Genomic DNA, 57,671 nt, shown 5'->3' on the forward strand with positions numbered 1-57,671 from the left:
TAAATTCAATCTGTTCGCGTTTTTTAGCCATCCAAACTCACCTCAAATAACAATTTAGATATTTACGCGATCCGCAAATATTTAATGCCGCTATAATGGGTGTCTAAATTATTTTTTTTTGAATTATTCTGCTATTAATTGATGGTTGGGATGTAAGCACCCCCCCCGATAATAGAAATAAACAAACATAAGATAGTACTTCTACACATAAATTGGCCTTTTAAGCTTATAACGCCCCTATTACGGGTTAATCCCGTACATAGGTTTGTTAGTATTTAGCTGTTCTGTGAATTCTTTAATTAACTCTTCTTGTTTATCTGAGCGAATAATTTTATCTAGTTTCGGGGCGACTTCCGTTAAAAATAGTACTACTAGGTCTGACTTATCCCAAGGGTCACCTTCTGTGTTGTTCATATAATCTACAACATATCGTATTAGACTTTCATTTAAGTCATACCAAATATCTGGATTAACAGTTAGGCTAGGTTCTTGTGCAACCATTAGCTCGTTTAATCCGTCCATTGCCTTTTTGACATTCTCTTGTTTGGAGTTTACATAATTAACATACTCGGTACGCACCTCCATTCTTTTAGCAGCCCATTTATTTAATAAATGAATTAAATAAACGAGTACTCCAAGAACTATAATTATAACTCCTAACTTCTTCCAAGTAAGAACATCCATGACCTTCAACAAGAGAAGCCCTAATAGAGAAAAAACGGCGTAATATTTTAATTGAACAATTCTATCTTTGTCTTTTTCTTCTTGATTCATAATTAATTACTAACATTTTAATCGTGCGCATGCGCGTTTTTGCAGTTCTGATTTTGAAGGGAAAATCGCTTGGAAGACTCGCCATTACTGGGCTGTAGACCAAATTCCGTTTCGGCTTCTCAGGAAAAACGCGCATGCGCGGTATTACCCTAATTGCGGGTTCTCGCAATCTCAGGATTAATTTTTATAAGTCGTTGATATTGCACGATTTAAATTCAGGGCACCAGTAAAAACACGCACTATTTTCATATTTGAATGTAAAAACACGCATGGATTCCTTGATTTATTGAAAATATACTGTTTATTTATACAGTATTATTACTGCAAGGAATGATCATGTCTAAAAGCCCATTTTTGAATCAAATTCGCCAAACAATGAGAATGCGTGGCTACAGCATTCGCACAGAAAAAACATACATCGGTTGGATTAAGCACTACATCCGCTACCATGGCAGGAAGCATCCAGCTGAGTTAGGGGCCGAACATGTAAAGGGGTTTCTTTCTTATTTGGCTAATTCTCGTAATGTAGCTATTAACACACAAAAAACGGCATTGAATGCACTGGCTTTATTATACAATCAGATACTTAGGCAACCTTTTGGTGATTTAGAGTTTCAATACGCCAAACAAGGTCGCCGATTACCCATCGTATTATCTCAATCAGAAGTATCCAAATATTAACCATGCTCAATTGTCGAAATAGGTTAATATTTTCAATTTTGTATGGGTCTGGATTAAGAATCACGGAATGCTTACGCCTTAGGGTGCAAGATATTAACCTTGAACAAGGCTCAATGACTGTTCGCAACGGGAAAGATAATAAAGATAGGGTCACAATTCTCAGCCACTCACTGATCCCAGCGATTAAGGCACAAATACAGACAAGTTTAGTATTACAAAAAGAAGATAATAAAAATCAAGCTGGCCCTTCCCTACCTCATATGCTTGGTAAAAAATATCCAAGTGCATATAAGCAACCAGCATGGATGTATCTTTTCCCTTCAACTACGTTATGCCAACACCCTTATACAGGTATCACTTGTCGTCATCACCTGCATGATTCCGTTCCTAGAAAAGCATTATCAAAAGCCGTTAATAAAGCAGGCTTGTTTAATAAGAAAATTGGTTGCCATACATTTAGGCATTCTTTTGCCACTGAGCTTTTACACAGTGGTAGGGATATTAGAACCATACAGGAATTATTAGGCCATAAAGATGTGACAACCACTCAAATATACACGCATGTGATCGGCCAACATTTTGCAGGCACAACTAGCCCATTAGAAAGTTTAAGATTTACTAATAGTGAAGATATAACTGTTTAAGATGATGTGCCAGAAAGGCAATGGGAAAAGTATGAATGGCGGACTGGACGAGACTCGAACTCGCGACCCCCGGCGTGACAGGCCGGTATTCTAACCAACTGAACTACCAGTCCGCATTAGAATTACTTATAACAAGTAAAATTGGTGGGTGATGACAGGATCGAACTGCCGACCCCCTCCTTGTAAGGGAGGTGCTCTCCCAGCTGAGCTAATCACCCAAAACCAAACACTTTCGTGTTTTTTGCATTTAAAAATAAAGTGGCGGACTGGACGAGACTCGAACTCGCGACCCCCGGCGTGACAGGCCGGTATTCTAACCAACTGAACTACCAGTCCACTTTATATTGATGTCAAACAGACATCGCCAATCTTTGGGAAGATTGGTGGGTGATGACAGGATCGAACTGCCGACCCCCTCCTTGTAAGGGAGGTGCTCTCCCAGCTGAGCTAATCACCCAATTAAATGCATCTAGTTTACATCAAGATTTGATGAGCTTTTTACTAAAGCTAAAGTTGGCGGACTGGACGAGACTCGAACTCGCGACCCCCGGCGTGACAGGCCGGTATTCTAACCAACTGAACTACCAGTCCAGATTGATACCTAAGTATCTACTCGCTTAACAAACTTTTCTCTAAGAGAAATTGGTGGGTGATGACAGGATCGAACTGCCGACCCCCTCCTTGTAAGGGAGGTGCTCTCCCAGCTGAGCTAATCACCCTTGCCAAGCGAGATGCGCATTTTATATAACTTAATGCCCAAGTCAATCACCTTTTTGAAATTTTTTTCATATTTTGCAAGCACTTAGCGAGTTTTGTGTATTTATCAAACAGTTACAGCGCTTTACTAAATCTAGTGGTTTATTGCCTTTTTCTTGTAGGCAAAAATAAACCCAGATGAATCTGGGCTTATTGGACAGTTTAGTTAGTTACTATTGAGCAACTAACAAGCGGCTTCGATTTCGCTCAATTGTGCTGTCCCCTATTCCTTTTACTCGGGTTAGTTCTTCAATGCTGCCAAATGGCCCGTTTAATTCTCGGTCTTTTACTATTTCTTGAGCTTTCTTCTCACCAACTAAAGTTAAGCTGGCCAGCTCTTCTGCACTGGCTTGGTTAATATTGATGGGGCTAGCCACCTGAGATGTGCTGGCTTGTATAGTGGCTGCCTGCTCTTGAGCATAGTTGGGTAGCGAGAGCGCCATTAAGGACAGTGTGAGTGTGGATAATTGAGCAAGGGTTTTAAGTGATTTCATGTTGTATCCTCCTTGAGAGTCTTAACCCTATCAAGGAGGAACACGCCTTTGCGTAAGATATTTCTCACAGTGTTGTAATCTATTTTATAGACGTTTTTAGCTGTCAGTCATTAGCATGAATTAGCTTCGTAATTCTTGCTCTATCATGGTGAGCGCTTCAATTGGGTCACTGGCTTGAGTGATTGGTCGGCCTATTACCATGTAATCCACACCGGCCTCCACGGCTTGTTTAGGGGTCATGATGCGTTTTTGATCACCTACAGCAGCAAAACTTGGGCGTATGCCTGGGGTCACCAATTTGAAATCGTTTCCGCACAGTTGCTTTAACATAACTGCTTCTTGCGCCGAACATACAACACCATCTAAGCCGCTTTTCTTGGTAAGTTGAGCAAGACGCTTAACTTGTTGCTGTGGTTCTATATCTAAACCAATACCAGCAAGGTCGCTTTGTTCCATGCTGGTTAACACTGTTACACCGATCAGTAATGGCTTTTGCTGAAACTTATCTAGCGCTTCGCGGGCGGCGCTCATCATTTTTTCGCCGCCACTGGCGTGTACGTTAACCATCCATACCCCTAAATTTGCGGCCGCTGCTACTGCTTTGGCGCAGGTATTTGGGATGTCGTGAAATTTTAAATCTAAAAAGACATCAAAACCTTTTGCTTGTATGGTTTCTACCAATTGCGGGCCTTCACAGGTAAACAGTTCTTTACCTATTTTTAAGCGGCATCGACTTGGGTCTAAGCGTTCGACTAATTCGAGTGTTTGCTTGCGATTATCAAAATCAAGTGCCACAACAATGGACTTATCAGACATTTTGAATCCTTACTTTGGGCTGCGGCTTCAATTTATTGTTATGGATATAAGCCAATTTAGGGATAAAGGTTTCCCACTCTTTACAACTTGGGCAACGCCAGTGATGCTGATCTGCATCAAAACCACATTGGCGGCAGATATAATCATCGGTTGATTGCTGAAGTTGCAACATAATGTGTTTAAGATTTTTCACATAGTCCAACGATAATGCTTCGCCTTTTTCAATTAAGTTATCCAATAATAAGCTGAAGCCTTCGTAGGTGGGCACCTGTACAATGCATTCGGTTAATTTTTCAATTGCTTGGTCTAACCCCTGATGTGTTGCTATGTGTTGTACGTAGCTGTGTAAGCTCAGGGGCATTGGGTGATCTTGCCATTCTTGTTCCAGTAGGCGCTCTAACTCTTGCGGGCGATGCCTTTGCTCGAACAAGGTTTTAAGCTGTGGCAAAACTACTGCGAGTAAACTTGGGTCATAACTCAACGCTTCTTTTATGCTTGCCAGCATTTTATTAGGGATACCTTCTTTTTCAGCTAGGTTTGCTTCTAGCAATAATGCGCGAACACAGCGAGCATCTAACTTTAAGGCTCGTTGAATATAGCGATTAGCATCGCGCCAATTTTGCTGGTTCATGGCATCATCCGCTAGTTCGCAACAGGCATACGCTATGGCTTTATTTTTTTTCAAGTGCTTAGCTTCATGAGCAAGCTCTAGGATGCTTTGCCAGTCCTGTTCTTCTTCGTATAAGGTAATTAGTTGAGTCAGCACTTTTGACTTCAAATGAGTATTGGCTTTTAGCAATTCTTTCAATAGACGCTCAGCTCGGTCTAATAACCCCGCATTGAGGTAATCAGAGGCTAATGCTAGCTGAATTTCGGCGGAAAGTTTTTTATCCAGATCAGGGCGAGCAAATAAGCTTTGATGTATGGATATAGCTTTATCAATTTCACCTCGACGACGATAAAACGTGCCTAGGCTCAGTTGCAGGTCAAGGGCTTCTTCACGCTCCGCCATGCTTAATATGGCTTGCATGGTTTCAGACTGACGATCCCCCGCAAGCATGTCTAAACTAGGAAATGCTTGATTATTGGATTTTTTTCGGCCTTCTTGACGGCCCAGTATCCAGCCTAAGGCTATCGCCAATACCAGAATACCTAACAATTGTAGATCCATAGATGATTACTGTAATTGCTCTAAACGTTTAATGGACTGATCCAATTGCTTTTGCAGCTTTTGACTGCGACGTGTGACTTTCACCAGCCAAAGGCTATTAATAAACATACCTAACAAGGCACCAATTAAAATGCATACAACCATTAAAATGCCCAGTGACATTTGTGGGCTTTGCCATAGTTCTAAATTCACACTGACCATATCGCTATTGCGTACGGTTAATATGATACCCATTAAAATAATCATTAGGGCCACTAAAAAGCTTAAAAATGCTTTAATCCAAGCCATGGTTACATCCTAAGTTTAAAACTATTGTGATTATCCCTGTTGCTAGGCAGGGTTGCAATGCATCTATACCAGTGGACGGTATCTTAAGTTTTGTAAATTAAGCTCTAAGTGGCAATCTGTTTTTAAGCGTACGAGAATCCTCGCTAACAGCGCCACTCGGTAATCTTGCTGTAGGCTATTACCCACTTTGCCTTTTATACTTTCACTATGAATCAGTATTTGATCTAAATCTCCGTACTCATCCAATAATTGCCCTGCTGTTTTTGGACCGATACCAGCAATACCCGGTACATGGTTGGTGGTATCACCTACCAAACTTAAAAAGTCCACTAATTGATGGGGCTGCAGTCCCAGCTGTTGCTGTACGTCGTCTTCATTTAAAAAACGCTTATCGAAGTGGTGGTATAAGCGTATACGTTGATCCGCAATCTGCATAAACCCTTTATCTGTGGATACAATTGTCACCTGCCCGCCCTTTAAGCTGGTTTTTACTGCCAAAGTCGCTATGACATCATCCGCTTCGTATTCATCAAATACCATGGAGGCAATACCAAGGCCTTTAAAATGCGCCATATAGTTTTCAAGCGCACCTGCTAGCTCTTCTGGCATGGGCTTTCTGTCCGCTTTATATGCTGGGTATAAGCTGTGTCGCCATGTTGGGCCTTTACCATCAAACACACATGCCACATGGCTCGCACCGACTTTTTCAATATCTTTTAATATGGCGTTTTGGCTTAACAATAAAGTTTGTTCTATGGCGTCTCCATTTTGCGGTTGTGCCGCATAAATTCGCCTAATGAGATTCATGGCATCAATCAATAATAAGGTCATGGTTTATCACTACTGTTATGTTGTTGCATAGCCCATAACTCAGCATAACGACCCTTGCGTGCCATAAGCGCAAGGTGATTGCCCTGTTCAACGATTTTGCCTTGTTCTAACACCAGTATGCGATCAGCGTTAACTATCGTGGATAAACGGTGAGCAATAACCACCGAACTCTTGCCTTGAGAAACTTCGTTAATGGCATCTAATACAGCTTTTTCTGAATAGCTATCTAGCGAGCTAGTAGCCTCATCAAATAATAAGATATTAGGTTGCTTTAATATGGTACGAGCAATGGCCACACGTTGCTTTTCACCCCCTGATAATTTCAAACCACGCTCGCCTACCTCTGTGTCGTAGCCTTTTTCTAAACGAGAAACAAAGGTTTCTAAGTGAGCCAATTTAATGGCTTGTTTTACTTCTTCATCGCAAGCTTCGGGTCGACCATAGCGGACATTTTCTAATAGTGTGGTATTAAACAAAACCGTGTCTTGAGGCACCACACCAATGGCATTACGCAAACTTTGTTGGGTGTGCTGTTGTATATTTTGCCCATCTATTCGTATTTCACCGTTTGCTACGTCGTAAAAGCGAAACAGTAATTTGCCTATTGTGGATTTACCAGCACCACTACTGCCCACTAATGCCACTTTTTCACCAGGCAGTACAGTAAAGCTTATATCGTCAATGATTTTTCTATCATCATAAGAGAAACTCACGTGATTAAATTCAATTAAGCCTTTGCTAACACTAAGCTCTTTGGCATCTGTTGGATCTGCCACTTTAGGAATCACGTTTAACAAGGAAAACATTTTTTCGATATTTGTCATTGAGCTTTTAATTTCACGATACACGAACCCTAAAAAATTTAGCGGCATGAAAATTTGCATCATAAATGCATTCACTAAAACAAAATCGCCAATTGTCATGCGCCCTTCACTGACTTCAAAAGCCGCCAGCATCAGCATGGCTGTCATGGAAGCCGAAATAATTAACGCTTGTCCTGCGTTTAACATGAACAAAGTTAAGCGATTTTTACGTTTAGCCGTTTCCCATTTGGCAAGGTCTTCATCGTATAATTTTGATTCATACTGCTCATTGGTAAAATATTTCACTGTTTCAAAGTTTAATAGGCTATCTACCGCCCGACTATTAGATTGACTATCGGCCTGATTTGCTTCGCGAATAAACTGAGTACGCCAATCCGTGGTTTTTTTCGAAAACCACACATAAGACACCACAGAAGCAAACACTATGAGGGCAAATTCAAACCGATACTGTTGCCATAGAATCCCCATAACAAAAAACAGCTCAAGGAAGGTCGGGACAATGTTAAATACCAAGAAGCGCATTAAAAAACTGATGCCGCTTGTACCGCGTTCAATGTCACGGGACAAACCACCAGTACGCCTTGAAAGATGAAATGATAAATCCAATGCATGAAGGTGCTTAAACACGCTTAAACCAATGCGACGCATGGCACGCTCGGTCACTCGACCAAACAAGGTATCGCGTATTTCGCCTAATATTACGCTGCTTAATCGTATCAACCCATATGCTACGACCAATGCAATGGGCACCACAATTAGCTCGGCAACGCCATTCATTTGGGTATCAAGGCTATCCACCACTTGCTTTAAAACAAACGGCATACCCACACTGGCCACTTTGGCTAATACCAAACAAATAATAGCTAGAAATACTCGATGCTTAAACTCAGTCAGGTATGGCCAAATTTGTTTAATCACAGACCAATCGATTGATCGGTTTGGGTCAAAGTCTGAACCCATAGAGCGCATGAATATTCCTTAAAAGATGTGTATTAATACTTAAAACTACTGATCAGCAAACCCAATCACTGCAAAGTACGCGGGCAGTATGCACCAACAAAAACAAACTTACGTCACAATATTAATTCAGTATAGTAATGACTAATAAATATACAGGAGGAAAACAATCACACCGAATCAACTCACTATTACACCCAGACCAAGCATCTTACTTGAGTTGTGGGAGTGAATGCATCACGAAGAAGTAGATTTGAAGAAAATAACGAAATTAATTCGTAAAGATATAGCGCAAGTTCCATTGTAATTGTTACAGTGAATAGCCTTAGCGGAGACTATTCCGCAAAAATCATATCTTTTGACCCCGCTATTACGCAGTTAGTGGTTAGATGAGTCATTAATTTAATGAGATCACCACCTGCAAGTGGCTCTTTCTAACAAAACAATAGAACACTGGCCGCAACATATTACTAACCGCCCTATGAGCTCATTGCCCTCAACTTTACTTTTGTATTACCCCATGACATATTAGAGTCATTACTCTAATCGTATATATTATAAACATAACTAAACTAAATATAACCCACAGGATTTTGGAAGGACTATGCTTAAAATTCTCGCATTTGGCACCACCTACCTAGTGGCCATCAGCTTATTGAGTGGTTGTGACTCACATCCCCAATGGGAGCATAATGCTGACGAGCAAGGTCACACCGCACCTACTGCCGCCACGGCCAATGCCAATAAGGCATTTATCAAAAAGCGTCCTTTTACCAATACAACTGATTTTAAGAACGCCAGAAAAGGCTTAATTGCTCAGCAAGAAAACATGGTAGTCCCCCATCTAAAAAGTGGCACAGTTTGGGATATGACAGAGTATGCATTTATTGATGAAAACGGAGAAAACGCGCCCCCATCGGTTAACCCTAGCCTTTGGCGTCAAGCGGCTTTAAACAATATAAACGGTTTATTCAAAGTTACCGATGGCGTGTATCAATTGCGCGGTTTCGATCTAGCCAACATGAGCATTATTGAAAGTGATAATGGCTGGATTTTAGTCGACCCGTTAACTTCCCGTGAAACCGCCAGCAATGCCTTTTTATTCGCCCAACAACATCTTGGCAAAAAACCAATAAAAGCCATTTTATTTACTCATAGTCACATTGATCACTTTGGTGGCGTACAAGGCATCCTCAAACACCTAAGTGAAAACGAAAAACAAAACCTTAGAATAATTGCCCCAGAAGGATTCGAAGAAGAAGCCACCAGCGAAAATATCATAGCCGGTACTGCCATGGTTCGTCGCGCTATGTACATGTACGGCAAGCAATTAGCCCGAAATGAGCGCGGCCATGTGGGAACAGGTTTAGGTAAAGGCCCTGCGTTTGGTACATTTGGTATCCAAACCCCTACCGATTTAATATCAAAAACCGGTACAGAATTAACCATTGATGGCATACCCATGATTTTCCAAACGGTTTCAGGTTCTGAGGCCCCTGCTGAATTCACTTTTTATCTGCCAAATCATAAAGCTTTCTGTGGTGCTGAATTACTCAGTAACAACCTTCACAACCTTTATACATTACGTGGCGCTAAAGTACGTGACGCGCGTATTTGGAGCGGATTCATTGATGAAGCCCGCACTAAATTCGCCGATGCCGACGTGTATTTTGCCAGTCATCATTGGCCTATGTGGGGTAAAGACAACATCAAAGAATATTTAGCCGTACAGCGAGACACTTATAAATTTATTCACGATCAAAGTGTTCGTATGCTGAATCAAGGTTTCACTCCAAATGAAATTGCTGAAAATTTAGTATTGCCAGAAGCACTAAACAAAGCGTTCCATAACCAAGGGTATTACGGCACCGTGAAGCACAATGCAAAAGCGGTCTATCAGTTCTACCAAGGCTGGTATACAGGTAACCCAGCTAAGCTAGACCCACTACCCGAGACACAAGCTGCCATACGTTACATTGATATGATGGGCGGAGTAGAGGCCGTTTTAGCAAAAGCTCAATCCGAGTTTGAAGCCGCCAGTAATCAATCCGTTGAAGAAAGCATCAAGACGTACCGCTGGCTTGCAGAATTAATGAATCATGCGGTATTTGCACAACCAACAAATGCTCAAGCCAAAGGTCTATTAGCTAAGGTGTATGACCAATTAGGTTATCAGGCAGAATCCGCACCTTGGCGTGATTTTTACTTAACCGGTGCTTATGAATTACGCCACGGTGCACCTGAGCAAGGAATCAGCCCCGCGATGATGAAAGAAGTCCTCGAAGAAACCCCTGTTTCATTTTTCTTCGACAGTATGTCCGTACGCTTAATTGATAAAAAAGCCGAAGGTGTAAACACACGCATTAAAATCACCTTCAGTGATTTAAATGAAAGCTACTTATTAACAGTGAACAACTCTGTTTTTCACCATAAGGCTGTTGAGGCTCACACGCCTGCAGACGCCACATTAACGTTAACTAAAGATCTCTTTGTGAAGATTATTATTGGCGAAGCCGGTATCAAAGATACACTATTTAGCGATGACTTAAGCATTGATGGCAGCAAGTTAGATTTGGTCTCATTTTTTGGCATGCTCGATAACCCAGTAGGTCGATTCAACATCGTTACCCCTTAATTACTCAAACAAACTTAATTGGGCGCTAGGTTGCAACAACTTAGCGCCAATCCCCAATAAACGAATAGCTTGCTGATCCCTTTCACTGGCTTGAATAATCAATTTTAAATAGGTTTTTAAATTTACTTGGGAGCTTTGCTTGGCAAGAGTAGTGACGTTAAAGTCCGCAAACTTTACCTTAACAAACGGCGCTAAACTTTCTAGGATTAGCCCTGCCCGCTCAACACGCTCTAGAAACATGGGCCACATGGCCTCAAGAGCTGCTTCTATTTCCTCTTTTGAAGTTAAATCTTGTGGAAATGTTCGCTCAATACTGATGGACTTCCTTAATCGACTTTGGCTTAAGTTTCGCTTGTCTTCCCCTTTTGAGCGTTCAATCAAGAGTCGCCCGAATTTACCAAAACGTTTTAATAATTGATCGTGGGGGATTTGCCTAATATGACCGCAAGTGTAAATCCCCATATCGTGTAGTTTTTCCGCACTTTTTGGCCCAACCCCTGGGATTTTCTTCACCTCTAATACACTAACAAACCCATCCACTTCACTTGGTAAAACCGAAAACTGACCATTGGGTTTTCGCCAATCACTGGCTACTTTGGCTAAAAATTTATTTGGAGCAATACCCACCGACACGGTAATACCAATCTCATCTTCAATGTGCTGCCTTATTTGCTGAGCCACTTTTGAGCCATTACTGGTAGGTGCTATTTCAAGATAGGCTTCATCAACGGAAACCACTTCCATTTGCAATGCGTATTGCTCTAGGATGGCCATTACTTGCCTAGAAACATCACGATACTTTTGCATATTGCCAGGAATCAGGACCAAATCCGGACACAGCTTTTTCGCTTGAGCGGATGCCATAGCCGAACGTACACCAAATTTTCGAGCTATATAATTACACGTAGAAATCACACCCCGTCGATCAGACGAGCCACCAATAGCCAAGGGTACATGACGAAACTGAGGTTGATCACGCATTTCCACTGCAGCAAAAAAGCAATCACAATCAACATGAAGGACTTGTCGCAAGGCAAGTTACCATACTGTATATAAAAACAGTTATTATGAGTAAGATGTACTGAAAGGCAAGTTAAAATTCTTCTTCCATATCTTCGTCTTCTTTTTCAAGGCGAATGGTTACACGGCGGTTTAAAACTCTACCTGCTCGTGTTTCATTTGAGGCTACAGGGTAACGCTCACCGTGATACCGTGTGGTAAACATTTCAGGGTCTAGCCCTTTTTTTACCATGTACTCAGTCACCTTGACTGCTCGCTGCTCAGATAAACGGCGATTATTGTAACGTCGACCAGAGGAATCACTATGCCCATCAATGTAAAGCGCTTTAATACTGGGGTCGGCTTTGACATACAAAATTATTAGGTCCAGCTTCTTTTTTGAGGGAGCGTCTAAATAATCCCCACCCCCTTTAAATTGAACCTTACTTTTTGCTACTTGGCGAAAGTTAACCGGTAACAATCCCGAAACACAGCCTAAATAATCCTGATAAAAACTATTAAAGTTTGCCGCTGATACTGAAATGCGAATTGGCTCATTATCATCATATCTGGCTTTGCGAGTGAAGGTGGGCTGCATGCCTTGAATCAGTGCTTGCATCATATGGTTAGCACGATTTGGCTCTACTTTCACAGGTTTACTGGTTTGCATTACCGCTACTAAGCCTAAGTCTTCAGCAAATCGGCTTGGCCCCCAAATGGGTGGCTCAATATGCAAAGCCGCTTGGCCTTTCCCCATGAGATTTTTTTTAGTTTTTAGATGAAACATGAGGTCTTCACCGGCTTCATGATAAAACACAGCTTCGCCATAATGGGGAATGGGTTGTACCATCTCGCATTCAAAGATCGAGGGCGAGAGTCGCCATTCAGTTTCTTCAACCGAAGCTTGAAACGTCAACCCATGACAAAGAGTCGATATGATCATCAAACTAAATGCTGTCAACCTAAACACAGGCAATTAAACCCACCAAAACATATGAAGAGACTTGCAAAGGTTATCGGCAAAAATACGGCATACTTGAGCCATTTTTAGCATATATCAGAGGGTTAGTCGGTATATATGAATCTGGTTTCGTCCTGTAAGCCTAGGTAACTGATAAGGCTTAAGGTACAATCTTGGTTTTTAATCTGAACATTAAGGGAATCCGTGGCAGATTTTCATAGTAATCCAATGGCCAGTCGTTTTAGAGGCTACTTACCTGTGGTGGTGGATGTTGAAACCGCTGGATTTAATGCCCAAACCGACGCTTTATTAGAAGTGGCCATGGTCATCATGGATATGGATGAAAAAGGCCTAATGACCCCCGGACCTGAAATGTCCGCTAAAATTAAACCCTTCGATGGCGCAAATATCGAACAAAGCGCTTTAGATTTCACTGGTATCGACCCTTTTGATCCAAACCGTGAAGACGAACACGAAGCCGACGCTTTAAACGACATGTTTAAAACCATCCGCAAAGCCATCAAAATAAAAGGCTGCAAACGTGCCATTCTTGTAGGTCACAATGCTCATTTTGACTTAGGCTTCATCAATGCTGCGGTTGAACGCAACGATATAAAGCGTAATCCATTTCATCCGTTTTCCGGTTTTGATACCGCTACACTAGCGGGTTTAGCCTTAGGTCATACGGTTTTAGCTCGCTCTTGCATGCTAGCTGGTATCGACTTTGATAACAAAGCGGCTCACAGCGCGTTATATGACACTCAAAAAACAGCTGAATTATTTGCTTTAATCGTCAACCAGTGGAACCACATGGGTGGCTGGGACTGGGCTGTACGCAAACATCAAAAAGAACAAGATTTAGATTAGCCCCTGCTTATATCATTAACTTCTAATATTAGAAGTTAATGATATTCGGCCTTTATATTACCTTTCGCTAAAATACCCATACTTTTTTCTATATAGATAACATCATGTTTGAGTCTGTTTCATATATTCATGTTTTAGGCGGTGGCGCACTAATTGGCCTCTCGGCTTTAGTACTATTTTCAGGCATTGGCCGTATTGCAGGTATTTGCGGCATTGCATTTTCATTGCTGGCGGCCCCTGTTTCTACTCAAGTTTGGCGCTTAATGTTTTTAGCTGGATTATTGATCGGTACTTTTTTGTATCATCAAATCAGTGGTCAAGCCTTCCCCCCTGCTCCTGACACAAAATTACCCTTGTTAATCATAGGCGGCTTATTAGTAGGATTTGGTACCGCCATGGGTAATGGCTGCACGAGTGGCCATGGTATTTGCGGGCTCTCTCGGTTTTCTCCTCGATCTATTACCGCTACATTAACCTTTATGGTGTTTGCGATTTTAAGCATGTTTGTGTTTCGTCATATTTTAGATTGGAGTATTTAACATGGAAAAAATCATCGCGTTAATCGCTGGCATTTTATTTGGCGCTGGCCTTGCGGCTTCTGATATGAACAATCCTGAACGGGTTCAAGGATTCTTAGATTTATTAAACTGGGACCCAAGTTTAATGTTTGTAATGATGGGTGCCCTATTAATAGCAGTACCGGGCTTTCAATATTTATTAAACAAACAAGGCAAACCTATTTTTGCAGTTGGGTTTTCATTACCAGCGGGCAAAGATATCGACAAAAATTTAGTGATCGGCTCTGCATTATTTGGCATTGGCTGGGCGATAGTTGGCTATTGCCCGGGCCCAGCTATTGCCTCATTGGTTTACGGCTATCAGGAAGTATTTATTTTTGTCGCGGCCATGCTAGCCGGTGCTAAAACCCAGCAGTTTATTTTTAATACAAAATAAAATATGTTTCATTCTGAATATTTATTGGGATTTAATATTTTTCCTGTATTCACCGGGAGTCATACCCATCCAATCTTTAAATGCGCGTGTAAACGCACTTTGCTCGGAATACCCGAGCAACATAGCAATATCTGAATAACTTAATGACTCATCTGACAAATATTTTTTTGCGAGGCGACGTCGTAATCCAGAAATCACACTACGATAACTGTAACCTGCCTCCTCTAAAATCCGATAGAAACTGCGTGTAGAGTAGCCCATTTGTTTCGCAACGGTTTTGGCAGAGGTATCACCATCTTTCATGGCCATTAAAATTTGTTGCTGTAGGTTCTCAAAAAACACACCAAATGTATCAGAAGATTTCTCCACTTCTGCTTTTAACATAGCCTCAGCTTGACCATCGAAAATTTTACGCATGTAAGGGTCACTACTGGTTATGGTCATCCACATGACGTTCGCAGGCACATCAGCCATTAAGCATTCTGCATTAAACTCAACTGGGCAACCAAATAACGACTCATAAAGTTGTGGATTTTCAGGGGGTTTAAAGGGTAAACCAACTTTGATAGGCGCTATCTTTTTTCCAATTAAACTTTGATAAAGATTAATAAACATAGACACTCCAAACTCAGCTGAAAGTTGTGTATCTACATCATGTAAGTGCCATCGATGACGGATCACTCCGCTACTCACATCCACTTGAGTACTTAACTCTGATAACACCAGTGTTTGAAAGTGGCCATAACGGGTAAGTGCTTGGCCAAGCGTACTGCACGCTGTAAGTAAATAACCCACAATACCAAAATCTTTGGGCTGAACAATTTGGCCAAGTATCACTCCAAAAGCGGGTATTGGGTCTATGGCCTGCAGTTCATGTAATAACTGGTCGTATTCACAATTCGCCATTTTTGGCTGCGCCTGAAAATGTGCCAATCGTTTCGATAACTCTGGGACTATAAGTTGGCGTTGCTCAATATAGCGCTGTAATACGGCTATGAAGCTAGTTGGAATGGTTGCTTGCTCTGACATATTGGCAGTATTTAATTTTTGGCACAAAATGTCAATTTATGTTTTATTCAGCTTAAGTCTACGGCTCAAATAATATTATTATGTAAACCGACAATTGAAATACATTATAAGATTAAAAAGAAAGGTTCACTTGAAAAAAGGGCTCCTTTTAGAGCCCTTTTTGGTGATTATTTATTCGTTTCGAGATTGTACATAGTCCCTAAACTGTACGGATATAATCCGTACTTCATCAGAAGCCCTGTTAGGCACATTAATGGTTTGGGTTAAACCACTGTCGCCTCGAGGGGTTAACTGAATTTCAATAGTGTCTGCCGTAGTCGCATCAATAAAGAAGTCCATACCGGCTATGAAACTTACGCTAGTCACATCGTCAATATTTTCATAGCTGCTATCACCGCTTTCGTCTTGATCACTCAGAAACAGGGAACTTAAACGGCGAGATTGAGCTCCAGCACTCAGGCCTTCTCCGTCCATAGCCAATTCGTTTTGAGCAAACACATTTTCACTATTTACCATTAATACATCATTGCCACCATCAACATTGGCCCAAAATTCGCGATCTCGGACAATGACCAAGTTACTGTGATTAGCATTTCCTGTTAAATCTTCAGAAAACCCTTCGCCTACTCGGCCTGTATTTAAACGTACAAAATAATCATCGGCATAGAAAGGCTCTAGATAAAAATAATGATCAGCATTCTCTTGCGTACCATGCTCTAGTACAAACTCAAAAGCAGCACCTTTGCTGATTTCTACCGGGCCCCAGCTTCCATCACTGCTAATACCAAAACCATCTGTGTTAATAGGCGTTTGTGAAATTCGAGCCGCTGTATCTGCGTTAATTTCGTAGATAAATAATGTGGTGTCTTCAGCGCCTACGTTATCAGGGAAAATATTCGCTTTACCGGCGATGGTGACTGTCTCAGTTTCTGCATCCAGAATATCCGTTGTTTCGGGTGCGACACCATTAAAGAACTCATAGATTTTGGCAAACGAGGTAGCCGAGGTAGCAATTTCTATGTGGGCTTGGTTTAAATCGTAATCGTCTACCCCATTAGCCTCATCAACTAAAGCAGTATCACTGTTTGCGCGTGCCCAAAGCGCTAAAGTTTCAATACCTCCAAACGGAGACGCTGAATCCCTACCATTGTATCCATCCAGATTGACATATTTATAAACTCGACCTTCTTGATTGGCTCTACTTAAAAACATATGGCTAACTATTGTCCCTAATGAATGACCCATCAAATTAATTTGACTAGCACCCGTTGCCTCTAATATTTCATCAATTTGGGTCTCGATTTGATCATTAAATCCGCCTTCACCAGTCGTTGTATCAAAAAGAAATGTGAGATATTCACTCGAATCAAGGTTAACACTAGCATCAGCCAGTGGGCCTGAATCATATTCCCACGCATATAATAGCTCTTTACTATAGCCATTAGCTAAAAAGCGCTGAGCTTGGGATTGAAATTGAGAGGCCGAACCTGAAGTTCCGTGAATAAATAAAACAGGCAAAGGGCCCTCATATTCTTTTTGGTCGTTATCTTTATCGGATGAGCCACACCCAACAAACATGAGTGATATCAAAATCACACTTAGAGGTTTAAAGAAAGTTTTGATCATATTGCACCTTATTATTTTTATGAGCATACGCTCACCAGTAAACCACACTCCTTTTTACACAGCCATTATTTGGTACAAGTGAACACAAAAAGACCATTATTTCGCAAACAATGTCCTAATTTGTCTCACCCACCCTATTCATTTGATTAATAAATAAACCACTTTTGGTTTGGCACAAAATATCAATAGGAATAAAACTGTCAATACTTTCACAGACCAAATCACTAATATCAGCACACTATAAAAACCATAATGTGAAGATGTAGGCGCTCTTGTTAGCTGCCATACACGTTCAATAATAAAATATTGATGAATTTGAGGGAGCCAAAACCATGGCCTATGTTGTAACCGAAGCTTGTGTGAACCACAAACACACCAACTGTGTGGACGTGTGCCCAGTGGATGCCTTTCGCGCTGGCGAAGAAATGCTATATATCGACCCTCAAAGCTGTATCGAATGTAATGCCTGTCTAACCGAATGTCCTGAACGTGCCATTTTCCCAGAAAGCGCCGTACCTCAGGACCAGTTACAATACATTGAAATCAATGCGCAAAAAGCAAAAGAGCTGCCAGTTATTCGTGAAAGTGTTTTTCAAGCGGCTGCCGCCAGTGCTCAATCTGCACTTGCCGGTCACTTTGCCGTAGTGGGTGCTGGTCCTTCTGGTTTTTATGCTGCTGAAGCCATCCTTAAACAAATGCCGTCAGCTAAAGTGGATATCTTTGAGCGCCTACCTACTCCATTTGGATTAGTGCGTTATGGCGTTGCTCCTGACCATCCGCGTATTAAATCAGTCAGTGCCGGTTTCGAGCGCATTGCTGAAAACAAACAAGTACGTTTTTTTGGTAACGTAAAAATTGGGCAAGACATTTCTAGCGCCGATTTGAAATCTCTTTACCACTCTGTGGTATATGCAACAGGTGGCTCTAAAAGTCGCGCATTAACCATCCCAGGAGCTGAGCTTGATAACATTTTTGGCTCTTCCGATTTTGTTGGTTGGTACAACGGCCACCCAGATCATCAAACATTACAACCAAACCTGAGTGCTTCGCGTGCTGCTGTTATTGGAATTGGTAACGTGGCGTTAGATATTGCTCGTATTTTAATTTTGCCACATGAAGCATTAGCAAAAACCGACATTGCTGACCCATCATTAATGGCGCTTAAAGATAGCGGCATTAATGAAGTGTGCTTGCTGGCCCGCCGTGGTGCCGTACAAGCAGCATTCACTCCGAAAGAACTTGAGCAATTAATTGGCCTTGAGAATTTAGATTTAATTATTAACCCAGCTGATTTACAGCTAGATGCCGAATCAGAAGCAGAACTGGCTCTACCTGAGTTCAGTGAAGCCCGTCAAAACATGGCTTTATTGCGTGAAATAGCTCAACGTCCATTGAGCAATGACCCTAGCACCAAACGCATTCGTTTTATGTTTTTGACCAGCCCAGAATCCATTACTGAAGCAAATGGCAGCAAGCAATTGAACATCGTGCGCAACCGTTTAGAGCGTAACGACGGTCGTGTATCTGCGGTAGCTACCAATGAAAAAGAAGCACTGGAAGTAGGCTTAATCATCAATGCCACTGGCTACCAAGGCACACCTATTGAAGGCTTACCGTTCGATGAACGTCGCGGTGTCATCGCTAACGAAAACTCACTGGTTGATACTAAAGAATACGTAGCGGGTTGGATTAAACGCGGTGCAAGTGGTGTGATCGGCAGTAACAAACAGTGCGCCACCGATACGGTTGGACAACTGCTTTCTGCACTACCTGAAGCACTCGATACTATCGAAGCCGATGTTGAAGCTCTACTAACACAAAACAAAGTTGAATTTATCACCTTTGCTGATTGGCAACTGCTTGATAAACACGAAATTGCAGAAGGTCTAAAACAAAATCGCCCACGTCGTAAAGAAACCAACGTAGCTCAAATGCTAACGGTTATTCGTGATGCACGCGCTGCCGCCATTGCCGAAGCGGAAGCTCAAGCAAAACTGCCTGTACTAGAACACTTCCGCAGTTGTACCCTATGTGAAGCCATGTGTGGTGTTACGATCAAACACCAAGGGGATAAAATCATCGCTATTTCAGGCGACGATAAAGACCAACACAGCTGGGGTCACATTTGCCCTAAAGGTTATTCTTTACAAGATTTGCACAACGACCCAGACCGTTTGAAAAAACCACTGCGCAAAGTAGATGGTCAATGGTTAGAAGTAGAATGGGAAGAAGCCCTAGACTATGCCGCTGAAGGTATCTTCAAGGTTCAAGAGAAATACGGTAACGATGCGTTTGCAGGTTACTGGGGTAACCCAACCTCTCACAACCTTGGCTTGTTAATGACCACAAACAAAATTCGTAAAGCATTAAGCAGTAAAAACATGTTTACCGCGGCATCGTTAGACCAAATGCCACACCAACTGTGTTCTTACTTAATGTTTGGTCACGGCCAAGTATTTACCATTCCTGATGTAGACCACACTGACTACATGCTTATGCTAGGAGCTAACCCTGCTGCATCTAACGGTAGCTTAATGTCAGGTGGTGACATTCTAAAACGCCTAGAAGGCATTCATGAACGTGGTGGTAAACTTGTATTAATCGACCCACGTAAAAATGAATCAGCCCTTTACGCACAAGAGCATCACTTCATTCGCCCAGCCACTGATGCCCTATTCTTGGTTGGTTTAATTCAACACATTATTCGTAAAGAGCTATACAACCCAGGCAAACTTGTAGACATCATGGATCACTGGGGAGAACTATTAGACACCTTTGACTTATTCCCAATGTCAGAAATTGCTGAATTAACTGGCATCGCACAATCAGAGATTGAGCGTATTGCAGAAGAATTTGCCGCAGCCGATAAAGCCATCTGTTATGGCCGTATGGGTATCTCTGCACAAACCTTTGGTGCATTAAACCACTACTTAATTAATACGTTAAACATCCTAACCGGTAACCTAGACCGTCGCGGCGGTATGATGTTTACCAAACCAGCGGTAGATTCAGGTATCAAGCCCCATCTAGCTGGTAGCTTTAATACTTACCAAAGTCGTGTTCGTGGCTTACCAGAATTCAACCGTGAGCTTCCTTCTTCTGCCATGGCTGAAGAAATGACCACACCAGGTGAAGGTCAAGTACGTGGTTTGATCTGTATTTCTGGTAACCCAGGATTATCCACGCCTAATGCTCGCTTACTTGAAAAGGGCTTAAATGAGCTTGAGTTCATGGTATCCGTAGACTTCTACTTAAACGAAACCTCACGCCACGCAGATATCATTCTGCCGCCGACAGGTCCATTTGAGCACGAACAATACGACCTCGTATTCAACCTGCTTTCAGTTCATAACGTAGCTAAATTCTCTGAGCCATTATTTGAACACGAGCCAGGCGCCCTTTCTGATTACGACATCATGAACGGTGTTATTTCTCGCCTACTTAAACTTAAGACAGGTGAAGAACAGACGGCAAAAAATATGGCCCTTACCGACATCTTAGATTACGCGTTGAAGAATGGCCCATACGGTGAAGGCTTCGATGAATACCAAGGTGACGAAATTGTTAAGCATCACTCAGATGGCATCAGCCTTGAGAAACTTAAAGAATTCCCTAACGGCTTAAACCTTGGCCCACTACAGCCTTGCTTACCTGAATTCTTATTCACTAAAGATAAGAAAATTCACATGATGCCAGACGTATTTATTCAAGATTTAGATCGTTTAAAAACGTTTGCTAGCGATTTAAAAAACCAATCGCAGCTAAACTTAATTGGTCGTCGTGATTTACGTACTAACAACTCATGGATGCACAACAGCCAACGTCTTGTGAAAGGCAAAGACCGTTGCGGTTTATTCATGCACCCATTAGATGCTAAACAACACGATTTAAGCGATGGCAGCAAAGCTAAAATTGCATCACGAGTTGGTCAACTAAGCGTCGTCATCGAAGTGACTGACACTGTCATGCCCGGTGTTGTGTGCTTACCACACGGCTGGGGTCACGACCTAGAAGGCGTTGAACTGCGTGTTGCTAAAACCAACCCAGGGATTAACTCAAACGACTTAACCGATGATCAATTAGTCGATGAACTTTCGGGCAATGCCGTATTAAATGGTATTCCCGTAACTATTGAAGCGCTGTAATACAGCGTTTCAACTATCTAACAATAAAAAAGGTTAATGCCTGCATGACAAAGCATCAGCTTATTGGCGCGGAGGTTTCCCTGTATACAGGGAAACTTCGTTGCTACTTACAATATAAAAACATTCCTTTTGAAGAAATCGTCGCCTCACAGGACGTGTTTAAAAATGTGATCCTGCCACGCACAGGAGTCAGCTACATTCCGATCTTTATTACCGATGAAGATAATGCCCTGCAAGACACCACTGAGATCATCGACGCGTTAGAAACCCGCTACAAAGAACAACCTGTATACCCAGCCACACCTAAACAGAACTTAGTGTCGTTATTGTTAGAAACTTATGGCGATGAATGGCTAGTAATACCCGCTATGCACTACCGCTGGAACAAGCCTGAAAACCGAGAATTTGCCATTGGTGAGTTTGGCCGCACATCCGCCCCACAAGCAAGCCAAGATGAACAACTCGCTATTGGTGCTGAAACCGCTAAGCCATTCGCAGGTGCTCTACCGCGCCTAGGCGTTATCTCTGAAGCAGTACCAGCCATTGAAGAAAGCTACTTAGCGTTGTTAGCTGAGCTAGACACTCACTTTGCACAACACCCATTTTTGCTTGGTACAAAACCCTGCATGGGAGATTTTGGACTCATTGGCCCCTTGTATGCTCACCTATACCGTGACCCATACTCAGGCCGATTAATGGAACAACACGCCCCTAATGTCGTCGCATGGGTAAAACGCATGATCGACCCAACACCCCTAAGTGGTGAGTTTTTAGCTAACGACGACGTACCTGACACCTTGCTACCAGTACTGCAACGCATGCTCAATGAACAAGGAACTGTGCTAAAACAAACCATCGATCAAGTAGCTAACTGGGCAAAAGAAAACGACAGCAACACCATTGAACGCGTAATAGGTAAATCCTTCTTTACCATTGAAGACACCAATGTCAGCCGTTTAACCTTCCCGTATATGCAATGGATGTGGCAGCGTTGTTATGATTTTTATCATGCGCAAAGTGACAAAGCAGATATCAAAAAAATGCTTTCTTCGGTGAATGGTTTTGAAGACTTACTCAACTACCCAGTTCAAAATCGTATTAAGCGTGTGAACAATAAAATGGAAGTTGAGAGATAAGGTTTTAAACTTCTTTGTAGGATGGGTTAGGTTAAGCGGAGCGATCTAACACATCTAGTTTAATTAATTCAATCTAAATGCTTTTTTCCTAACTTTTTATGTATCAGGTTCTTAGGATCTGAAAAAATATAAAAATTTGAATTGGATAATTTTTTCAATATCGGCTTATCCCCCCTGCATAAGAGGGCGCCCTTTTACAAAAGGGCAACTATTGAATTATTTAGCAATAGAAAACAACGTGGTTTTACCCGTGGCCACTAACCCACCTTTTTCATTACGAATTTCGCCACTCATATAAATGAGCGTGCCGCCTTTATGTACCGTATTCGCTATCACTCGAACCTTTTCACCCACAAATGCTTTACCGATACATTCAACGCTGACACTGGTGGTTAATGAAGAAACACCCTGTCCACCAGTGTTTGCCAAAATACCTAAAATATCGCATAACATGGTGGCTCTCATACCGCCGTGTAATATTTTAATAGGGTCAGCCATTTCAGGACGCACTTCGATCTCGCACTCCATGCGCGTTTCATCAATTGAAATTAAAAGCGGGTTCAGCCATGTCGTAACAGGGTTTTTTATGGGGCTTTCTGGATGAGCTAATGGCATGCCTTCAAAAGGCTTTAAATTTAGAGGTTTCATAAATATATCTTAATTCAGAGTAATGAAGGCCATAACAAGGACCATACAAAAAATGCCAATTAGACTGCACTAACCGACATTATTTGTCTAGTAGATTACCGCTCAACTGCGCTGATGAGCACTCTAAGCAATGAGCATTAAAACCAAGCTTCATTCATATCTAAACAGGTAGAATCTAAACGGGTTAATAACTGAGCTTGTTGCTGAATCTTGGGGAGCTCCCAACCTATAAAGTATTTCGCCGCTTGAATTTTACCCGCTAAAAACGCGCTATCATCTGCGTCGTCAGAGTTTGCATATACAGTTATGGCCTTACCTGCCATCTCTAGCCACAACCATGACACCACAATTTTTCCCATCATATCTAAATACAAAGTTGAGTTTGCTAACGCTTTTTTAGGTTCACGTGGTAAGGTTTTACCTAAAAATGTAGTGGTTTCATTAAATATCGCCAATTGCTTTTGCAGTTCGTCACTTAACGCTTTTAGCGGCTGTTTTTTTGCGGCGCTATCTAAAGTGTTTTGTATTCGAGACATAAGAATTTGAAGCCCCTTACCATCTTCCATCCATAATTTACGCCCTAGTAAATCAAGTGATTGAATCCCTTCTGTACCTTCATGGATTGGGTTAAGTCGATTATCACGGTAACACTGCTCTACTGGGTACTCACGAATATAACCAGAGCCTCCCAGTACCTGAATGGCTAAATCATTTGCCATGGGTCCGTATTTCGACGGGAAAGATTTTATAATAGGTGTGAGTAAGTCTAGTAAAATGCCACTGTCTTTATTTCCCAAGGCTTCTTGCTCGTCCACTAAACGTGAACCAAGCAAGCATAAAGCTAACGCACCTTCTACATAACTTTTTTGTGCAAGCAACAGACGCTTAACATCAGCATGTTCAATAATATTAAGTGGTTTACTGTTTGGGTCTTTATCATCTGGGGCGCGACCTTGAGGACGATTTTTTGCATATTCTAGGGATTCCAAATAACCACGATAACCAATCATTGCGGCACCTAAACCAACACCGATACGCGCTTCGTTCATCATTTTGAACATGTAGCCAAGTCCCTTGTTCGCCTCACCTATTAAATACCCATGACAGCTATCTTTTTCACCAAAACTTAATACTGTAGACGTTGTTCCGCGATAGCCCATTTTATGTAACAAGCCAGCAAGACTCACATCATTGCGCTCGCTTAGCGAGCCATCTTGATTGGTTATAAATTTAGGTACTATAAAAAGTGAAATACCTTTGACACCTTTTGGTGCCCCTTCAATTCTGGCCAATACCAAATGTACAATGTTTTCTGTGATGTCTTGATCACCACCTGAGATATACATCTTTTGACCTTTGATGCGGTAACTACCGTCATCTTGAGGTATTGCTTTGGTCGATAGATCGCCTAAAGATGATCCTACATCAGGCTCGGTTAAGGCCATGGTGCCTGAAAAGCGCCCGCTGAGCATATTAGGTAAATAGGTTTTCTTTTGTTCTTCACTTCCAAATGCATGGATCACATTGGCAGCTGCGGCGGTTAAAAAAGGATACGCTGAGGTGGATGGATTAGCGGAAAGAAAATAAGCATTACAGGCAGAATGGATGATTGCGGGTAATTGCATGCCGCCATCATTGTAGGCGTGTCGTGCGGATAATAGTCCCGAATTACAAAAATGCTGCCACGCAACTTTTACCTCATCAATGGTGGTTACTTTTTCACCATCAAACTGGGGCTCGTTGGCATCGGCTTTGGCGTTATGGGGCAGGAAGTATGTCTCAGCAATTTTTGCTGAGGTTTTTAACACCTCATCAAAAGTGGTTTTATCATGATCTCGATAAAATTCAGCTTCAATTAAATCTTCTGAATCAAACACTTGATACAACATGAAAGACATGTCTTTATCATTCATTAAATTATGCATATTTGTTCACACCACCACTTTAAATTTTGATCACTTATAGGGTCTAATAACTTTGAATAAGTTAATCTGCTTTATTTGTATTTATGTGGCTTACGATGCTTTTAAGAGATTGGAGCACAATAATATTAAATAGTTATAAAAATAAGATCACAATGAGTTGAATTTTAGCACTGAGGTATCGCTTTTAAATCAAGCGACAAGGTAAATTTGAATAATAACTACTGAATGTAAATGGATTATGGCTTGATTACTAGATTGATCGCTACGTGTCTTATGTACGATTTATTATTGGTTCTAGCACACGTTAATGCAGGGGAACTCATAACATATGATAATCTGCCCCCCTTAGGTGATCAGATTATCACGGTATGCATGATCATGAGATTAATAGCTCATAGCACAATCATCAAGTTAAGATGATCTATTACTCCCCAATAAACCCACCTGTTTGATGCGCCCAAAGCTGGCTATAAATTCCGCCACTGTTCACCAATTCTTGGTGAGTACCTTGCTCCACTATACGGCCTTCATCCAAAATAACTAAACGATCCATTGCTGCAATGGTTGATAAACGGTGGGCAATGGCTATCACCGTTTTGTTTTCCATTAATAAGTTTAAGCTATGTTGAATGGCGGCCTCCACTTCGCTGTCTAATGCAGAGGTAGCTTCATCTAAAATCAAAATGGGGGCGTTCTTTAATAACACTCTGGCAATAGCGATACGTTGGCGCTGTCCACCACTTAGTTTCACCCCACGCTCACCTACTTGCGCATCAAAGCCTGTATTGCCATGAGGGTCAGTTAGTTGCTGAATAAAGTCATAGGCTTCTGCCTTTTTAGCCGCTTCGATTACATCTTCGTCTGAGGCGTCAGGATGACCATATAAAATGTTTTCTCGCACACTGCGATGCAACAAGGATGTATCTTGCGTCACCATGCCAATTTGAGCACGTAAGGTTTCTTGTTGTACTTGTGAAATATTGCGGCCATCAATTTTAATTTCACCCCCTTGTAAGTCGTAAAAGCGCAATAGTAAGTTAACCAAAGTGGATTTACCTGCCCCACTTCGACCTACTAATCCTACCTTTTCACCCGGTTTGATGTTCAGTTGTAGCTGTTCAAAAACTTTACGCTGCACAACCCCTTCTTCATGTTTTTCATCATAGAAAAAAGCGACATTGTTAAAATCAATTTGTCCCTTTTCGACATTTAATTGTGGAGCTAGTGGCGTGTCTTTTACTTGTTGCGGAATTGATAAGGTTTGCATGCCATCAACCACTGTACCGATATTTTCGAACAGACTGCTGACTTCCCACATAATCCATTGCGCCATGCTGTTTAAGCGAAGTGCAAGTGTCACACCGACGGCAATAGCCCCCACGGTGATCATAGATTCACTCCATAAGTAAATACCTAAGCTACCTATGGCAAACACTAATAGGTAGTTAATGGTTTGTACCGTAACATTTAAGCCTACTGCCAAGCGCATTTGTTGGTATACGGTTTGTAAAAATCCGTTCATCCCTTCTTTTGCGTATTCACTTTCACGCTTTGAATGACTAAAAAGTTTGACCGTACTGATATTGGTATAACTGTCGACAATTCGACCTGTCATATCACTGCGAGCATTAGCTTGCTCAGTTGCTACATTTTTAAGACGAGGAATGAAATACCACTGGCTAATGACATATAAAACCAACCAGCCAAATACCGGAATGGTTAAACGCCAATCTGCTTGAGCTATCACCGCTAACATGGTGACAAAATACACCAAAATATACATGATAACATTGAGCAGTTTCATCACACTTTCGCGAACAGCTAGCGATGTTTGCATTACTTTTGTAGCGATGCGCCCTGCAAATTCATCCTGATAGAAGCCTATACTTTGTTTAAGTAAATAACGATGAGCCATCCATCGGATCGCCATTGGAAAGTTGCCCATTAGCCCTTGATGAATAATCATGGCTTGCAGCGCTACAAGCACAGGCATACCTATCATTAACAAAAAGCCCAAAACCAGTAAGGTTTTACCTTCATCTTGCCATAGGGTTTGCGGGTCTTTATCTATTAACCAGTCTACTAGCTGGCCTAAAAAACCAAATAGATACACTTCAAACACGGCAATGATGGCTGTTAACAGTCCCATTGCTATAAGAGTGGTTTCCATCCCTTTTGTGTAGTATCGAAAAAATGCCCATAGACTATTCGGGGGTTGCTCTGGGTCTTGCGGGGGGAATGGGTTAATCAGCTTTTCAAAAAAGGTGAACATAGTGGCAACTTACAAATATATATAAAGCTGGCCATTCTACGCTAATTATCTAGAAAAATCGTGTTTACTAGGGGCTAAATCCCACCCGTAACATTGCAAGGAATGCCCCTTTAGCCTTATAAAAAAGGGGCTATGGTTTATATTATGCCTCGATTACAGTATGAGATTGACGCAATTGTTTAGCGGCTTGTACCATTAACGTCAGGGCTTGACGGGTTTCAGGCCAGCCCCGCGTTTTTAGGCCACAATCTGGGTTTACCCATAATTGCTCTGGCGAAATAAGCCGAGCAGCCTTTTCTAATAGGCTTACCATCCATTGTTCACTTGGTACAACTGGACTATGAATATCATATACACCCGGGCCAATATCATTAGGGTATTTAAAGTCTTCAAACGCTTTGAGTAATTCCATATTAGAGCGACTCGTCTCTATGGTAATGACATCTGAATCTAATTCCGCAATGGCACCAATAATGTCATTAAACTCGGCATAACACATGTGGGTGTGAACTTGTGTTGAGTCTTGTACCTTGGCCACCGTCAAGCGAAAACCATCCACTGCCCAACGTAAATAGGCTGCCCTGTCCTTTTGTCTTAATGGTAAACCTTCACGCAATGCTGGCTCGTCAACTTGAATGATATGAATACCTGCCGCTTCTAAGTCCAACACTTCTTGTGATAGTGCCAATGCTAATTGAAAGGCTTGCTCTTTTAACGAAATATCATCTCGAGTGAAAGACCAACACAACATCGTAATTGGCCCAGTTAACATGCCTTTCATGGGCTTACTTGTTAGCGATTGTGCATACTGGCTCCATTTTACACTCATGGGTTTAGGGCGTTGTATATCAGAAGTAATAACAGGCGGTTTAACACAACGAGAGCCATAACTTTGTACCCAACCAAAATCAGTAAAGCTATAGCCTTCTAGCTGCTGACCAAAATATTCCACCATGTCGTTGCGCTCGGCTTCACCGTGTACCAATACATCTAAACCAATGCGCTCTTGTTCGCTCACTGCGTTCTCAATTTCTTTGCACATGGCATCTTCGTAATCTTGTGCAGATAATATTCCCTGCTTAAAGCCTAATCGTGCTTGGCGAATAGCTTGCGTTTGAGGAAATGAACCAATGGTAGTGGTTGAAAAGGCCGGTAATTGAAACTTCTTTTGCTGAATTTGCTTACGCACTTTAAATGCACTATTGCGCTCGAATTCTCTTGGGGTAAGTTTATTTATAGTGCTTTGAAGTGTACTGACCGTGATTTCTTCTAATTTTTTGTTTAGAACAACACGTTTATCAGTGGCATTAACAACCTGCTTAGCAAGACAGGAGAGCTCATTGAGTTTTTGTTTAGCAAAGGCAAATTGCTGTTTGATTTTTGGTACAAGGTTTTGCTCTTGTTCTAAATCTTCTGGCACATGTAATAACGAGCAACTGGTGGACAGCCATAAACGTGACCCCAATGCATTGTAAAACGGCTCGACTATTTTTTGTATTTCACCAATATCAGCGCACCAAATATTTCGTCCATTGATCAAGCCAAGTGATAACACTTTATAAGGCGGTAAACGATCCAACACCCGAGACAAATCGCTTTGTCCGGTTATACCGTCTAAATGTAAACCTGCCACAGGTAAGCTACAGGCAATAGAAAGGTTTTCATGCAAAGGGGAAAAATACGTCGCTAACAACAGCTTCACAGAAGAGCTTTGTAATTGATTATAGGCTTGCTCAAATGCTTGTTGCCAAGCCAGAGGTAGATCCAACCCTAAAATGGGTTCATCTATTTGCAACCATTCAACGCCCAACTTTTGAGTTTGGTGCAATAACTGAGCATAGGCTTTAAGTAAATCCGGCAAAAGAGTTAATGGGTCTGAGCCATCTTGAGTTTTGCCTAACCACAAATACGTTAAGGGCCCAACTAACACCGGCTTCACCTTTGAGGTTAATTGCTGTGCTTGCTTGATTTCATTCAGCCACACTTGTGGATTTAGCTTGAACGTTTGCTGAGGAGCAAATTCGGGGACAATGTAATGATAATTGGTATCAAACCATTTTGTCATTTCACATGCAGCACAATCCTTCCCTTCGGCACTACGACCACGAGCCATACGGAAATATGTATCCCATTGCCAATCGCTTTCTTGCTGAGCGCCAAACCGTTCAGGTATCACTGTAAACAAATATGAATGGCTCAGCATATGATCATAAAGAGCAAAATCGCCAACCGTGATGAAATCCAATCCAGCGTCTAGCTGATCTTGCCAATGTTGCTGACGCACATTCGCGGCCTTTTCTAACAATTCGGTCTGAGTCAAATTACCTTTCCAATAGCCTTCAAGTGCCCACTTTAGCTGGCGCTGGGCACCCATTCTGGGGTAACCCAGAACATGGATTGTGGGTAATGCTCACGCTTTAATATTAGTATTTTTCACCTTACACTCCTGACATATGAAATTTACTAATACAGAATGCATCACACCTCAAACTGAATCAAACTCATTATTCTCAAATAAAAGTTGAATTATTTTAATAATGGTATTTTAATTAAGCTATTCAATACTGTTAGCTGAAGGCCTCCTGTGAACATTGAGCTTCGACACTTAAAAACCCTCATGGCATTGGATCAAACCGGCAGCTTGGTTGAAGCAGCCGCGCAAATTCACCTGACTCAGTCCGCCCTTTCTCATCAGCTTAAAGAATTAGAGGGCCGTTTAGACCAACCTTTGTTCTACCGTAAAACCAAGCCGGTGCGCTTTACACCAGCAGGCCAACGCCTACTTGAACTTGCCCAGTCAGTCTTGCCACAAGTAGAAGCCTCTGAACGAGATCTTTCACGTATTCGCCAAGGGCGCAAAGGCCGTTTGAATATCACCATTGAATGCCATAGTTGTTATGACTGGTTAATGCCTACATTAAATGAATTCCGTGGCCATTGGCCTGAAGTTGAATTGGATATGCTAGGAGGTTTTCACTTTGATTCTATCGCTAAACTTAAAAATGGTGAGTTAGACTTAGTAGTCACCTCAGACCCCAAGAACGACGAAAATGTAGAGTACCTTCCTTTGTTTAAATACCAAGCCATGTTGGTATTAGCGCCAGACCATCAACTGGTAAACAAAACCGTCATCGAGCCCCATGACATCAGTAAAGAGACTTTAATTACCTACCCTGTTGATTGTTCTAGCTTGGATATTTTCCAATGCTTTTTAACCCCTGCCGGCATTGAGCCAGGTAGTATTCGACAAGTTGAACTCACCATGATGATGGTGCAATTAGTAGCCAGTGGGCGCGGTATCAGTTGCTTACCAAACTGGGCTGTACACGATTATGTTAAACAAGGATTTGTGATTGAAAAACCACTAGGAAGACACGGCGTATGGCGCACGCTTTATGCAGCAGTGCGCGCTGAACAAGGTGAAAATGCATTTATTCAAGACTTTAAGAACATTGCTCAGCGTGTGTGCCACCAGCATTTAGAAGGTATTAAGCATGCTTAATACCTTCTAATAAGCATGCAATTTAAAAATGAACACACAAAGCATTCATTTCAATTTGAGTTACTAGCCTTACAGACAACAAATATTCAGCGCCTACACCTAAAAACATCATAACCTATATTAATTACATTGAGTCGCATGAAGCATGAAAACCACACTTCAATACAACCAACTCAATTTTTATTGAGCTCAAAAAAAGACAAGGCTGGAGCCAACATTACCCTCCCTGTAACGTCTAAATAGGTTTCATTTAGTGACCAAAGGCATTCAAAACTAAATTTCAGGCATAAAAAAACCCGCCAAGGGCGGGTTAAAAATAGAACCTAAGTTCTCGCTACATTCTCACCGTGCTCCCTCGCGAGAGCACATGGCTATCTTCTAAGTTATTGATTTGTATATCTGTAGTAGTAATGTAAAAGAATGTAACATCATGTAACACACAGCATTTTTCTGATTTCAAGGCCAGCAATGACTAACCCTAATTACTGAGATTGATGAGTTTGCGGCCAGGCAAGCGTCATTTTCGCACCTTGCCAACGACTCTCTCCCACACTGGCTTCACCTCCGTGCCAAAATATAATACGCCTTACAATTGACAAGCCAAGGCCGTAACCGCCTGATGCTCGAGTACGACTATCATCTAAACGAGTAAAAGGTGAAAACACACGGGTCCAATCTTTTTCTGGAATACCAGAGCCATCATCTTCTACATCTATTCTGCATAGGCCGTTTTCAAAGCTGTACTCAATATGCACTTGGCTTTGTGCATAACGACAAGCATTTCCCACTAGATTCTGTAATGCCCTATGTAGATAACGGTATTCAACATCACTAAATATCTCATCCTCAGCAACTGTTTCACTGTGCCAATTAACTTGTACTTTATCAGTACGACGACGGGTCTCTTCTACTACTTGATCAACTAAATCCAGCATATTTGCCGATTTAAACTCTAGGATTGGCCCCCCTTCTTCTAAACGCGCATAAGTGAGAATTTCATCCACTAACTCGTCTAACTCTTGTAAGTCTTGATCCATTTCATGAAGTTGTTTTTGGGTATATGCATCCTCTGCAGTATCTTCAAGCATTTGCACCCCAAAACGCATTCGCGCCACTGGAGTTCTTAATTCATGGCTTACCGCTCGAATCATTTCTTTTTGCACACCCATAAGCCGCTGAATTTGGTTAGCCATACGATTAAACGCTTCCCCTAAGCGACCAAATGCATCTTGGCTATCTACATTTACTCTGGAGCTTAAATGGCCTGATGCGATTCGTGTTGTTGCTCGCTCTAAACGTTGCAAGTTAACTTCAAACCGATACATTAACCAATAAACCGCTAACCCCGTGAGTAAGATAGCAAACACAACAATTACCATCACAGACTGCAATTTTAAACCTTGACGAAACATCACTGGACCAAGCTCAACCACCTGATCAATATCTGAAAAATAAGTATAGAACCGACCGGAACTACCTTTAATATCATATGAGGCATGATAATTAGGTGCATGCATCGTGCTTAGTTTATCGGCAAAATGCCCAGCTTCAATTGAACTCAAAACTCTAATGGGTAAATCGTAATTCGTTGAATACTCATCAATAAACTTATAAAAAGATCTTGGCTCACGAGTAATTAAGCGCTGCATCATCTTAGCTGCTCCTCGAATATGAGCCGTTTGAAAGCCATCAAATACACCAGTTAATAGATACCAACGATCCTGTAAGCGAATACGGGCCTGAGCCTGAAGCCCACCATCTTGTAAATTACTTACCAAGTATTGGCCTGATTTTAAACGAGCAGTATCAATGGAATCTAAAGAGGATGCGGAAAAAGGATCTAAGCGTAATTTAATGTCAAGAAGTTCAGCTACTGGCTCAACACCACCTGCAGATGCTTTTATTTCTGCCGCCGCCAGTAACAAGATAGTACCCATGATATTTTGCTGATGCTGTTTTTGGTTAACATGGTCAACCAACCACAGTGAACCCAAAGTGCACAGTGATACCATTAAGAGGATGGTGAGAACACCAATGTAAACTCGAGAAAAGATGGCCACTCTCCTTCTTTAGAAAGTAAGGATTGTGCCTAAATTTCTTTCACAAACAAATAACCTTTACTACGAACTGTCTTAATTCGCTTAGGTTGTAGTGGGTCATCACCGATTTTAGGGCGTATACGGCTTATACGTACATCGATAGAACGGTCTTGCCCGTCATATTCAATTCCGCGCAAAGCAGTAAAGATTTCTTCGCGACTCAATACGCGACCAGCATTGGAACTGAGCAACCAAAGTAAATCAAATTCAGCGCTGGTTAAATCAATGGGCTGTTCATCCAACCAAGCTTCACGCATGCCGTTATCAACCACTAAATTGGCAAAGGTAACGCGATTTTGCGCATCACCTGCGGCATCTTGTTGATTATGTGCCACAGGGCCTTCTTTTACGCGGCGCAATAAAGCACGAATCCGCGCCAATAACACTCTAGGTCTCGCTGGTTTAGCTAGGTAATCGTCTGCTCCCATTTCTAAACCCAGCACTTGGTCCAAATCGTCATCTCGGGCGGTAAGCATGATAATTGGGCCAGAGTAATATGGACGCACCAAACGACAAACGGAAAGGCCATCTTCACCTGGCAACATTAAATCCAGTATCACTAGGTCTGGCTGTTCGTTTTTAATACGATCAACGGCGCGAGCACCATCACCCTCTACGGACACATGCATACCGTTAGATTCTAAATATTCGCGGGTCAGCCCAGCCAAGCGCTCGTCATCTTCAACAATGAGGATTCGCCACAATTCGTCAGATTCATGTGTCTGTTCCATAGATCATCCTAGAATAGATAAATAACTCTAATATACATTAATTTAGACCCTTATTCGGTATTGCGCCTTATCTTAAGTCTATTTTCATTAAATCATTCCCCATAGATCATTTGACTTTTAACAAGCGAATACTGAGTATGTCTCATTATTGTACCGTTAGCAGATACTAACTCTAACTATTTACCCACCTTTTACACACCGATTACTCACAACTTATCCACAAGTCACGCAACCTCAAAACACTATATATGGGGTTGATTCTAATCCTTAACCGCAATATGCTGTGCTTACTCCGAAATTGAGCCGTATTGCTTGCTTACTATTTAATCACAGTACTTAAAAACAGAACAAAGTGATTAAGAGACAACCAAATTCATTCGGTTATTTACACAACTCACGTTTATAAAACCACCCCTAACCCAAGGGCTGGTGACTTTTTAATGGGCAAGGGTCAAAAATGAACAGCACACTTCATGTGACAAAACGGGACGGAAATCGTGCTCCTTTAGATTTAGATAAAATCCACAAGGTAGTGACATGGGCAGCAGAGGGATTGAGCAATGTCTCAGTTTCTGAGGTTGAACTGCGTGCACAAATTCAATTAACAGACGGTATTTCTACTTCTGACATTCACGAAACTCTGATTAAGTCAGCTGCTGACTTGATTTCAGAAAATACGCCAGACTATCAATACATGGCTGCGCGCTTGAATATTTTCCATTTACGTAAAAAAGCATATGGTCAGTTTGAACCGCCTGCCCTTTACGACCAAGTTGCCCGCTTGGTTGATGGCGAGCGTTATGACCGCCATTTACTTGAAGATTACTCAGAAGCTGAATTCCAAGAAATGGACAGCTTTATTGATCACAGCCGTGACTTAAATTTTGCCTACGCAGCGGTTAAGCAGCTTGAAGGTAAATACCTAGTTCAAAACCGTGTTACAGGTGAGGTATATGAAAGCCCTCAATTCCTATATGCATTAATCGGCGCATGTTTATTTTCAAAATATGATAAATCCAACCGTATGGATTACATTCGTCGTTTCTATGATGCTGTATCTACGTTTAAACTGTCATTACCAACACCGATTATGGCTGGCGTGCGTACTCCGACCCGTCAATTCAGTTCATGTGTGTTAATTGAAACCGCTGACAGCCTAGATTCCATCAACGCAGCAGCCGGTGCCATTGTAAAATACGTTTCTCAACGTGCAGGTATCGGAATTAATGCTGGGCGTATTCGTGCCCTTGGCAGCCCAATCCGTGGTGGTGAAGCATTTCACACTGGCTGTATTCCTTTTTATAAGCATTTCCAAACGGCAGTTAAAAGCTGTTCTCAAGGCGGTGTACGTGGTGGCGCTGCAACTTTGTTCTACCCAATTTGGCACATGGAAGTTGAATCTTTATTAGTACTCAAAAACAACCGTGGGGTTGAAGAAAACCGTGTTCGCCACCTAGATTACGGCGTGCAATTAAACAAGGTCATGTATGAACGTTTAATCAAAGGCGGAAACATTACATTATTTAGCCCTTCTGACGTACCGGGTTTATACGATGCCTTCTTTGAAGACCAAGCTAAATTTGAAGAGCTGTATTTAAAATACGAAAACGATCCGCATATTCGCAAACAAACCATTAAAGCCGCTGAATTGTTTTCAGTATTAATGCAAGAACGTGCCAGTACAGGCCGTATTTACATTCAAAACGTGGATCACTGTAATACTCACAGCCCATTTGATTCAACAGTTGCACCAATTCGCCAATCAAATCTTTGCTTGGAAATTGCACTACCAACTAAACCACTTAAAGAAATCAACGATCCAGAAGGTGAAATTGCCCTTTGCACCCTTGCGGCATTTAACCTTGGCGCTCTAGAAAACCTAGATGAACTTGAAGAGTTAGCAGACATCATTGTACGTGCCCTTGATAACCTATTAAGTTACCAAGACTACCCAATGCCAGCGGCTGAAACCTCTAGTATGAGCCGTCGCACACTTGGCGTAGGCGTGATCAACTATGCCTACTATTTGGCTAAAAACGGTGTGAAATACAGTGACGGTAGTGCACTGGGTTTAACCCACCAAACATTTGAAGCTATTCAGTACTACCTACTTAAAGCGTCGAATAAATTAGCACAAGAAGTAGGAGCCTGTGAGAAGTTCAACGAAACCACTTACTCAAAAGGTATCTTACCAATTGATACCTATAAAAAAGAGTTAGACGCAGTTTGTAAAGAAGAGCTTCGCTACGACTGGGAAGCATTACGTAGTGAGATTAAAACTCACGGCTTACGTAACTCAACCCTAACCGCACTAATGCCATCAGAAACGTCATCACAAATCAGTAACGCCACCAATGGCATTGAGCCTCCACGGGGTTATATCAGCGTGAAAGCCTCAAAAGACGGCATCCTAAAGCAAGTTGTGCCTGAATATGAAAAGATTAAAGGCAACTATGAGCTGCTTTGGCAATGGCCAAACAACGATGGTTACTTGCAACTAGTTGGTGTTATGCAGAAATTCGTAGACCAAGCCATTTCAGCCAACACCAACTACGACCCATCGAAGTTTGAAGCTGGTAAGGTGCCTATGAAAGTATTGCTAAAAGATCTACTTTCTAGCTATAAGTTAGGGCTTAAAACCTTGTATTACCATAATACTCGTGACGGTGCCGATGACTCTCAGCAAGATATAGAAGACGATTGTGCCGGCGGTGCTTGTAAAATTTAAAACCCCAAAAGCCCATTAGGGCTTTTTGGCATTTAAATCTATAGGGCTTATTTAAATTAGCCCTTCAGCAAGACTAAATTTGTTGTTTTTATAAAAAAGTGTGAAACATGGCTTACCAAACATTCAACCGTAAAACATTCGATACCTTTAGCCAGCCGATGTTTTTTGGCGAGAACGTCAACGTATCTCGTTACGATACACAAAAGTACAAAATCTTTGAGCAGCTTATCGAAAAGCAATTGTCTTTCTTTTGGCGCCCTGAAGAAGTTGACCTATCCACTGACCGCAAAGATTTTGCGAACTTGCCAGAGCACGAAAAACACATTTTTTTGAGCAATCTAAAATACCAAACCTTATTAGACAGTATTCAAGGGCGTTCCCCTAACGTGGCGTTACTGCCAATAGTTTCTTTACCAGAACTAGAGACATGGATCGAAACTTGGTCATTTAGTGAAACCATTCACAGCCGCTCATACACCCATATTATTCGTAACGTTATTAGTGACCCTGCTGCCGTATTTGATGACATTGTATCCAATGAATACATAACCAAACGCGCTGAAAGTGTCACCAAATACTACGACGATTTAATTGAAGGTGTCACGTACTATCAAAACCTAGGTGAAGGCACTCACATCATCAATGGTAAAACTATTGAAATCAGCCTACGTGACTTGAAACGTAAACTGTATTTGACCATGGCCTCTGTCAACGTATTAGAAGCCATTCGCTTTTATGTCAGTTTTGCTTGCAGCTTTGCCTTTGCTGAACGAGCTAAAATGGAAGGCAACGCAAAAATTATTAAATTGATTGCCCGTGACGAAGCCCTTCACCTAACTGGCACTCAACACATGCTGCAAATTTGGGCCATGGGTAAAGATGACCCTGAAATGGGTGAAATCACTAAAGAATGCCGCGAAGACGTGATTGGCATTTTCCGTGAAGCCGCAGAGCAAGAAAAAGAATGGGCTGAATATTTATTTAAAGATGGCAGCATGATTGGACTAAATAAAGACATCCTTTGCCAGTACGTTGAATATATCTGTAACCAGCGCCTAACCGCTATTGGCCTAGAAACGATCTTCCCAACCAAACAAAATCCACTACCATGGATTAACGCTTGGTTAGTGAGCGACAATGTTCAAGTTGCGCCACAAGAAGCTGAGATCAGCTCTTACCTAGTAGGCGCTATTGATAGCGAATTATCACTGGAAGACTTCAGTGACATCGAACTGTAAAGCCCTATAAGTTATGCTGGCAATGAGACAAAAAAAGGACGATATCGATAGCGGCTTTCATCTTGAAGATGACGCCCATTCCCACAAGGACTTTCAACTTGAAAGTCCTGTGGTACCTAGTTCTAGTGAACCAGATATCGCCCAACCTGAGCTATACCTACCGCTTGATAACCCTGAGGCACCACAAGAAGAACAACAACTGGAAATTCAGGGCCTTGAAAAACCTCAATACCCTGTTTTGGTTGAAGGCATAGAGCAACCATTACAATTTCATTTTGCCAGCAATTTACTTGAAAGCCTTGAAGCTCAAGGGGTTCAACTACCTTATCAATGCCGAGAAGGCTATTGTGGCGGCTGCCGTACTGATTTAATCGAAGGGGAAGTTGCGTACCTACAAGAGCCCATGGCGTGGATCAACGAAGGTGAAATCCTACCTTGCTGCTGTGTGCCTAAAACCCCCATCACATTGAAATTAAAAGGCTAACCTCCCTTTTACACATAACGTCATAAGGAATACCCATGATTCGCCCTACCATAGGTAAAGTTGCACCTGCTTTCTCAACCCTTGATGAGAATGGCAATAAGGTTGCACTTAAAGATTATCGCGGCAAAACTGTTGTATTGTATTTTTACCCAAAAGCCATGACACCGGGTTGCACCACACAAGCTTGCAGCCTTCGCGACAGTAAAAAAGAATTAGATAAACTAAATGTGGTTACCCTAGGGATTAGTCCCGACGCTCCTGCACGCCTATTAAAATTCAAAGAACGTGATGCCCTGAATTTCACCCTATTGTCTGATGAAGACCATTCAATTGCCGATAAATACGGCGTATGGGGCCCTAAGAAGTTCATGGGACGTGAGTTTGATGGTATCCACCGCATCACCTTCATTATTGATGAAAAAGGCAAGCTTGTTCATATCATGGACAAATTCAAAACCAAAACCCACCATGATGATGTTATCGCCTATTTACAAGGCCAGTAGATTAAAGGCTTAACCTAGCCAAGCTTGATACGCTACTCTGTCTATACTTATTAAAAGAGTACTCACAGAGTAGTTCTTATTATAAACAGCTTATTAATTATAACGCTTAACAATAAGAATCCCCATTTCAGGAGGAAGTATGGCTAATACAAAATTAGAGTATCATTTCGACCGATTTGCCGAATTTCTAAACGTCACCTTGGCTGAAAACATTGCTCGCTGCCAATTAGGGCTAAATAAAGTCCATAAGATTCGCATATACCTTGATAAAGACAAGGTATGGCCAAAAAGCTATAAAGTCATACTGGATAATGAGTTAGTCGCCAACGGAAATACCTCGCAAAATCCGGATGCCAGTTACGACATTCAATACCAATATGCGATACCCAGTAATATACCTAAATACCTAAAACGCACTGACCACTGCATGAGTGAGTTTATCAATAAGGCAAAATCCATTGACCCTGAGTTTTATGGAGAAGCTTGGTCATTAAGCATGCATAGTTGCATCCCTTTTATTTTAAAAGAATTCGCCTTTCGTAACGTCAGTCAAAATTTAAGCAAACAGCTAACATACCAAGGGGTTGCTTTAAGTCCGTCATTTGAAGTTCAATTTTATGATGGTGAAAACTTTTTAAGCTTCAGTTATGACAGCTTAGTGCAGCAGCTTAAACAGCAAATCCAATTCTATTTAACCGACCCAAATGTTAAAGCGTTAACGGCTCAAAGTTGCTTTAAACACCCTGATAACCAAAGCTGGTTTTTAAGCTTATAAATAAACATACAAGCATAAAAAAACCCCTAACCATTTACATGATTAGGGGTTTTAGCTCATATCGTTAGTCTTTAGACTTCACGACATTTTTTACTTTTTGAATCATGCCGTCCATCAGCTCTTTGGCTTCTTGCCAAGCTTCTTCGCTTAATTCAATTAAACTTTCACGACGCAAAGTTTCCTCGTCGATCATATTTTCTAGGTCTTCAACCACCTTATGCTGAGCTTTTAAAAGCTTTTTATTCGCTTTCTTTTCTAGGTCAGCAAGAGCGCTTTTTGCTTCCTTGACCTGATTTTGCAGTTCCGTAATTCGCTTCTTACCCATAACTATCTCTCCTTAGCCCCAGCTCGACATAATAAACACGCAAAGCCCTGGTATCAAAAAGAATACACTCAAGACATACAATGCGGCTAATGAATGGCGCTGCGTTGCTACTTCTGCTAAACGCTCGGCGGCTTGTAATGGTATATTCCGTAGGAACGGTGTGCCATAAATTAACAACACTCCTGATAGATTATACAACAAATGTACGATGGCGATTTGCAAACCAACCACAGCACCAGGGCCAGAAAGCGCAGTTGATGCTAATAAGGCGGTAATAGTCGTACCCACATTAGCTCCAAGAGTAAATGGGTAAATGTCTTTTGGCTTGAACACTCCTGAACCCACCAAAGGAATCATTAAACTTGTTGTAGTTGAAGACGACTGAACTAAAACTGTCACCACCGCACCACTGGCAATGCCAGAAACAGGCCCACGGCCAATAGCACCATGTAAAATTGCTTTTGCGCGGCCTACCATCAAACCTTTAAGTACACGGCCAATAACGGTTATAGAGATAAAGATCAAAATAACACCAATGGCGATTAACGCGATAGCTGCAAACTTCTCAGGCATTACACCTAACCATGACTTCACTTCACCAATAACCGGCTTGGTGATCGGTTTAATGAAGTTAAGCCCTTTCATGCTCATGGAGTCAGCATTAATCAGGTGAGTAGACAACCATGAACTGGCCTTTTCTAACCAGCCAAACATAATCTCCAGTGGTAAGAAAATAGCGACACACATTAAGTTAAAAAAGTCATGAACTGTAGCAGCAGCAAAAGCTCTGCGGAATTCAGACTTTTTGCGAACGTGTCCTAAACTTACCAAAGTATTAGTAATGGTCGTACCGATATTGGCACCCATGATCATTGGAATAGCAATCGAGATTGGTAAGCCACCCGCTACCAGACCAACAATCACTGATGTAACGGTACTGGAACTTTGCACAAGAGCCGTAGCTAATGTACCAATTAGAAGCGCGAGGAAAGGATTGGTCGCAAATTCAAAAAGCTCTCGAGCCCCTTCGGAGCCACCAGAAGCCCATTTAAAGCCGGAGCCTACCATGCCTACAGACAGTAATATGGCGTAAACACCCGCCAATAGAATCAACCAACTTAAAAAGCGGTTTTGTGTTTTCGAGGTCATTTGTTCAGCAGTTTCAGTCATGCTAGAACCCTATGGAAAAATTTCGCGCAAGTTTAACACTGCCATCCTATTAGTACAGTTCTAAAGACTGAGAAATTGATATTAAAGATAAAAAAAACGCCTCAGACACCTATAAAATTTAGAGGGCTCGCACAAAAAATCTGCCTTAGCAAAGCCAACTGTACACAATACAACCAAACCTAACTAGAAAGACCGTTTTATGACATATATACAGTGTTATCAGATGGGACTAAATTGAAGAAAAGTCGTTCTCGGTCGATAGCATTATCATGAGGCTCTTATCACTTCTCATGTTGAATTTATTGGCTTTTCCGTGTGCTGCAGAGTACGCGGGGCTTTATAGCGCCAATTTGAATCAGCAGCACAACTACATGGGGCAAAATATAACCTCAGAGCAACTAGCCTATGGCGCTGAGGCAAACTTACAAGCTCAGCGCTTCAAGCCAGCAGGCTGGATGGCACGAGGCCCAAGATTCGATGTGCTATACAGTGCCCAATCCTTATCTATTGATGCACACATAAATATCTATCAAAGCCATCTACATCAAGGGTTTTGGTTTCAATTTGATTGGAGTAAAAGTGAGTTCAGTGGCGAAATTTCAAGCAACAATATTTACCTCAATGAGTCAGGTGCTGCCAGCTCAATCACCCAAGGAGATGTAATAACCAGTAATCGTGATACTCAAACAAGTCATATTTACTGGTATGAGAGTCTAAAAGAAGAAGGGCCAATCAATACGGCGGGCCTATTTTATACGCAAGAAGCTACCCCAGCAAAAAGCACACTGAGCAATACAAATGCGAATATTTTTGATGGTTATTTCTCTGGATTTGGTTTTACTATTGGACGCATAAAAGACGATAAAGGTCTGAATTTTCAATGGCGCCTAACACTGGCTCAATTGGACTCAGGTTTTAGTAATCGAGTCACCAACCACAGAGCTCTTTCAAGTTTAGAAAGCACTGTTTATAAGTTTGGCATCCAACTACATTGGCATTATCGGTATTATCTAAGCCCTTACTGGTATGTGGTTCCCAGCACTCATTTACAATACAACATACTCATGCAAACCCAGTTAAACCCAGAGTTTGTCGAACACGATGCACTAGGTTATTTGCAATACAGCATGGGAGTCTCTTTACGGCGTTATTTTTAATTAATGAATGAATGAATTCAAACTCTAGCTTCGCTCGATGGCCATTCTATTGAATTTCAATTCGATCTCGACCGTTATTCTTCGCTTTATATAACAAACTATCGGCTAGCTCTAACGTTGACTCTATAGATTCATGGGGAGTATATTGGACAATACCAGCCGAAAAAGAGAACTCAAGTCCTGAAGCCTCGGCAAAGTGCATAGCACGCCATTTATTGGCCATTCTTTTACACGCACCTAGGGCATTCTCTAATTGCGTATCCGCCAGCACTAATACAAATTCTTCGCCTCCTAAGCGAGCCCCGACATCCACCTCTCGAAGAGAGCTACGAATTAAACCTGCAAAAGCAGAAAGCACTTTATCCCCAAATGCATGCCCATACTGATCATTCACTTTTTTAAAGTGATCTAAATCGATATAACACACCACAAACTGGTAGTGACTCCGATTAGCCAGAGCTTTTTGTTGATTCAACACCTGCATCAAGTATCGACGGTTATATAAACCTGTTAATTCATCCGTAATGGCAAGCTCTTCTATGCGTGAAACCGCCCCTTTTAATTCCCTGTGGCGATCATTGAGACTTTGCCGCAACGTACTGAATTCATTCCCCATGAGTAAAAAACCACATAGCGTAAAACCAAAACCCAAAAACAAAAAACACTCTTCATAAAAGTCCAATGTTTCTGGGCGGGTTTGATAAACCCAAAAATGAGAAAACAAATAACACGCTAAAATAAAAAAACTGAACCCATAAAAACCACGAATGGATAACTTAAATGCACCAAACGACATAACTAATAAATAACCCATCATCATCAATGGACGAATGCCGTCAATGTTGGCCATTAACACACTGATCCACAGTGTCACCCAAGTCATTTGTTGCAAAGTCAAACTGGCATCTTTGAATCTAAGGTTAACGTGACAAGCAATAATCAACACAAATAGGCCGTGGCCTATCCACATTACGAAAGTAAAAATAAGAACAAGACTATGAGACAGGACAAAATAACCAAAATGCGATGCAAGCAGGCAAGTAAGTAAGAGTGACAACACACCAAGATTTGATAAAACAGACCGCCTAAGACGCAAGGCCTGCTTTTGGGACTGCAACATTCTAATTCCTTGAAAGAGGCGAAATTCACCCTGTTATTTTTATTGGTGGGTCATCTTACTCACTTGTGCGCACTCTTGATACCGTATCTAACCAACCGTTATAAAGGACGCTTCTCTCATCGTCATTCATTAGCGGAGAAAACTGAGCTTGCTTTTGCCAAAGCTGACTTACTTCATCCATATCCTTATAAATGCCAGCACAAATACCTGCTAAGAACGCAGCACCTAATGCTGTGGTCTCAGTTACGGCTGGCCGCTCTATTGTCAGATCAAGAATGTCAGATAAGAACTGGACAACCCAATCATTCACCACCATGCCACCATCAACGCGCAAACGAGCAGGCATAGCTTGGTCTTTTTTCATGGCTTCTAATAAATCGCGAGTTTGATAACACACACTCTGTAAGCCAGCGGTGACAATCTCTGCAATACCTGTATCTCGCGTTAACCCCATGATAGCGCCACGAGCATTTGGGTCCCAATAAGGTGCCCCTAATCCTGTGAACGCTGGCACCAAGTAAACATGGTTATTCGCACCCACAGATTGAGCCATGTCAAGAGTCTCACTGGCATGATCAATTAATTTTAAACAGTCTCGAATCCATTGAATAGTGGCCCCTGCCATGAAAATACTGCCCTCTAGGGCGTAATGGGTCACATCACCAATTTGATAAGCCACTGTGGTTAATAAACGATGCTGACTTTTTCTTGGAGTATTACCCGTATTTAAAATTAAGAAGCAACCTGTTCCATAGGTGCTTTTAGCCATACCCTCTTCAAAACATGCCTGCCCAATTAAAGCTGCTTGCTGATCCCCTGCCATGCCTCCAACTAAAACCGCTTCGCCTAGTATTTCTGGTTTAGTAAATCCAAACTGGCAACAAGAAGGTTCAATAGTTGGAAGTATTGAGGCTGGCACATCAAATAACGCCAACAATTCATGATCCCATGAAAGCGTATGGATATTACACAGCAACGTACGTGATGCATTGGTGACATCCGTTTTATGCTCACCCGTTAGGTGCCATAAAATAAATGTATCAATGGTGCCAAACGCTAAATCACCGCTCTCGGCTTTTTCTTTAGCTTGTGGAACGTGATCCAAAATCCATTTGATTTTACTGGCTGAAAAATAAGGATCTAACAAAAGGCCCGTTTTATCGTTGATCAGCGTCTCATAACCTTGATTTTTTAACTCACTACAAAAATCTGCGGTACGCCTGTCTTGCCAAACTATGGCCTTGTATACCGGCTTACCCGTTTGCTTGTCCCACAAAATAGTGGTTTCTCGTTGATTGGTAATACCAATACTTGCAATATCTTTGGCACTTAATTTGGCAGTCTCTATTGCTTGCTGACATACGCTTATCACTGTGGAAATGATTTCTTCAGGGTCGTGTTCAACCCAACCTAGGTTAGGGAAATACTGCAGAAACTCTTGCTGAGCCGTAGCCACTATTTGTCCAAGATCATTAAAGACAATAGCACGAGAACTAGTGGTACCTTGGTCAATAGAAAGTATGTACTGAGCCATAACTAACCTTAGAATATTGTTATTTTTGATATTGTTAGCACAATTATGCACCAATTTAACATGTTTCACTTTAGGAATTTTCGACTACCCTTAAAGAATAAGCCGTAACGGATTTAGCTCAAGTGTGTTCATATGAAAAAAAACCTGCCCATCACAAATAATGAACGCGTGTTAAAAAGCCACGAACGAATTATTTCTACTACGAACCTCAAAGGCAGTATTGAACATGTTAATCAAGACTTCTTAGACATTTCAGGCTTCACTGAAGACGAACTACTTAACAAAAACCACAACATAGTTCGTCACCCTGACATGCCACCTGCCGCATTTCAATTACTATGGGACTTCCTAAAACAGGGCAAACAATGGAAAGGAATCGTTAAAAATCGCTGCAAAAATGGCGATCATTATTGGGTTGACGCTTTTGTCACCCCCGTAAAAGAAAACGGCCAAGTGGTCGGTTATGAATCCGTGCGCTATAAAGCATCCAAAGAAAGAATCAACCGCGCCGAAAAGGTCTACCAAAGGATCAACAACGGTAAAACTGCCAAGCCCACCCATAACTTGATTCGTAAACTACCTATTGGGCAAATTTTCAGCGTCATGCTCGGTTTATCTGCTGTGGTTATCACTCATTTTTTCACACCAGCACTGGCCCTAATTCCGGTTATTGGCTTGGCTTTTTTACAAGGCAATACACTTCGTAATATGAAACTAGTACTGAAAAAAGCACGCAGTATTACCCATGACCCACTCGCCGCCTATATATTCACAGGACGAGACGACGACGCGGGGGAAATTCTCATGGCGTTCGAGCACATGCAAAGCCAAATCATTACGCTACGTGAACGCATTCAAGACACCTGCACGCCCATTAGGCAGGCCAGTAGCACCAGCCAAAAAGCCGCCGACAACAGCCTTGAAAAACTCACCGAACAATTGAATGCAGCTAATCTATTTGCAACCTCTTTTGAAGAAATCAATACTCAATTTGATTCTATTTCTCAATCTGTCACCCAAACCGCAGAGCAAACTCATAAAGCAGAGCAAGACACAAAGACCAGTGAAGAGCACATGGAAAAAACAAAATTAAGCCTAGATGCCATGGCACAAACCATTAACCAAGCCAGTGAAAACGTTAATAGCCTCGCACAGCATTCTGAGTCCATACACAGCTTTTTAGAGGTCATCCAAGCCATTGCAGAACAAACCAACTTGCTGGCGTTAAACGCAGCTATAGAAGCCGCTCGTGCAGGTGAGCAAGGCCGAGGATTTGCAGTAGTAGCCGATGAAGTAAGAACCTTAGCCAATCGAACCAGTGAATCAACAGAAGAGATTCGCCGCATCGTTGAATTACTAAGGCAAGGTGCCCAAAAGGCGACCTCAGTGATGGATCAATCTCGTGAACAAGCCTCAACCAATGCTGAGCAAATACAACTAACCCATGAGACACTTGAGCAAGTTAAACATAGCGTCCAAGCGATTAATCAACAAATGGCCAGTATAAGCAAAACCGTCAAAGAGCAACGCCAAGGGTCCAATGAAATCAATAAAAACATGGATGTTATTAGGCAAAGCGCTCAAGACAACACCGTCAGTGCCCAAGAAAGCCGAAAAGCCGCACTGGACGTGACAAATTTAATAGATGAACAATATAATATTATTGATCGATTCAGATAGCTTTTAACCTGTAAAAGCCTAAGTTATAGTGAACTAAATATAATTAGAAAAAAGGTAGCCCTGTGTCTTCATTTTTTATCATCAGCATCATGACGGACGACCGCCCTGGCATCGTCGACACTCTATCCGGATTAGTAAAAGATCACTCAGGTAACTGGCTAGAAAGCCGAATGACACAACTAGCTGGTAAATTTGCAGGCATCGTAAAAATTCAAATTAACGAAGCTAACATTGAAGAACTTCAAGCCGAGCTAAACAAACTAAAAAGCACTGGCTGGGTCATCAACACAGAACTTAGCAATCCGACCGCAGAAGACGCCACAGCAAACGCTAAAATCAGCATTATTGGTAATGACCGCCCCGGTATTGTAAAAGACGTAGCAAAAGCACTTTCTAGCCTCGCGGTGAACGTATTAGAGTTAAATACTCAGTTTGAAAGCGCAGCCATGAGCGCCGAGCCATTATTTAAAACCAAAGCCCGTGTGCATATCCCAACCAACGTTGATTTTGATGATGTGCGCGACGCTCTAGAGCAACTAAGCAACGAATTAATGGTGGAGATTAACCAGCTTTAATCACTCATATCAAAACGGCACAGATGAAATCCACCTGTGCCGTTCTTCTTCATTAGCCTCCTACCCCGAGTACTCAATAGCACCAAGCAACAATTCTTTTCTACAATCCGCACCAACCAACACCATTGATTATTAGAGATTTGACCGAGCTTTACCTATGTAGATAAAACTTGTGGATCTAGGAAGTTGAATACTTAAGGATGATACTTACCAATATAAAAATCAAAAACCTTTCTGGCTGGGTTAAAGTCATTGTTGCCCATGTGTATCATTTGAGTATTAAATGTCAATGTTACGCATTTTTTATATTCCAAGTTTTAAATTAAACCCGAAAGTATTTTCATTACCAAAGTCATATCGTCTTACAAATGGATACAAGTGTAGCTCACCTAATTTAATCAAAATGCCAACTTCGGGGTAGGTAACAACAGTATAGTTTTCTAGGCAGTCTCCTTCTTCTTCCTCCTCCAAGGTACAATTAAAGGTTCTACCCAAAAATAGGCCTATCCCAAAATATGGGTTTATGTATTTCTGATTTAAATGGTAATAACGAGACAAAGACATTCCACCAAATTTATCTTCTATTTCTTCATTATTTTTTCCTGTATATAACACAACACTAAATTTACTTGCCAGTCTATTTGACGACTCACCCATATAGGAAAGCTCCACGCCCGAGCGCTCTCCGCCATCCTCTTCAAATCCACCAATGTATGTAGAGCGATCTCTTTCATTGGAATTGACCAGTGCTATATTCGTCACAAACAATAAAACGCTAGAAATTATAAACTTTTTCATGATTCATACCTCCGTATAACGCTCACGGCGCAGGTAAAAGCGAGTGCGATAATGTGTTTTAAAATAATAGGGGCTCGCTATTTTAATTATTACTTCTGAAAGCTTATGAACCTAAAGTTTTTTTAAGCACTTACTAGATAAAAATCGAGCACTAAATTTTGATTATTTTGTTCCAAATCCCTCTCATTTCTTACAAAACAGAAAATATACTATTTTTCCATCTACCAGAATGACGGCAGCAGTTAGCGTATTCCTATCGATGATAACATCTATATTGCAGTGACAAATAATCAGTAAGATTAAGATAAAGCTAGAACTAACATTTTCACCTCTTACTGTATTGGATACAGCACTTTATCCTGATAACCCGTAATCACTTCAATGTGCCCTGCTAATGCTTTATCCAATTCCACATCAGAGGTGTCCGCAATTAAAGGTCGCCCTTCTAAGTGAGATAGTTTAGTTTTAGTGGATAGAATCATCAGGTTTTCACGCCCTACTTTTTTAATGACATCACTGCTTAATTGCTGGTTGCCACGACCAAATACATGGCCTTGCCCGCCAATAACACTCACAATGATTTTGGCTTGTGAATATTGGCTGAGCAATTCAAGAATGCTTTGTTCATTTAAATCTTGTGCTATGACATGTTCATTTACCATGGCATCCACACCTAACAAAGTATTAGGTAGATGCAAATATTCCATAAAGTGCTGAGTGGTTTTACCTGAGCCCACTAGATACAAAACATCAGGTTCTAATTCAGAAGTTAGATACGCAGCTAAATCATCTAGTACGAGTTCTTCTTGTTCGATTCCCCCTTGCTTTACTGACTGCACAAACTGCCCAGCTTGTGGCACTAACATCTCGCCATAAAGCTTTGCTTTCACTTGGTTATTACGAAACGCGTCTTCATCTATGTCACGCACATCTTGAGTACGTAAATCCACCAACTGACCTGTGACCAACAAGCGAATAACTTCGCCAGATGCACTTGGGGTAATACCATAAACCCCACTGTGAATTTTCACCCCAGCAGGGATACCCAGTACTGGGCACGCATCTTCAATCACAGAACAAACATCCCTTGCGGTTCCATCACCACCTGCAAAGACAATGAGATCCATGCCTAATTCTTTGAGTTTAAGGGCTGCATTTTTGGTGTCGTCTGCGCTGGTATGGCCAGCAGGTTCATATACCACCTTATGGGACCAGTCCATGACCTCAAGCACACTGGCACCCATCTCATTGGCACAGGTAAACACTTGAATTTGAGGTTTTAAGTCTTCTAGCACGCTTAACGCAGTACTTGTGCGTAAACCCGCTTTGGCCACAGCCCCCATAGAGAGTGCTTGCTCAGCCATATTATCACTGCCCTTTAACGCCACAGAGCCGCCTAACCCAGCTAAGGGATTTATGATTAAACCCAACTTAAACATGTTTTACCTTCATTTAGAGTTAGCCCAATGATACTGGATTTACGGGCATATGCGTATGCCCGATAAATGGTCTGGCTTACAAAAGCACTACAACATGTTACGAAAGCTTAGGCTGTTTGTAGATATATTGTTTGAGGACAATAAAAAGAAGAGAAGAATGACTGAAAATCAAACAGCATTACCAAGTACTGTAATAAGTGCCATATTTATATGTCTTTTGATTGGTACGCTCTATATAAGTAAACAAGTTGACCACTTTGCTGCCGTGGCCATTTTTCTTGTCTGTAGTTTGTTATTATTAAGTGATAGATTCAACAAAATAGATTTACGTAAAAAACGTAAAAACACCCATCTATAAACGCTATATTTAAGCTAATACTCCATTTTGATAATCCTGTATTGCCTGTTCAATTTCTTCATGCGTGTTCATCACAAAAGGTCCATAATTGGCTATGGATTCTTTGTGAGGTTTACCGTGTAAAACAAGTACTTTACCGCCATTGCTCGAACGTAATTGCAATTCACCTGAATCAGAGAATAGCCCCATTTGTGGCCGTTTAATTATTTGATCACCCGTATTGATCTCCCCTTCATAAACCATCACCACTAAATGGTGACCTTGTGGAATATCGTGGTTAAACACTCCGTGTGGTTTGATTTCTAAATCAAGGATACCCGCGCTTGCTTCTAACTTATCCAAAGGCCCTACGATATCGGTATTATTAAGATGCCACTTACCAGCCATTATATGGGCATGATAATCATCTGTTTCTACATGCTGTATCTCAGTTTTAGGGACGTCACGGTAGTCTGGATCTGACATTTTATTCTTGCTGTTTAGGTTTATCCAAAGTTGAAAACCATGCATTTTATTATGTTCTTTTAAGGGCATTTCTCCATGAATAACCCCTTTTCCTGCTTTCATCCACTGGGCACCACCACTTAACACCTGACCAGTATTTCCCATATGATCTTCGTGGCGAATCCCACCAAGTTTCATATAAGTTAAGGTTTCAATGCCACGGTGAGGGTGTGGAGGAAAACCCGCTATAAAGTCATCTGGGTCATCACTGAGAATTTCATCCAGCATGAGGAAAGGATCAGCTAAAGCATGACGCAATATACTGTGCCGTTTGATTTTGACACCTGCGCCGTCCATAGCATCTTGAGGGTTTAATAAGGTCTGTAAGGTACGCATTATGTTTCTCCAATTTGAGATTCAGTGTACGCCCAATCCTATTAATGAATGGTTTATTATTTCCAACTCACACATCGAAAAGTTAGATCAATTAAATAAATAAGCATTGAGCTCAAGTGTCGGAATATTAATATGAGGATTTCATAGACTAGGGATTTGAACCGAATATTTCTTAAGCTGACCGAAGTCATTGAAAAACACAGAAGACTGGATTTAAGATGTCATAGTGGCCCATTCACATCCAGCAACTAAAACAAGCTCAAGGGGCAGCACTGCTGATATTCATTGAATTGCATGCTATCTTTTGCAGCCGTTAAACCCCTGATAATGAATATGAGGCACTCCCAAAGCCATAACAAGGATACAAGCTACACACCTATACATCTACACAATAGCTATTTAGCTACCTTTTATAATTTTTAATTTAAACTTTAAACTGCCCTACCAGTTTTGACATTTCGTCCAATCTATCCGTTAGCTGATCACTTTCTTTACGATTAAGTTCAGCTGCGTCTAAATTTTCACGGGAGCTTTCTGAAATTTTCAAACTACTTTCAGCAATTTCATTGGTGGTCAGCGCTTGCTCTTGTGCTGCCGTAGCAACACTCATGTTCATCGCTGACATGGTTTCCACATGCCCTCGTACAACTTGAAATATTTCATTTGCGTTCTCAGCTACAGTAATGCATTTTTTCGAGTTTTCTAAACCGTCACTCATGGCCCTTACCACGGCACCCGTACCGCCTTGTAGGCCTTCGATGATATCTCTAATCTCTGTAGTAGAATCTTGTGTTCGCTTAGCAAGCGTCCGTACTTCATCAGCCACAACGGCAAAACCTCGGCCTTGTTCCCCAGCCCGTGCGGCTTCTATAGCTGCATTTAAAGCAAGTAAATTGGTTTGCTCTGAAATATTGACTATTACATCTAATACATCCGCTACTTTTAAGCTTGATGTTTCCATCATGTTAACGTCTTTTTGTGCTTGATATAGAAGGTCGGTTAAATTACTAACTGACTGAACATTTAAGTCCATACACTCTTTGGCATTATGCACAGAGTCCTCAGCTGCTATAGCTGCATCAGATGATGCCTGCGTTCGCTCAGCGACTTCAGCATAAGATGCAGACAGCTCATTTGTCGCACTGGCTAGCATCTCGTTCTCAGACAATTGAGAGTCTGAACGTTTCACCGTTTGCTCCATACTTTGCGACATAACATGAGAACTACCAACGACTTCTTTAGTCGTTGAAAGGACTTCTTTGACAATACCTGCCACTTTACCTACAAATATATTAAATGCTTCTGAAAATTGAGCAATTTCATTTCGTCCATCCACTTTTAACCGGCTCGTTAAATCCCCTGTTCCTTGAGAAATATCTTGCATTAACGACATAACAGCATCCAAGGGTTTCACAATGGAATTGGCAATCAACCATGCAAATAACAGAACAATCGCAATCACGATGATAACCAGTATGGACATGCCTTTTACCCAACTGTAAAAGGATTCTTGCTCATCTTCTCTGTATACACCACTGAATACAACCCAATCCCAAGGTTCGTAGTATGCTGCATAAGCTGTTTTCACCACGGCATTTTCGGGAACTGTGGTATCACTCAAACGCCGCACAACCGGACCGCCATTTTCAGGGTCTGGATACATGTAATAATCAACGAAACCTGTTAACTTTTCTGGACTACTATCTTTTAAGATATCCAGAGTTGAATAAACAGGCTCTTTGTAACCTAAACGTTTACCAATTTCCATGCGCCTTTTGAGGCTATAATTTTGCGCCGCTTTTGCTTCTTCTGGGGTTTCATCTCCCATTAGATCTTTTATTGCTGGGTGTGCCAAGATGAAGCTATAGCCAGCAGAGTAGGCATAATAGTAATTACGTGCACCTAGGGCCTGATTATATAAGGCCAATTTCGCATATTTTTTAGCCTCTCTCTCTGTGTATAACCCCTTTTTTTGAAGTTGGTAGAAAAAATCAATTGATTTAATGGCTGACTTGGTAAGCTTAATGTATTCAGATTTTTTTAAATCAATAAATTGATCCTGAGCCTTATCAATGGCCATCAACGCCATAAACATAAGGCCTAATTGACATATTCCGACCAAAACCCAGATGCGTTGTCGGATCAATAACCTTTGTAATAGTGAAGACATTCACACCTCATCCTATCCATGTGCACTGGCCACTAAACAGCCTAAAATGCCAATACCCTGACTCACCCATACTGCTACTAACCTAAGCATTAAAAATCGCCTATGACTTAAATATAGATCATCTTATTTACTTAGATTAGCTCACTTCTGATGTTTCTCTATATATATGGCCAACTCACGCATTTTTTATGTCTTATTGAGCTATAAGGTTTTCAATTAACAAACAAAAACAGTTAAAACTAAGGATAAGGCCAAATGCCATTACTGAAGAAAACTCTAAGGGGCTCTCACCCGCTTTTTAACGTTAGGTGATAATATCCCCGACTCCGCGGCTATACAGCATAAAGGGAGTAGACATTAAACATTGGTATTCAAGTTAAGACTGGGGTTATAGGGAAGGGATTAACATGGTCATTATAAAAAATCCCCACCAACAGTGATGAGGATTCAATAGCGCTCTAAAATTCAACTGATACCTTAATTTGATTAAATAGCAGTAAACCCACCCTCAATCATCAATTGATGACCCAATACAAAAGAAGAGGCCTCAGAACTTAGATACATTACGCCATTTGCAATATCTTCAGATTCGCCAAAACGGCCAATAGGATGAGCTCTTAAGGTTGCCTTTTCAGCTTTTGGCTCTAGAGCAAAAGCACGTTCTGTCATTTCTGTATTAATTACGCCAGGGCAAACCGAATTTACTCGAATGCCTTTACGGCCATATTCCACTGCAGCTGTTTTGGTAAGCCCTACTACTGCATGTTTAGTAGCACCATAAATGCCCATCTTAGGTGACGCGATGACCCCGCCCATTGACGCCGTATTGACAATCGCACCGCCACCTTGCTTTAACATTTGCTGAACTTCATACTTCATGCACAGCCAAACACCCTTCACATTAACGTTCATTAATGTATCAAACATCTCTTCTTCAGCGTCTGCTAAATTGGCGTGATCTAAATCAATGCCTGCATTATTGAAGGCCACATCAAGGCGTCCATAATGCTCAACCACAGCCGCAACCATCGCCTTTACATCATCATTTTTAGATACATCCGCTTTAATTACAATGGCCTCACCACCAAGCGCAATCACTTCTTCGGCTACCGCTTGAGCACCTTCTACATTGATATCTGCAATAGCAACTTTTGCTTTGTTTTTAGCAAATGCTAATACTGTAGCTCGACCAATCCCAAAACTACCGCCTGTGACTAATGCAACTTTATTTTCTAAATCTTGATAGATCATTTAGTGCCCTACATTTAAGGTTAAATTTATAATAAATATCTAATTTCAAATGATTTATTAATGCATAAACCACTATTCTGTTATGCGTATGAGGCCTTCTTGCGCCACCGAAGCTATTAACTCACCACTTTGCGTGAAAATACTGCCTCTATTCAGGCCTCTCGAATTGCCCGTCCAAGGTGTATCCATAACATACAATAGCCATTCATTTACATTTATATTATCCGAATGAATCCACAAAGAATGGTCAATACTGGCCGTAACCACATGTTCATCCATCCATAACACATCATGAGGGCGACCACTGGTACTCAATAAGGTTAAGTCTGTAGAGTATGCCAATACCCCTCGGTGCAGGGCTTGATTGTCGGGCAAAGGCTCTTTTGCTCTAAACCAGTTTGCCTGCGTCATTTTCTTTTCGCTACGTATAAAATGGGCTTCACCGCCCATAGGTCGTAAGTCAATTGGACGATAGCGGTTTAACATTTTGTAAATATCGGCTGAAAGGACATCCTGATTTAAATCAGCTATTTGATTTTCATTCAATAGCTCTTCAGGTGAAGGCATATCAGGCATCTCTATTTGGTGGGCGTATCCATCGGTCTGAGCCTGAAACGAAGCCGTTAAACTAAAAACAGGTTTATCATTTTGCAAGGCGACTACACGGCGATTACTGAATTTACGCCCATCTAAATCGCGATAAACATGATAATGTATAGGCAAATCACTATTGCCCGGACGAATAAAATAATTATGACAAGAGTGCACCTGTTTTGTCGAATCAACGGTTTTAGAAGCAGCCATTAGCGCCTGAGCCAAAACTTGCCCACCAAATACGCGCCCCGTTGAAAGCGACAATCTATGCCCTAAAAAAACATCATTTTCTAAAGGGTCTACATCTAAAAGGTCTTTCAAATAGAAAGTGGGTTTTAGGTCATTCATCTCTCATATCCCGCTCTATTGTGTTTAAGTTCTATTAGAGTGAAGCAACAAGAACTCTTAAACAAAAGCTGTGCATTCTATCGCTATTTCGGTGATATACGACACATTTAAAACAGAACGGTCTATCCCAAAATTCAACACTTACCAATTCCATCTCCACCAAGATAAAACAACTTCATAATTCGCTATTAATTTTTATTATAAAACCTCAAAAATCGATCAACTTATAATCAATTCCATTCCTCATTCTCAATTTTCTAGATGTTTATCCACTTCATTTTTCAAATCGATACGCCGTATTAATAAGCACCACACTCTGGCGCGTTTTACCACTCAAGAGTAGCCTGCTATGCTGGCGCCACACAAAATTACGGCGAATTAATTTATGCAAATTCCAGAAATTAAGACTGTTTGTTTTATCGGTGCAGGCACAATTGGCGCTTGGAATTCACTGATTACAGCCGCAGCAGGATACGAAGTTATAGTTTATGACATTTCACAAGATATGTTAGATAGCGCTCCTGAGCGCCAAAAACACTTCCTGAAAGGGGCGGTAAAACTGGGAGCAATTCAAGCCCAAGAAGCAGAAATTGGTTTAAGCAAAATCACTTACACCACCAACCTTGAAGAAGCCATTAGTAATGCTGATTTAATCAGCGAGTCTGTACCTGAAAAAATTGAACTGAAGCGAAGTGTATTCAAACAACTTGATGAAATTTGCCCAGAAAAAACCATTTTCACAACAAATACATCTTCATTATTAGTATCAGAGATTGAAGATGCCGTAGTTAGACGCGACAAATTCGCAGCCTTTCATTTCCACTTATATGGGGGTCTTGTTGATATCGTTGCAGGTCCAAAAACCGCGGAACACATACCACAGCTGCTATACCGTTTTTGCCAATCATTGAACCAAACTCCAATTATTCACACCGCTGAGAAAGACGGTTATTTGTGGAACACTTTATTAATTTTAAACCATAAAAATTCAATCATGCTCGTTTTAGACGGTTACGGCAGCATTGAAAACGTCGACCGTTCTTACATGGCTGGAGGCTATAATGGCATAGGTCCTTTTGGGCAATTGGATATGGTCGGTATCGATTTAGCTAGAGATATTTTTCAAGCCAAATATGAACGTGACGGATATATAGACTTCAAACGTTGTGTTGCGTTTTTTGATGAATACATTGCCCGAGGTGAGTACGGAATGAAAACAGGAAAAGGCTTTTACAGCTACCCTAAACCTTTATGGCAACAACCAGAGTTTTTAAAAGGTTAAACCCTCTTTTAATACCACCATTATAAAAAGCGAGCATAAAGTGGCCTATTTTACAAAAGACAACGCACAGCTTCATTACATTGATAGCCTTAGCACTCATCCAGAAAAACCTTACAAAGAAACCATCATTACCACCCATGGCATGAGTGAAAGTCATTTGTATTGGTCTCTATCTGGCATCACTGAAAGTCTCATTAACGCAGGCTACCGTGTCATTAATACCGACATGCGCGGCCATGGTTTTTCAGAAGTGAGCGGTGAAAACAAAGGCTATGATATAAATACCTTAGTAAACGATATTGAGGCAATGGCCAATCATCTTGAACTTGATAAGTTTCACTTATTGACTCATGCCACCGGCGGTATTGTTGGATTTCGCTATGCTATGGAACACTCTGACCGCCTACTAAGCTTACTATCAACCAACACTGGCTCAGCTACATATCCGTCAAGTGAATACGCTGAGCTGACAGACCCTAATGCGAACATCCCGCCTTTAAGTGAAATAGACCTCAAACGAAATTCAAATTTAGCAAGAACCTTCAAAGGCCAACGAAAAGGTGATATGGCAGAATTTGTACGCCAATCTGCGGCTAAAAATCCATTTTTGTCTGGCATGTCAAAACTTGAAAATTCCGAAACCGCCTTCGCGCTTTATACAGCGTGTTCTTTTGTAGGCAATCCAGAAAACATTGCCGATTTTGTTGATGCCTTTTATACCTCTTACGACCCTTGTATAAAAGGTTTACGCCAAATTCAATGTCCAACCCTCATGTTAGTCGGTGAATACGACATTCTATTTATTAAACCAGCCCAACTGGTGGCCCGTGAAGTGCCAAACTGCGAACACGTGACTATGCAAGGTATTGGTCACATGACAGCATTCGAAGCGCCTGAACAACTGACAAAAATACTATTAGGCTTCTTACAAAAAAACAGCGCCACAGCGGCCTGAGGTTATCCAATGAGCTATGAATTTCAAACCCTATCGGTTGATAGTCAAGACGCACTTGCCACTGTAAGCATCAAAAACGGTGATATTAACTTACTTGACGCTCCTCTTATTAAAGACTTGTACAAGTGCTGCAAACAAATCAGTGAAGACAACACAATTAAAGTGGTTATCTTTCAAAGTGCTAACCCTGAATTCTTCGTGGCACACGCCGATGTCAATATGATAATGGCCGCAGCACAAACCCCACAGCCTGATGGTCAAACCCCCAGCATGCTGCAAAGCCTGTACGAGTTAATTCGTAACCTACCTCAAGTGACCATTGGAAAAATTGCCGGTGTCGCGCGAGGTGGTGGCAGTGAGCTACTACTGGCCATGGATATGCGCTTTGCCGCAAAGAACAAAGCACGCCTTGGTCAACCTGAAGTTGCCTTAGGCTTAATCGCTGGGGCTGGTGGTTGCACACGACTACCCAAATTAATGGGCCGTGGACGCGCCATGGAAGTACTACTGGGTTGTGAGGATTTTGATGCCGAGCTAGCCGAGCGTTACGGCTACATCAACCGCGCCATTGACGACAGCGAG

At 41.5% G+C, this 57,671-nt stretch carries 48 protein-coding genes and 6 tRNA genes (1 of these 54 running past the window's edge); 21 read left to right on the forward strand and 33 right to left on the reverse strand.

Going from position 1 to position 57,671, the window contains the following annotated elements; all coding sequences use genetic code 11:
• Nucleotides 1-240: 240 nt before the first annotated feature.
• Nucleotides 241-774, reverse strand: coding sequence for a hypothetical protein (locus ABWV45_RS05240; RefSeq protein ID WP_353349416.1), 534 nt, complete (start codon nucleotides 772-774; stop codon nucleotides 241-243).
• Between the two features lie 336 nt (nucleotides 775-1,110).
• Here ABWV45_RS05240 and ABWV45_RS05245 point away from each other — a divergent pair, with 336 nt between their 5' ends.
• The gene (locus ABWV45_RS05245; RefSeq protein ID WP_353349418.1) at nucleotides 1,111-1,455 is read left to right on the forward strand and encodes a site-specific integrase; all 345 of its coding nucleotides are present in this window, start codon (nucleotides 1,111-1,113) and stop codon (nucleotides 1,453-1,455) included.
• Nucleotides 1,456-1,457: 2 nt separating this feature from the next.
• Nucleotides 1,458-2,099 (forward strand): tyrosine-type recombinase/integrase, encoded by a 642-nt coding sequence (locus ABWV45_RS05250; RefSeq protein ID WP_353349420.1) that lies wholly within the window; start codon nucleotides 1,458-1,460, stop codon nucleotides 2,097-2,099.
• 36 nt (nucleotides 2,100-2,135) lie between these two features.
• On the opposite strand, the gene ABWV45_RS05255 is transcribed toward ABWV45_RS05250, so the two are convergent.
• The 12 genes from ABWV45_RS05255 to ABWV45_RS05310 all read right to left on the reverse strand — a co-directional run bounded on the left by ABWV45_RS05255 (nucleotide 2,136) and on the right by ABWV45_RS05310 (nucleotide 8,248).
• A tRNA-Asp gene (locus ABWV45_RS05255) sits at nucleotides 2,136-2,212 on the reverse strand.
• A 29-nt stretch (nucleotides 2,213-2,241) separates the two neighbouring features.
• Nucleotides 2,242-2,317: transfer RNA gene (locus ABWV45_RS05260), tRNA-Val, on the reverse strand.
• A gap of 41 nt (nucleotides 2,318-2,358) precedes the next feature.
• Nucleotides 2,359-2,435, reverse strand: a tRNA-Asp gene (locus ABWV45_RS05265).
• A gap of 45 nt (nucleotides 2,436-2,480) precedes the next feature.
• Nucleotides 2,481-2,556: transfer RNA gene (locus ABWV45_RS05270), tRNA-Val, on the reverse strand.
• A gap of 57 nt (nucleotides 2,557-2,613) precedes the next feature.
• A tRNA-Asp gene (locus ABWV45_RS05275) sits at nucleotides 2,614-2,690 on the reverse strand.
• A 52-nt stretch (nucleotides 2,691-2,742) separates the two neighbouring features.
• Nucleotides 2,743-2,818: transfer RNA gene (locus tag ABWV45_RS05280), tRNA-Val, on the reverse strand.
• A gap of 210 nt (nucleotides 2,819-3,028) precedes the next feature.
• Complete coding sequence (locus ABWV45_RS05285) at nucleotides 3,029-3,349, reverse strand: ComEA family DNA-binding protein (protein WP_353349422.1); 321 nt, start codon at nucleotides 3,347-3,349, stop codon at nucleotides 3,029-3,031.
• A 120-nt stretch (nucleotides 3,350-3,469) separates the two neighbouring features.
• On the reverse strand, nucleotides 3,470-4,165 hold the full coding sequence (gene pyrF, locus ABWV45_RS05290; protein WP_353349424.1) for an orotidine-5'-phosphate decarboxylase: 696 nt from the start codon (nucleotides 4,163-4,165) through the stop codon (nucleotides 3,470-3,472).
• A complete protein-coding gene (locus tag ABWV45_RS05295; RefSeq protein WP_353349426.1) occupies nucleotides 4,158-5,336 on the reverse strand; it encodes a tetratricopeptide repeat protein in 1,179 nt (392 codons plus the stop codon). Before ABWV45_RS05295 ends, pyrF begins: the two co-directional genes overlap by 8 nt.
• 6 nt (nucleotides 5,337-5,342) lie before the next feature.
• Nucleotides 5,343-5,624 carry a LapA family protein gene (locus ABWV45_RS05300; protein WP_353349428.1) on the reverse strand — a complete coding sequence of 94 codons (282 nt, stop codon included), beginning with the start codon at nucleotides 5,622-5,624 and terminating at the stop codon, nucleotides 5,343-5,345.
• 63 nt (nucleotides 5,625-5,687) lie between these two features.
• Nucleotides 5,688-6,455 (reverse strand): flap endonuclease Xni, encoded by a 768-nt coding sequence (gene xni, locus ABWV45_RS05305; RefSeq protein ID WP_353349430.1) that lies wholly within the window; start codon nucleotides 6,453-6,455, stop codon nucleotides 5,688-5,690.
• Complete coding sequence (locus ABWV45_RS05310) at nucleotides 6,452-8,248, reverse strand: ABCB family ABC transporter ATP-binding protein/permease (RefSeq protein ID WP_353349432.1); 1,797 nt, start codon at nucleotides 8,246-8,248, stop codon at nucleotides 6,452-6,454. The genes xni and ABWV45_RS05310 overlap by 4 nt, the downstream gene beginning before the upstream one ends.
• Before the next feature lie 592 nt (nucleotides 8,249-8,840).
• On the opposite strand from ABWV45_RS05310, the gene ABWV45_RS05315 reads away from it, so the two are divergent.
• Nucleotides 8,841-10,871 (forward strand): alkyl/aryl-sulfatase, encoded by a 2,031-nt coding sequence (locus ABWV45_RS05315; RefSeq protein WP_353349434.1) that lies wholly within the window; start codon nucleotides 8,841-8,843, stop codon nucleotides 10,869-10,871.
• On the opposite strand, the gene dinB is transcribed toward ABWV45_RS05315, so the two are convergent.
• A complete protein-coding gene (gene dinB / locus ABWV45_RS05320; RefSeq protein WP_353349436.1) occupies nucleotides 10,872-11,903 on the reverse strand; it encodes a DNA polymerase IV in 1,032 nt (343 codons plus the stop codon).
• Nucleotides 11,904-11,964: 61 nt separating this feature from the next.
• The gene (locus tag ABWV45_RS05325) at nucleotides 11,965-12,813 is read right to left on the reverse strand and encodes a flagellar protein MotY (RefSeq protein ID WP_353349908.1); all 849 of its coding nucleotides are present in this window, start codon (nucleotides 12,811-12,813) and stop codon (nucleotides 11,965-11,967) included.
• Nucleotides 12,814-13,059: 246 nt separating this feature from the next.
• On the opposite strand from ABWV45_RS05325, the gene rnt reads away from it, so the two are divergent.
• From rnt to ABWV45_RS05340, 3 genes are all read left to right on the forward strand, one after another.
• A complete protein-coding gene (gene rnt, locus ABWV45_RS05330; RefSeq protein WP_353349910.1) occupies nucleotides 13,060-13,698 on the forward strand; it encodes a ribonuclease T in 639 nt (212 codons plus the stop codon).
• 104 nt (nucleotides 13,699-13,802) lie between these two features.
• The gene (locus tag ABWV45_RS05335; RefSeq protein ID WP_353349438.1) at nucleotides 13,803-14,237 is read left to right on the forward strand and encodes a YeeE/YedE family protein; all 435 of its coding nucleotides are present in this window, start codon (nucleotides 13,803-13,805) and stop codon (nucleotides 14,235-14,237) included.
• Between the two features lies 1 nt (nucleotide 14,238).
• A complete protein-coding gene (locus ABWV45_RS05340; RefSeq protein WP_353349441.1) occupies nucleotides 14,239-14,652 on the forward strand; it encodes a DUF6691 family protein in 414 nt (137 codons plus the stop codon).
• A gap of 21 nt (nucleotides 14,653-14,673) precedes the next feature.
• Here the strand turns inward: ABWV45_RS05340 and ABWV45_RS05345 are convergent, their stop codons facing one another.
• Both ABWV45_RS05345 and ABWV45_RS05350 read right to left on the reverse strand, forming a co-directional pair.
• Nucleotides 14,674-15,681: an AraC family transcriptional regulator gene (locus ABWV45_RS05345; protein ID WP_353349443.1), complete on the reverse strand. Its 1,008-nt coding sequence runs from the start codon at nucleotides 15,679-15,681 to the stop codon at nucleotides 14,674-14,676.
• A gap of 171 nt (nucleotides 15,682-15,852) precedes the next feature.
• A complete protein-coding gene (locus tag ABWV45_RS05350; RefSeq protein WP_353349445.1) occupies nucleotides 15,853-17,307 on the reverse strand; it encodes a PGAP1-like alpha/beta domain-containing protein in 1,455 nt (484 codons plus the stop codon).
• Nucleotides 17,308-17,639: 332 nt separating this feature from the next.
• Here ABWV45_RS05350 and ABWV45_RS05355 point away from each other — a divergent pair, with 332 nt between their 5' ends.
• Both ABWV45_RS05355 and ABWV45_RS05360 read left to right on the forward strand, forming a co-directional pair.
• On the forward strand, nucleotides 17,640-21,452 hold the full coding sequence (locus ABWV45_RS05355; RefSeq protein WP_353349447.1) for a molybdopterin-dependent oxidoreductase: 3,813 nt from the start codon (nucleotides 17,640-17,642) through the stop codon (nucleotides 21,450-21,452).
• Nucleotides 21,453-21,496: 44 nt separating this feature from the next.
• Nucleotides 21,497-22,588: a glutathione S-transferase family protein gene (locus ABWV45_RS05360; RefSeq protein WP_353349449.1), complete on the forward strand. Its 1,092-nt coding sequence runs from the start codon at nucleotides 21,497-21,499 to the stop codon at nucleotides 22,586-22,588.
• Nucleotides 22,589-22,804: 216 nt separating this feature from the next.
• Here the strand turns inward: ABWV45_RS05360 and ABWV45_RS05365 are convergent, their stop codons facing one another.
• From ABWV45_RS05365 to metE, 4 genes are all read right to left on the reverse strand, one after another.
• Nucleotides 22,805-23,236 carry a PaaI family thioesterase gene (locus ABWV45_RS05365; protein ID WP_353349451.1) on the reverse strand — a complete coding sequence of 144 codons (432 nt, stop codon included), beginning with the start codon at nucleotides 23,234-23,236 and terminating at the stop codon, nucleotides 22,805-22,807.
• 137 nt (nucleotides 23,237-23,373) lie between these two features.
• Nucleotides 23,374-25,161, reverse strand: a complete 1,788-nt coding sequence (locus tag ABWV45_RS05370; RefSeq protein WP_353349453.1) for an acyl-CoA dehydrogenase family protein — start codon at nucleotides 25,159-25,161, stop codon at nucleotides 23,374-23,376.
• Between the two features lie 424 nt (nucleotides 25,162-25,585).
• A complete protein-coding gene (locus ABWV45_RS05375) occupies nucleotides 25,586-27,433 on the reverse strand; it encodes an ABC transporter ATP-binding protein (RefSeq protein WP_353349455.1) in 1,848 nt (615 codons plus the stop codon).
• Nucleotides 27,434-27,575: 142 nt separating this feature from the next.
• On the reverse strand, nucleotides 27,576-29,831 hold the full coding sequence (gene metE / locus ABWV45_RS05380; RefSeq protein ID WP_353349912.1) for a 5-methyltetrahydropteroyltriglutamate--homocysteine S-methyltransferase: 2,256 nt from the start codon (nucleotides 29,829-29,831) through the stop codon (nucleotides 27,576-27,578).
• Between the two features lie 186 nt (nucleotides 29,832-30,017).
• On the opposite strand from metE, the gene ABWV45_RS05385 reads away from it, so the two are divergent.
• Nucleotides 30,018-30,935, forward strand: coding sequence for a LysR family transcriptional regulator (locus ABWV45_RS05385; protein ID WP_353349457.1), 918 nt, complete (start codon nucleotides 30,018-30,020; stop codon nucleotides 30,933-30,935).
• Nucleotides 30,936-31,417: 482 nt separating this feature from the next.
• Here ABWV45_RS05385 and ABWV45_RS05390 read toward each other — a convergent pair whose 3' ends face one another.
• Both ABWV45_RS05390 and ABWV45_RS05395 read right to left on the reverse strand, forming a co-directional pair.
• Complete coding sequence (locus tag ABWV45_RS05390; RefSeq protein ID WP_353349459.1) at nucleotides 31,418-32,872, reverse strand: ATP-binding protein; 1,455 nt, start codon at nucleotides 32,870-32,872, stop codon at nucleotides 31,418-31,420.
• Between the two features lie 152 nt (nucleotides 32,873-33,024).
• A complete protein-coding gene (locus ABWV45_RS05395) occupies nucleotides 33,025-33,765 on the reverse strand; it encodes a response regulator (protein WP_353349461.1) in 741 nt (246 codons plus the stop codon).
• Nucleotides 33,766-34,222: 457 nt separating this feature from the next.
• Here ABWV45_RS05395 and nrdA point away from each other — a divergent pair, with 457 nt between their 5' ends.
• The 5 genes from nrdA (at nucleotide 34,223) to ABWV45_RS05420 (ending at nucleotide 39,493) form a co-directional block, all read left to right on the forward strand.
• Nucleotides 34,223-36,493 (forward strand): class 1a ribonucleoside-diphosphate reductase subunit alpha, encoded by a 2,271-nt coding sequence (gene nrdA, locus ABWV45_RS05400; RefSeq protein WP_353349463.1) that lies wholly within the window; start codon nucleotides 34,223-34,225, stop codon nucleotides 36,491-36,493.
• A gap of 107 nt (nucleotides 36,494-36,600) precedes the next feature.
• Nucleotides 36,601-37,731, forward strand: coding sequence for a class Ia ribonucleoside-diphosphate reductase subunit beta (gene nrdB / locus ABWV45_RS05405; RefSeq protein WP_353349465.1), 1,131 nt, complete (start codon nucleotides 36,601-36,603; stop codon nucleotides 37,729-37,731).
• Between the two features lie 22 nt (nucleotides 37,732-37,753).
• The gene (yfaE, locus tag ABWV45_RS05410) at nucleotides 37,754-38,215 is read left to right on the forward strand and encodes a class I ribonucleotide reductase maintenance protein YfaE (RefSeq protein ID WP_353349467.1); all 462 of its coding nucleotides are present in this window, start codon (nucleotides 37,754-37,756) and stop codon (nucleotides 38,213-38,215) included.
• Between the two features lie 35 nt (nucleotides 38,216-38,250).
• Entirely contained in the window at nucleotides 38,251-38,718 is a 468-nt protein-coding gene (gene bcp / locus ABWV45_RS05415) for a thioredoxin-dependent thiol peroxidase (protein ID WP_353349469.1), read from the forward strand.
• A 139-nt stretch (nucleotides 38,719-38,857) separates the two neighbouring features.
• A complete protein-coding gene (locus ABWV45_RS05420) occupies nucleotides 38,858-39,493 on the forward strand; it encodes a hypothetical protein (RefSeq protein ID WP_353349471.1) in 636 nt (211 codons plus the stop codon).
• Between the two features lie 64 nt (nucleotides 39,494-39,557).
• On the opposite strand, the gene ABWV45_RS05425 is transcribed toward ABWV45_RS05420, so the two are convergent.
• Nucleotides 39,558-39,818 (reverse strand): hypothetical protein, encoded by a 261-nt coding sequence (locus ABWV45_RS05425; RefSeq protein WP_353349473.1) that lies wholly within the window; start codon nucleotides 39,816-39,818, stop codon nucleotides 39,558-39,560.
• Between the two features lie 12 nt (nucleotides 39,819-39,830).
• The gene (locus ABWV45_RS05430; RefSeq protein ID WP_353349475.1) at nucleotides 39,831-40,988 is read right to left on the reverse strand and encodes a Na/Pi symporter; all 1,158 of its coding nucleotides are present in this window, start codon (nucleotides 40,986-40,988) and stop codon (nucleotides 39,831-39,833) included.
• 269 nt (nucleotides 40,989-41,257) lie between these two features.
• On the opposite strand from ABWV45_RS05430, the gene ABWV45_RS05435 reads away from it, so the two are divergent.
• Nucleotides 41,258-42,145, forward strand: a complete 888-nt coding sequence (locus tag ABWV45_RS05435) for a hypothetical protein (protein WP_353349477.1) — start codon at nucleotides 41,258-41,260, stop codon at nucleotides 42,143-42,145.
• A 46-nt stretch (nucleotides 42,146-42,191) separates the two neighbouring features.
• Here the strand turns inward: ABWV45_RS05435 and ABWV45_RS05440 are convergent, their stop codons facing one another.
• The gene (locus ABWV45_RS05440; RefSeq protein WP_353349479.1) at nucleotides 42,192-43,265 is read right to left on the reverse strand and encodes a GGDEF domain-containing protein; all 1,074 of its coding nucleotides are present in this window, start codon (nucleotides 43,263-43,265) and stop codon (nucleotides 42,192-42,194) included.
• Nucleotides 43,266-43,320: 55 nt separating this feature from the next.
• The gene (glpK, locus tag ABWV45_RS05445; RefSeq protein WP_353349481.1) at nucleotides 43,321-44,799 is read right to left on the reverse strand and encodes a glycerol kinase GlpK; all 1,479 of its coding nucleotides are present in this window, start codon (nucleotides 44,797-44,799) and stop codon (nucleotides 43,321-43,323) included.
• Between the two features lie 132 nt (nucleotides 44,800-44,931).
• Here glpK and ABWV45_RS05450 point away from each other — a divergent pair, with 132 nt between their 5' ends.
• On the forward strand, nucleotides 44,932-46,479 hold the full coding sequence (locus ABWV45_RS05450) for a methyl-accepting chemotaxis protein (protein WP_353349483.1): 1,548 nt from the start codon (nucleotides 44,932-44,934) through the stop codon (nucleotides 46,477-46,479).
• Between the two features lie 62 nt (nucleotides 46,480-46,541).
• A complete protein-coding gene (locus ABWV45_RS05455; RefSeq protein ID WP_353349485.1) occupies nucleotides 46,542-47,054 on the forward strand; it encodes a glycine cleavage system transcriptional repressor in 513 nt (170 codons plus the stop codon).
• A 303-nt stretch (nucleotides 47,055-47,357) separates the two neighbouring features.
• Here ABWV45_RS05455 and ABWV45_RS05460 read toward each other — a convergent pair whose 3' ends face one another.
• Together ABWV45_RS05460 and ABWV45_RS05465 are read right to left on the reverse strand one after the other, a co-directional pair.
• Nucleotides 47,358-47,852, reverse strand: coding sequence for a hypothetical protein (locus tag ABWV45_RS05460; protein ID WP_353349487.1), 495 nt, complete (start codon nucleotides 47,850-47,852; stop codon nucleotides 47,358-47,360).
• Between the two features lie 332 nt (nucleotides 47,853-48,184).
• On the reverse strand, nucleotides 48,185-49,291 hold the full coding sequence (locus ABWV45_RS05465; RefSeq protein WP_353349489.1) for an ATP-NAD kinase family protein: 1,107 nt from the start codon (nucleotides 49,289-49,291) through the stop codon (nucleotides 48,185-48,187).
• Nucleotides 49,292-49,346: 55 nt separating this feature from the next.
• Here ABWV45_RS05465 and ABWV45_RS05470 point away from each other — a divergent pair, with 55 nt between their 5' ends.
• Nucleotides 49,347-49,649: a hypothetical protein gene (locus ABWV45_RS05470; protein ID WP_353349491.1), complete on the forward strand. Its 303-nt coding sequence runs from the start codon at nucleotides 49,347-49,349 to the stop codon at nucleotides 49,647-49,649.
• Between the two features lie 9 nt (nucleotides 49,650-49,658).
• On the opposite strand, the gene ABWV45_RS05475 is transcribed toward ABWV45_RS05470, so the two are convergent.
• The 4 genes from ABWV45_RS05475 to ABWV45_RS05490 all read right to left on the reverse strand — a co-directional run bounded on the left by ABWV45_RS05475 (nucleotide 49,659) and on the right by ABWV45_RS05490 (nucleotide 54,852).
• The gene (locus tag ABWV45_RS05475; RefSeq protein WP_353349493.1) at nucleotides 49,659-50,489 is read right to left on the reverse strand and encodes a pirin family protein; all 831 of its coding nucleotides are present in this window, start codon (nucleotides 50,487-50,489) and stop codon (nucleotides 49,659-49,661) included.
• A gap of 424 nt (nucleotides 50,490-50,913) precedes the next feature.
• A complete protein-coding gene (locus ABWV45_RS05480) occupies nucleotides 50,914-52,659 on the reverse strand; it encodes a methyl-accepting chemotaxis protein (protein ID WP_353349495.1) in 1,746 nt (581 codons plus the stop codon).
• A gap of 486 nt (nucleotides 52,660-53,145) precedes the next feature.
• Nucleotides 53,146-53,910 (reverse strand): SDR family oxidoreductase, encoded by a 765-nt coding sequence (locus tag ABWV45_RS05485; protein ID WP_353349497.1) that lies wholly within the window; start codon nucleotides 53,908-53,910, stop codon nucleotides 53,146-53,148.
• 72 nt (nucleotides 53,911-53,982) lie between these two features.
• Nucleotides 53,983-54,852, reverse strand: a complete 870-nt coding sequence (locus ABWV45_RS05490) for an acyl-CoA thioesterase (protein ID WP_353349499.1) — start codon at nucleotides 54,850-54,852, stop codon at nucleotides 53,983-53,985.
• Between the two features lie 385 nt (nucleotides 54,853-55,237).
• Between ABWV45_RS05490 and ABWV45_RS05495 the strand changes: the two genes are divergently transcribed.
• The 3 genes in view from ABWV45_RS05495 to ABWV45_RS05505 are tightly spaced (at most 40 nt apart) and all read left to right on the forward strand, a layout consistent with a single transcriptional unit that may run on beyond the window.
• Nucleotides 55,238-56,134, forward strand: a complete 897-nt coding sequence (locus ABWV45_RS05495; RefSeq protein ID WP_353349501.1) for a 3-hydroxyacyl-CoA dehydrogenase NAD-binding domain-containing protein — start codon at nucleotides 55,238-55,240, stop codon at nucleotides 56,132-56,134.
• Nucleotides 56,135-56,174: 40 nt separating this feature from the next.
• Nucleotides 56,175-57,089, forward strand: coding sequence for an alpha/beta fold hydrolase (locus ABWV45_RS05500; protein ID WP_353349503.1), 915 nt, complete (start codon nucleotides 56,175-56,177; stop codon nucleotides 57,087-57,089).
• A 9-nt stretch (nucleotides 57,090-57,098) separates the two neighbouring features.
• On the forward strand, nucleotides 57,099-57,671 hold the 5' portion of the coding sequence (locus tag ABWV45_RS05505; RefSeq protein WP_353349505.1) for an enoyl-CoA hydratase/isomerase family protein. Its footprint extends 264 nt past the window's final position; the window shows 573 of its 837 coding nt (coding positions 1-573); the start codon lies at nucleotides 57,099-57,101; the stop codon falls past the right edge of the window.

It is taken from the genome of Oceaniserpentilla sp. 4NH20-0058, assembly GCF_040371755.1.
Classification (GTDB): domain Bacteria; phylum Pseudomonadota; class Gammaproteobacteria; order Pseudomonadales; family Oceanobacteraceae; genus Bermanella.

Bases quoted from the DNA above. Each gene is read 5' to 3' on its own strand.
- yfaE (WP_353349467.1), top strand. From the start codon at position 37,754: ATGAGACAAAAAAAGGACGATATCGATAGCGGCTTTCATCTTGAAGAT.
- ABWV45_RS05420 (WP_353349471.1), top strand. From the start codon at position 38,858: ATGGCTAATACAAAATTAGAGTATCATTTCGACCGATTTGCCGAATTT.
- ABWV45_RS05470 (WP_353349491.1), top strand. From the start codon at position 49,347: ATGCCCGATAAATGGTCTGGCTTACAAAAGCACTACAACATGTTACGA.
- rnt (WP_353349910.1), top strand. From the start codon at position 13,060: ATGGCCAGTCGTTTTAGAGGCTACTTACCTGTGGTGGTGGATGTTGAA.
- ABWV45_RS05335 (WP_353349438.1), top strand. From the start codon at position 13,803: ATGTTTGAGTCTGTTTCATATATTCATGTTTTAGGCGGTGGCGCACTA.
- ABWV45_RS05440 (WP_353349479.1), bottom strand. From the start codon at position 43,265: ATGTTGCAGTCCCAAAAGCAGGCCTTGCGTCTTAGGCGGTCTGTTTTA.
- ABWV45_RS05430 (WP_353349475.1), bottom strand. From the start codon at position 40,988: ATGACTGAAACTGCTGAACAAATGACCTCGAAAACACAAAACCGCTTT.
- ABWV45_RS05310 (WP_353349432.1), bottom strand. From the start codon at position 8,248: ATGCGCTCTATGGGTTCAGACTTTGACCCAAACCGATCAATCGATTGG.
- glpK (WP_353349481.1), bottom strand. From the start codon at position 44,799: ATGGCTCAGTACATACTTTCTATTGACCAAGGTACCACTAGTTCTCGT.
- ABWV45_RS05325 (WP_353349908.1), bottom strand. From the start codon at position 12,813: ATGATCATATCGACTCTTTGTCATGGGTTGACGTTTCAAGCTTCGGTT.
- ABWV45_RS05375 (WP_353349455.1), bottom strand. From the start codon at position 27,433: ATGTTCACCTTTTTTGAAAAGCTGATTAACCCATTCCCCCCGCAAGAC.
- bcp (WP_353349469.1), top strand. From the start codon at position 38,251: ATGATTCGCCCTACCATAGGTAAAGTTGCACCTGCTTTCTCAACCCTT.
- ABWV45_RS05485 (WP_353349497.1), bottom strand. From the start codon at position 53,910: ATGATCTATCAAGATTTAGAAAATAAAGTTGCATTAGTCACAGGCGGT.
- ABWV45_RS05460 (WP_353349487.1), bottom strand. From the start codon at position 47,852: ATGAAAAAGTTTATAATTTCTAGCGTTTTATTGTTTGTGACGAATATA.
- ABWV45_RS05345 (WP_353349443.1), bottom strand. From the start codon at position 15,681: ATGTCAGAGCAAGCAACCATTCCAACTAGCTTCATAGCCGTATTACAG.
- ABWV45_RS05395 (WP_353349461.1), bottom strand. From the start codon at position 33,765: ATGGAACAGACACATGAATCTGACGAATTGTGGCGAATCCTCATTGTT.
- ABWV45_RS05355 (WP_353349447.1), top strand. From the start codon at position 17,640: ATGGCCTATGTTGTAACCGAAGCTTGTGTGAACCACAAACACACCAAC.
- ABWV45_RS05315 (WP_353349434.1), top strand. From the start codon at position 8,841: ATGCTTAAAATTCTCGCATTTGGCACCACCTACCTAGTGGCCATCAGC.
- ABWV45_RS05465 (WP_353349489.1), bottom strand. From the start codon at position 49,291: ATGTTTAAGTTGGGTTTAATCATAAATCCCTTAGCTGGGTTAGGCGGC.
- ABWV45_RS05240 (WP_353349416.1), bottom strand. From the start codon at position 774: ATGAATCAAGAAGAAAAAGACAAAGATAGAATTGTTCAATTAAAATAT.
- ABWV45_RS05295 (WP_353349426.1), bottom strand. From the start codon at position 5,336: ATGGATCTACAATTGTTAGGTATTCTGGTATTGGCGATAGCCTTAGGC.
- ABWV45_RS05450 (WP_353349483.1), top strand. From the start codon at position 44,932: ATGAAAAAAAACCTGCCCATCACAAATAATGAACGCGTGTTAAAAAGC.
- ABWV45_RS05490 (WP_353349499.1), bottom strand. From the start codon at position 54,852: ATGAATGACCTAAAACCCACTTTCTATTTGAAAGACCTTTTAGATGTA.
- ABWV45_RS05350 (WP_353349445.1), bottom strand. From the start codon at position 17,307: ATGATCAAAACTTTCTTTAAACCTCTAAGTGTGATTTTGATATCACTC.
- ABWV45_RS05365 (WP_353349451.1), bottom strand. From the start codon at position 23,236: ATGAAACCTCTAAATTTAAAGCCTTTTGAAGGCATGCCATTAGCTCAT.
- ABWV45_RS05340 (WP_353349441.1), top strand. From the start codon at position 14,239: ATGGAAAAAATCATCGCGTTAATCGCTGGCATTTTATTTGGCGCTGGC.
- ABWV45_RS05390 (WP_353349459.1), bottom strand. From the start codon at position 32,872: ATGGGTACTATCTTGTTACTGGCGGCGGCAGAAATAAAAGCATCTGCA.
- ABWV45_RS05250 (WP_353349420.1), top strand. From the start codon at position 1,458: ATGCTCAATTGTCGAAATAGGTTAATATTTTCAATTTTGTATGGGTCT.
- ABWV45_RS05370 (WP_353349453.1), bottom strand. From the start codon at position 25,161: ATGCATAATTTAATGAATGATAAAGACATGTCTTTCATGTTGTATCAA.
- pyrF (WP_353349424.1), bottom strand. From the start codon at position 4,165: ATGTCTGATAAGTCCATTGTTGTGGCACTTGATTTTGATAATCGCAAG.
- ABWV45_RS05495 (WP_353349501.1), top strand. From the start codon at position 55,238: ATGCAAATTCCAGAAATTAAGACTGTTTGTTTTATCGGTGCAGGCACA.
- ABWV45_RS05245 (WP_353349418.1), top strand. From the start codon at position 1,111: ATGTCTAAAAGCCCATTTTTGAATCAAATTCGCCAAACAATGAGAATG.
- nrdA (WP_353349463.1), top strand. From the start codon at position 34,223: ATGAACAGCACACTTCATGTGACAAAACGGGACGGAAATCGTGCTCCT.
- ABWV45_RS05360 (WP_353349449.1), top strand. From the start codon at position 21,497: ATGACAAAGCATCAGCTTATTGGCGCGGAGGTTTCCCTGTATACAGGG.
- ABWV45_RS05475 (WP_353349493.1), bottom strand. From the start codon at position 50,489: ATGCGTACCTTACAGACCTTATTAAACCCTCAAGATGCTATGGACGGC.
- ABWV45_RS05285 (WP_353349422.1), bottom strand. From the start codon at position 3,349: ATGAAATCACTTAAAACCCTTGCTCAATTATCCACACTCACACTGTCC.
- xni (WP_353349430.1), bottom strand. From the start codon at position 6,455: ATGACCTTATTATTGATTGATGCCATGAATCTCATTAGGCGAATTTAT.
- ABWV45_RS05425 (WP_353349473.1), bottom strand. From the start codon at position 39,818: ATGGGTAAGAAGCGAATTACGGAACTGCAAAATCAGGTCAAGGAAGCA.
- ABWV45_RS05300 (WP_353349428.1), bottom strand. From the start codon at position 5,624: ATGGCTTGGATTAAAGCATTTTTAAGCTTTTTAGTGGCCCTAATGATT.
- nrdB (WP_353349465.1), top strand. From the start codon at position 36,601: ATGGCTTACCAAACATTCAACCGTAAAACATTCGATACCTTTAGCCAG.
- ABWV45_RS05480 (WP_353349495.1), bottom strand. From the start codon at position 52,659: ATGTCTTCACTATTACAAAGGTTATTGATCCGACAACGCATCTGGGTT.
- ABWV45_RS05435 (WP_353349477.1), top strand. From the start codon at position 41,258: ATGAGGCTCTTATCACTTCTCATGTTGAATTTATTGGCTTTTCCGTGT.